Below are 57,671 nucleotides of genomic sequence, written 5' to 3'. Positions count from 1 at the left end.
AGTGTATATCCTGACTATGAAGTGACGCTTGCGCCTGACACAGGCGAAGTGAATCCGCACATGAAAGATACAGCCCCTTTTATCGGAGCTCCTGAAGTATGGGATCTGGGGTACAAAGGAAAAGGTGTGAAAGTTGGCGTTATTGATACCGGTATTGACTACAATCACCCGAATCTGCGCGATGCTTATAAAGGTGGATGGGATTTTGTAGATAACGATGATGATCCATATGAAGCGACCTATCAGGAATGGAAAGCATCAGGCCAGCCTGAGCTTAATGAAAGAGGAAGCTCTTATTATACTTCTCATGGTACACACGTTTCAGGTACGGTCGCCGCTCGTGAAGCAGGAGACTATGGGGTCATCGGGATTGCTCCTGAAGCGGATATTTATGCTTACCGTGTTTTAGGACCTTATGGCAGTGGACAGACGTCTTGGGTACTCGGCGGAATTGACCGCTCAGTAGCGGACGGAATGGATGTCATCAACCTGTCGCTTGGTGCTGAAGGTAATGATCCGAGCTATGTCACTTCGGTTGCATTGAACAACGCGATGCTGTCTGGTGTAACTGCGGTTGTATCCAGTGGTAACAGCGGGCCTAATCGTTATACCTTGGGTTCACCGGGGGCATCGGCTATGGCAATTACGGTAGGTAACTCTACAGGACCTAGTCAGGTCATTACGGCGAATACACATTTCTGGATCGGTGAAGAAGGTGAGGAAACTCCAGAATTGGGGAATGCACCTGAAACGCAGGAACCTGCCGTTACACCAGTAATCGCGCCAGAAGGTGGAGCGGAAGCGACTACATCGGAAAACGGAGTAGAAGATGCTGCATCAGCACAGCCTGAATCTGATCAAGCTGAAGCTCCAGTACCCAATGCTGACAATGAAACAGCGGACGAAGTGACATCCTTATCTGTTACAGAATCTGTATATCGTCTGGATGTGATGGGATGGAGTCTTGCGGCTGATCCTGAAGCGGTTTTGACAGGTCGATATGATGTTAAATTTGCAGCTTTGGGTAAACCAGCTGACTTTGAAGGTAAAGATTTTACAGGCAAAGTCGCGTTGATTCAACGCGGAGAACTTGCTTTTGTCGAGAAAATTGCCAATGCCAAAGCGGCAGGAGCCGTGGCAGTTATTGTGTATAACAATATTCCTGGTCCGATTGGCGTAAGTCTTGGTGATAACTTCGACCTGATTCCGACACTGAGCATGTCGAAGGAAGATGGTGAAGTCATTAAAGCTCAACTGGACGCGGGGCAACCTGTTGAAGTAAGCTTCAGTGATTTTGAGCGCAGTCAAACACCTGGGGATGAGATGAGTTCTTCCAGTTCCCGCGGGCCTGCCAAAGTAACGTTGGATATCAAACCGGATGTTGTTGCACCGGGCTCCAACATTCTATCCACCGTCCCTGCTTATGGTAAAGATGAGCCGGGTGCCGATTATGCTCAATCGTACGATCGCAAAAGTGGAACAAGTATGGCTGCACCGCATGTAGCGGGTCTAGCTGCGCTGTTGCTTGAAAAGCACCCGGACTGGACACCTTTTGATGTCAAAGTTGCTTTGATGAATAACGCTAAAGTCATGGACACAGCTAAATATGATGTGTTTGATCAAGGTGCCGGCCGCATTCAAGCGGTGAAATCCATTGATCCAGCCGCTTTTGTCAAAGTCATGGATGTGACTCAGTATACCGAGAGTGGATCGGTTGTCGAGAAAGAAAACATCACAGGAAGCATTAACTACGGTAACTTCTTAAGTACGGATGCAAAAACAGTAACCAAAACGATCAAGGTTCAGGCCTTGAACGGAAGCGGTGGCGAGTACACGGTGAATGTGAATCCGACTCGTACCGTGCCTGGGGTATCTGTTGCCGTTGATAAAACTTCATTCACTTTGAATGGAGAAGAAGAACTCGCTGTAACGGTTACGGTTCCTCGTGGTGTCACTACACTAACCGAGGCACAGGGCTACATTGAAATTACGAATGGAACCAACACGTTTACAGTGCCGTATGTGGCTCACTTTAATGTGACTTCAAGCGGTGTGAAATATATTGAAACGGTAAAAGGAACTGCGAAAAATCCGTTCTATTATCCGTTGAAGGCAGACGGTTCCCTGGATACGCTGAACGTTGCAATGGAATTCCATAATCCAATGACGTTTGCACTCATTGAAATTTATAACGGCCTTGATCCTGAAGGTGGTCATTATCAAGATGGATACATTGGCTCGATCTTTGGTAATTACTATAACTTCAACGCAAATGCCAGATACACGCTGGCTTGGGATGGTCAGTATTCGGATTACACAACGGAAGAAGTAACCGAACTTGCAGATGGCTTGTACACCGTAGATATCACGACCATCGGCACGGATGGCAAGACCTACAAAGAAGATACACCTCCATTTTTGGTTAAAAAGACAGCTCCAGCAGTAACTGCTCCGCAATCATTGGACTTCAAAGCGGAGGATGCTATTGTTATTGGCGGTACGGTGGATGATTTGTATTTCCGCGTTGCGCCTGCACTGGCTAAAGGGTGGAGCATTACATTTGATCCGACGACAGCGCTTAAAGCATCCTATGTGGTGAAAAAAGAAGATGGCTCAACGTTGAAAGAAGGTACGTTTAATGTTCAGGCGGATGGTAGCTTCCAATACCCATTGGAAGGTGTTGAAGGCGGAACGTACACCGTGGAAACAACGGTAAAAGATGAGCAAGGTCTTGTTGGTACGGCTAGCACTACCATTAAAGTGGAATCTGCACAGACTGAACCTGAAACTCCGGCTACGAAAGCGCCTGGAACACCTAGTTTGTCCCACAATAACGGCTTTGTGAATGGTCTGTTAGGGGGCGACTACACGGTGTCCATGAACATGTGGTGGGGTGAGAATGCGACAAGCTACAAACTGTATGAGGATGGCGTGTTGGTTGATTCGCAAAAATTGACTTACAATGCACCTTGGGCTCAGTTCGCTCAAACGAAAATTAAAGGTAAAACCAATGGTACCTACACGTATGTTGCCGAGCTGGCCAATGACAAAGGCGTGACGCGCAGTCAGACGCTGACTGTACGAGTAACCGATGCATTGCCTGGTAAGGCAGTACTCTCCCATGATAACTGGGATGTAGACGGCAATTACAAAGTGATGATGAACTTGTGGTGGGGAACAAACGCAACAGAGTATCGTCTTTACGAGAATGATGAGTTGATCGATACACAGTCACTCAAAGCGACAACACCTCTGCCTCAATTTGCTATAACCGCGGTGAAAGGCAAAGCATCTGGTACGTATACGTACCGTGCCGAGCTGGTTAACGCTGCCGGGGTGACAACCACCAATACCATTACGGTGAAGGTGAAGTAAGGGAAGTACGCATTTATGGTAATGAGGTGAAAGTATTGGTTTTGAGCTAAAGCTTTTACTTCAAGCAGATAGTTTGAGAAAAGTAGTGCCTCCCTCTGACCAGCGTAAAGCCGGTAATCGGGACATAGGATAAGAAACGGCCTCTCCCTGTTAAGCGTACAGGGGGAGGCCGTTTTTTGTTGTTGTTTCCAGGGAAGGATAGCTATCCGTTCTCCTGGTGAACTTTTTTTTATAAAACTAAGAAACGGTTCGGTCTTTGCTCGCCTGAAGGCCTGTCATAAGTAGTCCGATCGCAAGAAGAACCTGTACGAGCAGAGGGAGAGACCATCCATGGGTCCAGTCATGCATTAAACCAAACAGTAAAGGGCCTCCTGCAGCAAGCATGTATCCAAAGGATTGAGCCATTCCCGAAAGACTTGCTGCCTCTCGCGCATGACGTGTGCGAAGGACAAAAAACATCGTGACCAGACCAAAGGAGGCCCCGGCACCAATCCCGGCTAGCGCAACCCCGGTGGTGACGAGAACAGGTGTAGTGCTGAATAGTAACGCATATCCGACGATGAGACATAAACACGTTAAGGTGGTGAGTAGCCGTTGATCTCGTGTTTTTCCAGCCAGAATCGGCACGATGAAGGTAGCAGGTACACTAACCATTTGCATCAAAGACAACATCCAGCCAGCTGAGGCAGCACTAAAACCTTGATCCGCGAGGATCTCGGGAAGCCAAGTTATCGTTGTATAGAAGATTAACGACTGAATGCCCATGAACAACGTCACGAACCAGGCAAGAGAAGAAGTGCGTAGACGTGTGGGTGCCTTCTCGCTCTGGGAAGTGATATAGAGCATCTGTTTGCGCCCTCTCTGTGCCTGCGGAAGCCATAGAAAGACAGCCAGTAGGGATAGAATGGCCCATACCCCTAACGAAGCCCGCCAACCAAGCGAGGAGGCTTCTGCCACGGGTACACTAATACCTGAAGAGATTGAGGCGAACATATTCATCGAAACGGAATACAGTCCGGTGACAATGCCGACCCGTAACGGGAAATCACGTTTGATCAGACTTGGCAGAAGTACATTGCTAAAGGCGATACCGCATCCTAGAAGCGCTGTTCCCGCATAAAGAGACAAAACAGAAGGGAGTAGCCGCAAGGTGATTCCGCTGGTAACAATAATGACAGCAAGCAGGAGTGCAGTCTCCAGCCCAAAACGTTTGGCAAGACGCGGAGCAAAAGGTGAGACAGCTGCAAAAGCGATCAAAGGCAGTGACGTTAGTAATCCAGCCATCGTATGTCCGATACCGGTGTCTGAACGGATTAATTCCACGACAGGACCGGTGGCTGTGATGGGGGACCGCATCGTAGCGGCAATAACAATAATTCCAGCGAGTAACAACCCGAATTTTTGAGGGGGTTGTTGAGACTGTTGTTCTCCCCCGGCAGGGACGGAATGCTGTTGTTGTGTAGGTGAGGACATCATTAATCTCCTGATTCTGAATATATATTTAAAGCAAGTTATTGAACCAAACAAAGTACAACTTCAGCTTCTAAGGAAGATGATATGTATGGATTGGTACAATGTTCATTAAGCAAGCATAACATTGTGTGTCATATCGAGCAATGGAGAGTAAAACTTAACAAATAGTCGGTCTGCTCTTTCTGATATTTTTAAATTAATAATACAAGTTGGATTAAGTGGTGTGATAGATGACTTTTAGCATGATGTAAGTACTTGGCACGCCCTGTCCCTAGCATGACTTGAGTGATTGTGATGGAGCCGGAGTAGAATCGTAATTGGCTCAATATGGACACTTTATTCTAACGATCACGAGAAACCTTATTTGGAGGAACAAGAGCTTTCTCGAATTCTAACGATCCCTAGGAACGCTATTTAGACAATTTAGGGCGAAAAAACACAAAAAAAGCACGAAATCGATGAAATAAGCTCTCTGGTGATCGTTAGGAAATAAAAACGATGAAAATGGGAGAAATAAGCTTCATGGTGACCGTTAGAGGTTTTGGTACGATAGCGAGGTGCTGATGTATTGTTAAATGGTTTATTAGCTTTCAGGAACGGTTTGCTTCCTTTAGTCAGAGCCATGAGGTAAGAGTTGACGAAGTGAATACCTTAGAAACAAGGCAACGGAACCTAATGCTCCGACTAACCATCTGGGGTTCTCATCCCCAGAACGCAAAAAAAGCTTCCCGAAGGAAGCTTCTTTTCTGACGTCCCAGGAGGGATTCGAACCCCCGACCGACGGCTTAGAAGGCCGTTGCTCTATCCTGCTGAGCTACTGAGACATGGAAATTTTTCAAGCAAAAATGATTATATCATAAGTAAAAAAATATATCAAACGTTTTATTTTAAGCTTGTTTTCATATATGATATTTGGCGGCCGCAACGTTTTTTTCTTTCTAATTAAGGTTATGTTAGAATATCAGAAGAAATCAGAAAATAGATCCGTATTTCCTTGATATATATCTATTCACGGTCGATATGGGCCGGAGATTCAGGAAAAGAGGAGGTGCTCCTATCAAGGAATCCACAACCCCGGAAACCGAGCAAAACAACAAAATTGTGCTGTTTCCAAAAACGCTGGACTATTACCAGATACAGCTGACAGTTATGCTTGAAAATGAACGTTACGGTGAAGCAATGGACTTGCTCCGCTTTTTGTTGCAATGCCAAGGACAGGAAGAACGTCACTATGACGAGTGGAGAGCGTTGCTGGAGTGGTTGCAGGCTGCTTTCCCTCAATATGAAGAATCAGAAATGCAGACCATTCGAGAAGAAGAGGAAGAAGACATTAGCGAAGAAGAGATGGCAAGGCAACACGCCAAATCGAAACTTGCTCAGGACGATGGTTACGCAGATAAGTTGCTCGGTACAGTTATGGAAGGCCCGCTATCTGAACAGACGATGCTGGCTCTCGAACAACTGGCATTTTTGGACGTTCCGAAAGTGGATGAAGAACTGATTAGGTGGCTGCAAACGAAGGTGCTTCATCCACTATTACAGTTCAGAGTCATGCAAACCCTGCGTCGTCGAGGGGTACAAGACATCATTCATTTCACTAGAGGTGACGAAGAAGTAGAGGTTGATATCGCTAACGTTCCACTCAAACCGGAAGAATTCCCACTTCAGATTGTGCAGATTCTGGAACGAGTAGCAGACCAGACGGAGGTTCATGAACCTACGCTCTTTTATTTTGCCCAGGAACTGTGGATACAATATGTTATGGCGGTTTATGGAACCCGGGATTACCAGTCCATGCTCGAGCAAAATGATGATATGGCGGACATTTGGGCGGCCGCGCTACATATGACGGTTGCAGACAGCCTGGGTGGCTCGCACGATGAGGAAAATACGCGCTCGATGTACGCTGTGACAGGTGCAATGAGGTTTCGACTAGAGCAGGCATATCGCTCTATGAAACAGTTTGTTTCCGCCGGTTTGGACGGTCATTAAGAGACGGAAACGTTTACCTTAAACCGTATCAAGGGATTCCCCTTGAAAAAGAATGTAAACTTGTTTATACTAAAATGGTTATTTTGTACGTGATCGCCTACGTGAACATGTGAATTTTGGAGGGGAAAGTATACAATGAAAGCAACTTGGGAAAAGATAGAGAAGAACCTTGGGGTTCTTGAGGTTGAAATCGGTGCAGAGCGTGTAACAGAAGCACTCGATAAAGCTTTTAATAAAGTAGTAAAACAAGCAAACGTGCCTGGATTCCGTAAAGGTAAAGTGCCACGTCCAATCTTCGAAGCTCGTTTCGGAGTGGAAAGCCTTTATCAAGAAGCAATCGACATCTTGCTTCCAGAAGCTTACACAGAAGCGATTGATCAAACGGATATCTTCCCGGTAGATCGTCCTGATGTGGACATCGAGCAATTCGGTAAAGGACAATCCTTCAAATTTAAAGCGAAAGTAACTGTGAAACCAGAAGTTACCCTGGGTGACTACAAAGGTATCGAAGTTGCTGTAGCTAAAGGTGAAGTAACGGATGCAGAAGTTGCAGAAGAGCTGGAGCGTTTGCAACAGCGTCATGCTGAACTGGTTGTAGTTGACGAAGGTGCTGCAGCGAACGGCGATGTTGCTGTAATCGACTTCGACGGTTCTGTTGATGGTGTACCTTTCGAAGGTGGACAAGCTGAGCGTTATTCCTTGGAACTGGGTTCCAACACATTCATTCCAGGATTTGAAGAGCAAGTAGTGGGTCTGTCCACTGGTGACTTCAAAGACGTTGAAGTGACTTTCCCAGAGAGCTACCATGCAACAGAGCTGGCTGGCAAACAAGCCGTATTCAAAGTGAAAGTTCATGAAATCAAACGTAAACAACTTCCAGAACTGGATGATGAGTTTGCTAAAGATGTTAGTGAATTTGATACTCTGGAAGAGTACAAAGCTGACCTCAAAACACAACTGGATTCCCGTAAAGCAGATGAGTTCAAAGCTGCACAGGAAAACGCAGTTGTAGAAAAAGTAGCTGAAAACGCTGAAGTGGACATCCCTGCTGCAATGGTTGACAGCGAAGTACAGAACATGATGCGCGATTTCGACAACCGTCTTCGCAGCCAAGGCATGAACCTTGAAATGTTCATGAGCTTCTCCGGTCAGACTCAAGCTGACTTGAGAGCACAAATGCAAGACGATGCTTCGAAACGTGTTCGCAACAACCTGGTGCTTGAAGCAGTAGGAAAAGCGGAAAATATCGAAGTTTCTGATGAAGAAGTGAACCAAGAACTCGAGAAAATGGCTGAATCTTACAAGCGTCCTGCTGAAGAGATCCGTGGCATCCTCGAAGGTAACGGTTCCCTGGACAGCCTTCGTGATGAAGTTAAATTGCGCAAAACAATCGAAGTTCTCGTTGAGAACAGCAAAGTTGTTGAGCCAGTTGAAGCTCCAGCCGAAGAAGCTGCTGCAGAAGCTGACGAAAAATAAGACAAGCTGTGTGATTTTGACAGCTATATAAACGATAAGGCACGTGAGTCATTGCGTGCCTTATTTTTAAATTGTGACATCCATTTTATAGAAAAATGAGTGTTGATATGGATTCTCATTCATTTTATTGCAAGGTGCCCATTTTCTTTTGATTTCAAACCTTTGTTCTTGGACGGAAATAAAAAAACACCAAGACGGCATAGGATGGATGTAATTTGCACATACATAGAAAACATGGTTAAATATGATCAGGCTAAATCGTAAATATCCCTAAGATAACGTGTTTTCTGAAAAATGACATTGTCACAGGAACATGTTAAAATGATTTTGGGTTTGCTTTACAGTCAGCCTATGTCTAATTACATGTAGAAAAGAGGTTGGTCTCATGAGTCTGGTGCCAATGGTTGTTGAACAAACCAATCGAGGCGAGCGTTCTTACGATATATATTCACGTTTGCTGAAGGATCGCATTATTTTTCTGACCAGTGCGATTGATGACGATGTAGCCAATCTTGTCATAGCTCAGCTTTTGTTTTTGGCAGCCGACGATCCTGAGAAGGATATCAGCTTGTATATTAATTCACCTGGTGGTTCTGTTACGGCAGGGATGGGTATATACGATACGATGCAATTTATCAAGCCGGATGTATCGACCATTTGCGTAGGCATGGCAGCAAGCATGGGCTCTTTATTGCTGACCGCGGGCGCTCCAGGCAAAAGATATGCGCTTACGAACAGTGAAGTCATGATTCACCAGCCGCTTGGCGGCGTTCAAGGACAGGCTGCGGACATTAAAATTCACGCAGAATGGATCATTAAAACTCGTCAGAAACTGAATCAAATATATGTTGATCGTACAGGTCAGCCCCTTGATAAAATTGAGCGGGATACAGACCGTGACTTTTTCATGAGTGCGGAAGAAGCAAAAACGTACGGCATTATTGACCAGGTGCTCAGCAGACCGATCAATTCCTAAAGGGGTGGTTTCATGTTTAAATTTAACGATGAGAAAGGGCAGCTGAAATGCTCTTTTTGCGGTAAATCTCAGGAGCAAGTTCGCAAGCTGGTCGCTGGACCAGGCGTATACATCTGTGATGAATGTATTGAACTTTGCACCGAAATCGTAGAGGAAGAACTCGGTCACGATGAAGAAGTAGACCTGAAAGATATTCCGAAACCAAAAGAAATCCGTGATATTCTTGATCAATATGTTATCGGTCAGGAACAAGCAAAAAAATCTTTGTCTGTAGCTGTATACAACCACTACAAACGGATTAATACTCAAAGCAAGATTGAAGATGTAGAGCTGTCGAAGAGTAACATTTTGCTGTTAGGACCTACGGGTTCCGGTAAAACGTTGCTTGCACAAACGATGGCGAAAATTCTGAACGTTCCTTTTGCTATTGCGGATGCAACTTCATTGACAGAAGCGGGATACGTGGGTGAGGATGTCGAGAACATTCTGCTTAAGCTGATCCAAGCGGCTGACTATGATGTAGAAAAAGCAGAACGCGGCATTATCTATATTGATGAGATTGATAAAGTAGCACGTAAATCGGAGAACCCGTCCATTACTCGTGACGTGTCCGGTGAAGGTGTTCAGCAAGCTTTGCTGAAAATTCTTGAAGGTACAGTTGCTTCGGTTCCGCCACAAGGTGGTCGCAAGCATCCACATCAAGAGTTCATTCAGATTGATACAACCAACATCTTGTTCATCTGCGGTGGTGCCTTTGATGGTCTGGAGCAAATGATCAAACGCCGGATCGGTAAAAAAGTCATTGGCTTTAACGCCGCTACGGAGCAAAAAGATCTGAAACCGGGTGAATACCTCGGTATGGTATTGCCAGAAGACTTGCTGAAATTCGGTTTGATTCCGGAATTCGTAGGCCGTCTGCCAGTCATCTCTACGTTGGAGCCACTGGATGAAGATACGTTGGTGCGGATTCTGTCCGAACCGAAAAATGCGCTGACGAAGCAGTACCAAAAACTGCTTGAGCTGGACAATGTCAATCTGGTGTTTGAACCGGGTGCATTGCTGGCTATTGCCAAAGAAGCAATCAAGCGTAACACAGGTGCGCGTGGCCTGCGTGCAATCATTGAAGGCATCATGCTGGAAATCATGTATGAAGTACCTTCACGTGAAGACGTGACCAGCTGTGTCATTACGGAAGAAGTTGTTGAGAAAAAAGTTGTGCCTGAACTTGGCCAATCAAAGGACGATAAGCAGGAAGAGAGTGCTTAATTGACATTCTTTCAGCTGAGCTTTGAAATATAGACTTGTCAGTTCTCCACTTGGGCAGAAGGCGTATATATGGTCTTTTGTCAGAGTGGAGCTTTGACGTTGTGGGGAGAGAAATCACTCATGTATTTAAGACAGGACACCCGTCCCGTAAAAGTAGGGAACTTGACCATTGGTGGTAGTAACGAAGTTATTATTCAAAGTATGTGTACGACCAAAACAGCAGACGTTGAAGCGACAGTTGCAGAGATTTTGCGATTGGAAGAAGCCGGATGCCAAGTGGTACGTGTAACGGTGAATAATGAGGAAGCTGCGGCAGCGATTAAGGAAATCAAGAAGCGGATTCACATCCCGCTCGTGGCTGACATCCATTTTAACTACAAGCTGGCTTTGCTGGCTATCGAGAATGGCATTGATAAAGTTCGGATCAATCCAGGCAATATCGGTAAACGTGCTAAAGTCGAAGAGGTCGTCAAGGCGTGTAAGGAAAAGGGGATTCCGATTCGAATCGGGGTAAATGCGGGTTCGTTAGAGAATCATCTGCTTGAAAAGTACGGCTATCCTACTGCGGATGCTATGGTCGAAAGTGCGCTGTTCCACATTGGTATTTTGGAAGAACTGGATTTCCACGATATCATCGTTTCACTTAAAGCGTCGGATGTACCGATGGCTATTGAAGCTTATACAAAGGCAGCTCAGATTATTCCTTATCCGTTGCACCTCGGCATTACTGAGGCAGGAACTCTGTTTTCAGGCACGATCAAAAGTTCCGCGGGTATGGGCGCACTGCTCTCTATGGGAATTGGTTCAACGATGCGTATTTCGCTTAGTGCCGATCCAGTAGAAGAGATTAAAGTTGCGCGCGATCTGCTCAAAACTTTTGGACTCATCTCCAATGCGGCTACACTGATCTCTTGCCCAACTTGCGGGCGTTTGGATATTGATCTCTTCTCCATCGCCAACGAAGTGGAAGAGTATATCTCCAAGCTTAAGGTGCCGATCAAAGTATCTGTACTGGGCTGTGCGGTAAACGGTCCAGGAGAAGCAAAAGAAGCGGATATTGGCATTGCCGGTGCCCGTGGAGAAGGTCTTTTATTCCGTCATGGACAAATGATCCGTAAAGTGCCGGAAGAGATCATGGTAGAGGAATTGAAAAAAGAAATCGACAAAATTGTTGAAGCTTATGAAGAAACAGGGGTTATCCCTGGGCGTTCGCACTAATTTTTTTTGTACAAGTGTTCCCAAAAAGAAATGACTCCTATCATCCAAGCGATAGTGATACGTTTAAATAGTTGTAATGTGAAAGCCTGCCATACGTGGCGGGCTTTTTGCTTGCTCATGAACAAATTATCAAGCACTAATTCGTCTTGTTCCGTTTACGTCTCGTCGAAAAGGCTATACTACCAAGTATTAGCATGATTACAGATGAGAAGAAGGACAGAACAGGAGGATGTTGAGATATGGGTGAGTTTGGCATGGTATTCATGTTGATACAGTTATTTTTTGGCGTGGTGATCGGATTATACTTCTGGAACTTGCTACGAGGCCAGAAAACGAATCGAACTGCTGTTGAGCGTGAATCGCGAAAAGAACTGGAGAAGCTGCGCAAGCTACGTTCGATATCACTGACGAAGCCACTGGCGGAGAAGACGCGTCCAGCCACCATTAACGATATTGTTGGGCAAAAAGACGGACTACGTGCACTCAAGGCCGCTTTATGTAGTGCCAATCCGCAACATGTGATTATATATGGCCCGCCGGGAGTAGGGAAAACGGCAGCCGCAAGGGTAGTGCTGGAAGAAGCGAAAAAAAACCCGACTTCTCCCTTCAAAGCCGATGCTAAATTTACGGAGCTGGATGCCACAACGGCTCGTTTTGATGAGCGAGGTATTGCGGACCCACTCATTGGTTCCGTTCATGATCCGATCTATCAGGGAGCAGGAGCTATGGGCGTGGCGGGAATTCCTCAACCGAAGCCGGGTGCGGTGACCAAGGCACATGGTGGTATGCTTTTTATTGATGAAATTGGAGAATTACATTCCATTCAGATGAATAAACTGCTCAAAGTGCTGGAAGACCGTAAGGTCTTTTTGGAAAGTGCGTACTATAACTCCGAAGACACGCATACTCCTGCTTATATCCATGATATTTTTCAGAATGGGTTGCCTGCTGATTTTCGTCTGGTTGGAGCGACGACACGTTCCCCGCATGAGCTCCCTCCTGCCTTACGATCACGGTGTATGGAGGTCTATTTCCGTCCATTATTACCAGAGGAGATTGGAAGGATTGCGGAAGATGCTGTACAGAAAATCGGGTTCAGTCCTTGTCCGGATGCCGTAGATGTGGTCAAGCGATATGCGACCAATGGGCGTGAAGCGGTCAATATCATTCAGCTAGCCGCTGGACTTGCACTCACTGAAAAGCGTGAGACACTTCAGGCTTCTGATGTCGAGTGGGTTGCCGGGAGCAGTCAGATCCAGCCAAGGCCGGATCGTAAGGTGCCTTCACAGCCGCAGGTCGGGTTTGTCAATGGGCTCGCTGTTTACGGACCGAATATGGGTACCATTTTGGAGATTGAGGTGTCAGCGGTTCCTGCACCGAAAGACCAGGGCCGCATCAACATCACAGGCGTCGTGGATGAGGAAGAGATTGGAGGCGGTTCCCGTACACTACGGCGGAAAAGTATGGCTAAAGGCTCGGTTGAAAATGTGTTAACCGTCTTGAAAGCGATGGGTATCCGCACGAGTGATTATGATTTACATGTGAATTTTCCGGGAGGCACGCCGATTGATGGTCCATCGGCCGGAATTGCCATGGCTACAGCAATCGCTTCAGCCATTCAAGGACGCCCTGTAGACCACGAGATTGCTATGACAGGCGAGATTAGTATCCATGGCCGCGTTAAACCGATTGGCGGTGTACTGGCGAAGGTGGAGGCGGCTTTCCAGGCTGGGGCGAAGACGGTCATTATACCGGCGGAGAATTGGCAGTCCATTTTTGACAATCTGGATGGCTTGCGGGTGATCCCAGTAGATACGGTTCAGGATGTATTCCGTGAAGTCTTTGGTTGGGAACCGGGAGCGCAACAAGTGGAACAGCAGGTAGTTGCAGAAGAGACGGCATTACCTAAACCGGAGATCTTTCCTCCGGCATCCGCCTCCTTTTTAAGGGCAGAGTCACCTCGTCCAGGGCGAGTTACAGATTCGGGAAGCTGCTAAGCGCTTCCCTTCATTGGTTTTTTATGTGAACATTTGATAGAATAATGAATGACTACAACCTGAGAGCCATTGGAGGTGCGAAAGCGATGGGACCGAGCAAATCGAAAGGTCGTCGTTTTCCTTTACTGCCTTTAAGAGGACTTCTCGTCTACCCGAGTATGGTGCTGCATCTCGATGTGGGCCGGGAGAAATCGGTCAAGGCTTTAGAAAAAGCGATGGTAGAAGAACATTTGATTCTCCTATGTTCCCAAGCCGAGGTAAATATTGAGGAACCTACACGAGAGGATATTTTCCGCATTGGAACCGTAGCTAAGGTAAGACAGATGTTAAAGCTACCCAACGGAACGATCCGAGTACTTGTGGAAGGCTTGGAACGGGCTGAAATTATTGAATATACGGACAACGAAGAATACTACGAGGTGCTGGCGCTAGAACTGCCTGAGGAAGAGAACGCTCATCCCGAGACAGATGCCCTCATGCGTACCGTTCTGAACCAGTTCGAGAATTATATCAATCTGTCCAAAAAAGTAACCCCCGAGACACTCGCTGCCGTATCAGACATTGAAGAACCGGGGCGTCTTGCGGACGTTATTACAAGCCACTTGTCTCTGAAAATCAAGGACAAACAGGAAATTCTGGAGACCATCGACGTTCGGGAACGTCTGGAGAAACTGCTGGACATCCTGAATAATGAGCGTGAAGTGCTGGAGCTTGAACGCAAGATCAGCCAACGTGTGAAGAAACAGATGGAGAAAACCCAGAAAGAATACTATTTGCGTGAGCAGATGAAGGCGATTCAGAAGGAACTCGGTGAAAAAGAGGGCCGTGCGGGCGAAGTGGAAGAACTTCGTAATCAGATGGAAAGTCTGGGCCTGCCGGACAAGGTGAAGGAGAAGGTCGAGAAGGAAATTGATCGACTAGAGAAAATGCCTGCAAGTTCTGCCGAGGGTGGTGTCATCCGCAACTATGTGGATTGGCTACTTGCGTTACCTTGGAGCCAGGTGACGGATGATGATCTGGATATCCAGAAGGCCGAAGATGTGCTAAACGCCGACCATTACGGTCTGGAGAAACCCAAGGAACGTGTATTGGAGTATCTGGCCGTGCAGAAACTTGTCAAAAAACTCAAAGGTCCGATCCTTTGCCTAGTTGGCCCTCCAGGGGTAGGTAAAACTTCTCTGGCCCGTTCAATCGCAAGATCACTCGGTCGGGAATTTGTGCGTATCTCCCTCGGTGGCGTGCGGGATGAAGCAGAGATTCGTGGACACCGCCGTACCTACGTAGGTGCGATGCCTGGACGTATTATTCAGGGGATGAAAACAGCAGGATCACTTAACCCTGTATTTTTGCTGGATGAGATCGACAAAATGGCTTCCGACTTCCGTGGAGACCCTTCGTCTGCATTGCTGGAGGTGTTGGATCCGGAGCAGAACAATACGTTTAGTGATCACTTTGTGGAGTTGCCTTTTGACTTATCTAACGTTATGTTCATAACTACTGCGAACACGGTGCACAACATTCCGCGTCCATTATTGGATCGTATGGAAATGCTGAATATTCCGGGTTACACCGAGCTGGAGAAGTTGCAAATATCCAAAAACTATTTGCTTCCCAAACAGAAGAAGGATCATGGTCTCGAAGAAGACCAACTGGAAGTGCCAGAGGATAGCTTGCTAAAAGTCATTCGTGAGTATACTCGTGAATCGGGTGTGAGAAATCTGGAACAGCAAATGGCATCACTTTGCCGGAAGGCGGCTAAAAATATCGTATCCGGTGTAGAGGGTCAGATTGTGATCTTGCCGGATGATGTTAAGGACTATCTCGGTCCGGGCAAATTCCGCTATGGCATGGCTGAGCTGGAAGATCAGATTGGTACGGTGACCGGGCTTGCATGGACTGAGGTGGGCGGAGACACGCTTGTGATCGAAGTAACCGTGGTGCCGGGAACAGGCAAGCTGACGCTTACGGGTAAGCTCGGAGACGTTATGAAAGAATCTGCTCAGGCAGCTTTCAGTTATACACGTTCGAAAGCAGCACAGCTCGGCATTGCGTCTGATTTCCATGAGAAGAACGACATTCACATCCACGTACCGGAAGGTGCCATCCCTAAAGACGGCCCATCAGCCGGTATTACGATGGCAACAGCCTTGATCTCAGCTCTGACGAATAAACATGTGTCGAAAGACATTGCTATGACAGGTGAAATTACATTACGCGGACGGGTGTTGCCGATTGGCGGCTTGAAAGAAAAGTCACTTGCAGCCCACCGTGCGGGTTACAAAAAAATATTGTTACCTAAGGATAACGAAAGAGATCTGCGCGACATTCCGGATAGCATCAAGGAAGATGTGGAATTTGTGCCCGTAGCTCATATGGATCAGGTGTTGCAGCATGCTCTAGTGGAACAGGCAGGCATTCATCTGTAACCGACACTTATCCGCAAAGATTAAATGGAGAGTAGACCGTTCGGCGGGGGCTTCGGCGTCCGCTTGAACGGTTTTTTTCGTGATAATCTGATGTTTTTCGAGTACAAAAGTTGTTTTTTTGGGTACAGGAGAGGTTTTTTTTGATATGATAGAAGGAATGATGGCATAATACGGGATGAAAATGTGGAAATGTTATGCTTGCAAGACAGGAGTTCAAGAGAGGAAAGATGCAATTTGAAAGTCAATCAATCTGAATTTATAATTAGTGCCGTTCGGCCTGAACAATATCCAGATGACGGTCTGCCGGAGATTGCCCTGGCGGGGCGCTCCAATGTGGGCAAGTCATCACTGATCAACCGTTTGATCAATCGTAAAAATCTGGCGCGTACAAGTTCAACTCCGGGTAAAACCCAGCAACTGAACTATTATAAGATCAATCAGGATCTGTATTTCGTCGATTTTCCGGGTTACGGGTACGCCAAAGTATCCAAAGAGCAACGTTTTGCCTGGGGTAAAATGATGGAAAAGTACTTGCTACAACGGGATGAATTGAAGCTTGTCATGCAGATGGTGGACATGAGACATGAGCCATCCAAGGATGACAAAATGATGAATGAATGGCTACGCCATCATGGTCTGCCGCTGGTCGTTGTGGCTACGAAAATGGACAAGATCCCCAAGACGCGCAGAGCCAAGCACATTAAAGTCATCAAGGAAGCACTGGGTCTTCGATCAGGCGACTTGTTTGTCCCTTTTTCATCCGAGGAAGGTCTGGGCAAGGAAGAACTGTGGGATATTATTACCCGCCACGCCCGCGTAGACAAGTACGCACCAGTTGAAGAAGAGGCGGATCACGAGGCTGGAGAAACTGTTCAAACAGCTGGGGATGACAATTACTAACCTATAATATTTGAAAAACACATCATGTATCCCGCACCTAGATAGTCATGGAATGATTCCATGACTATTTGTTATAAGCAGTCTTGAACAGGTTTGCAGAAATCTCCGTTTTCTCAAATATTCACTATTCGTTCCATATAACGAATAAGGGTGTACATTCGTGAGACACTACAATATATCACAATGCATATGATAATCATCATGTTGATTTCATAAACATTTCATAAAAATGGGCGGGTGATGGACTTGATGTGTGATATAATTAACTATGTCAATCTGAACTGGATAGAGATATACAGTAAGCACTTTGATTGGAAATTTATTAGGCAGGTGAACTTGCAATGCACATCGTTGTTGTTGGTTTGAATTATCGCACGGCGCCTGTAGAGGTCAGAGAACGATTCACATTTGCAGAAAAGGACTTGTCTGAAGCGCTGCAGCAGCTCAAGCTGACCAAGAGTGTATTGGAAGGTGTAATCGTAGCCACTTGTAATCGTACGGAATTGTACGTTGTGGTCGACCGTCTTCACATGTGCGGTTATTTTATTCGAACATTCATGGAGCAATGGTTTAACGTTCCGCGGGAAGAATTTACGCAACACTTATATATATATGAGGATGATCAAGCCATGCGCCATCTGTTCCGGGTCATTTGCGGACTGGATTCGATGGTCATTGGAGAGACTCAGATTCTCGGCCAAGTGAAACAGGCTTTTTTCAAAGCACAGGAAGAGAAAGCTACCGGAACTTGGTTTAACCAATTGTTTAAACAGGCGGTTACCTTGGGCAAGCGGGCACATTCGGAAACTTCCATCGGGGAGAGTGCCGTTTCTGTCAGCTATGCTGCAGTTGAACTGGGCAAGCGGATTTTTGGTATGTTTACAGACAAAAAGGTACTTATTTTGGGTGCCGGCAAAATGAGTGAACTTACCGTAAAACATCTGTATGCCAACGGTGCATCTGAAGTTATCGTGGCCAACCGGACGCTCGCCAGAGCCGAGGAACTTGCCAGCAAATTCCGGGGAACGCCGTGTACGATGGAGCAGGCACTCACGAGACTGGGTGAAGTAGACATCGTCATCAGCTCTACAGGAGCAGAACGTTATATTCTCGATGCAGGTATTGTCCGGGAGAGCATGAAGCGCCGGCAAGCACGTCCGCTGTTCCTGATTGATATTGCCGTACCACGTGATATCGATCCGGCAATTGGCGAAATCTCTAACGTATTTCTCTACGATATTGATGATCTGGAAGGCATTGTGGAGAGCAATCTGGAGATGCGTAAGGTCGAAGCTGCGAAGATTGAGAGAATGATTGAACTGGAGATGGAAGATTATTACCAGTGGCTCAGAACACTCGGCGTTCGCCCAGTTATTCGGGCGTTGCAAGAGAAAGGCGTATCCATTCATGAAGAAACAATGGATAGTCTGTTCAACAAGCTTCCGGAGCTGGATGAGCATCAGCGTAAAGTCATTCGTCGTTTGACCAAAAGCATTGTCAATCAAATGACAACCGATCCGATTAATCGGATTAAGGAAATGGCAGGTACGAAGCAAGGTGATGAAGCACTGCGCATGTTTACGCAGATTTTCGCGCTGGAGGATGCAGTGGAAGTGGCTGCAGAAAAAGTGAATCAGAGCGATGCAACAGCTCTGGGCAAACCAGCGATTCACCTGAACGAAAACCGGCAAGACCCCGTGCCGGCTTATGTCCCGGCAGGCGTATAAGGCAGGTGGGCAACTTGACCCTTGCTGAACAAGTCTATGAAGCTTTAATTTATATGTATGCCCTGAGCCTACTGTTCTATTTCTCGGACTGCATTCGACGCAATGCGGGGGCGAAGCGGACAGGCACAGGGTTTCTTGTTGTTGTTTGGGGACTGCAAGTGACCCATGTTATCATGCGAATGTGGGCTGAAGGTCACTTCCCGATCTATACTACATTTGATTTTTTGTTTATTTTTTCGTTCAGCATTGTGCTGATGTCATTGATTATGACCCGGGTTCAACGCTCAGAGTTTGTTATCCTGCTACTCAATATTGTTGGATTCTCGGTAACGGTTTTGAACCGGCTGTGGTTTACAGCGGGCGAAATCTCGTTGCACAACTGGCAGACGGTTCACGGTTTGTTAATTATGCACATTACACTGGCTAATCTGGGCTTTGCAGCTTTAACGGTTGCTTCGGTCTTTGCGCTGTTGTACCTGTTCTTGCACCATAAGTTGAAAAACAAAAAATGGAATGATACGGTACGGCGTTTACCCAGCTTGGAGGTCATTGGAAAATATATGGATGGTGCCACATTGATTGGTACTCCGCTTCTGGGAGTATCCGTTGTACTGGCTGTATTGTCCATCGTTGCGGAACGACGGTGGCATCTGTTGCTTGATCTGAAGGTGATTGCGACGGGTCTCGCGATTGCCATCTATGTTGGTTATTTCGTAGTCAAGAGAAGAAAGCAATTTTCGATGATGATCATGTCCAGATGGACATTGATTGGATATGCACTTGTCATCATGAGCTTTTTATCCAATGCGTATTCGGCGTTTCATCGCTGGACGGGAGAGTGAAGGATATGGAACACTACACGCCGATTTATGTAAATACTTCAGACAAATCTGTTCTCGTGATCGGTGGAGGACGTGTTGCTGAGCGTAAAGTAAGAGGATTGTTGCAGACTGAGGCCCGAATTACGGTCGTCAGCCCTCTGCTTACGCCCACTCTCGAACAATTGCATCAGGAATCCCGAATCGAATGGATAGCCCGGTCCTACCGCAATGGAGATTTGCGGGGGGCCTTTCTCGTATATGCAGCAACGGACGATCCGAATGTTAATCATTCAGTAGTTCAAGAAGCTGAAGCTGGGGCAATACTGGTGAACGATGCGATGTCTTCCGGTAATAGCAGTTTTATTACGCCGAGTGTGGTTAGACGAGGGCGGTTAAGCATTGCCATCTCGACTGCCGGTGCAGGACCTGCCGCGGCGGCCGAGATTCGTGCTTTGCTTGAACAACAGTTTGGAGATGAATACGAGACGTATCTTGATTTTTTACATCAGATGAGAATGGAGATTAAATCTCGCGGGCTGCCTCCAACTGTAAGAAGTACGCTACTGCGCCGTCTAACGGAAATGGACATTTTGGATACGATACGAACGGGTCAGTTTGAGTGGTGGAGCGAAGAAAAAATCGGGAACTGGATATCCCGTAATCAGGAGGAAATGTAGATATGCGGACAATTAAAGTGGGCAGCAGACAAAGCGCTCTGGCACTAACCCAGACCGGCTATGTGATTCAGGACTTACGCAATATTTGTGAGCGGGAAGATTTAGCTTTTGACTTTGAGGTACATAAGATCGTGACAAAGGGAGATCTCATTCTGGATGTGACTTTGTCCAAAGTGGGTGGTAAAGGTTTGTTTGTTAAAGAGATTGAACAGGCAATGCTTGATCACACCATCGATATGGCCGTGCACAGTATGAAGGACATGCCTTCCGAGCTCCCTGAAGGGCTTGTTAACGGTGCCGTTCCCCGTCGAGCTGATCCTCGGGATGCGTTAGTCTCTCGCGGCGGGCTTACGCTGGATCAATTGCCAGAGGGTGCCCGGGTTGGAACAAGCAGTCTGCGGAGATCAAGTCAGTTGAAGGCGTACCGACCTGATCTTCAGCTGGAATCGATTCGTGGCAATATCGACTCACGTCTGCGGAAGCTCGAAACCGAAGGCCTGGACGCCATTATTTTGGCAGCAGCAGGCTTGTATCGGATGGGCTGGGAGGATCGAATTACCGAATATTTGTCTGAGGAAGCCTGCCTTCCTGCTGTAGGCCAAGGCGCTCTTGGCATTGAGTGCCGTGAGGATGACGAGGAGCTACTCCATTTGCTCACCCTCTATAACGATCCAGCAACAGCTGCGCCGGTCATGGCAGAGCGTCGTTTCTTGAGTGTCTTAAACGGAGGGTGTCAGGTGCCGATCGGCGCACATGCGGTGTGGATGCCAGGAGATGATTCCCTGAACGGTGAAAACAAGTTACAATTAACGGGAATGGTTGGGATGCCGGATGGCAGGATGATTTTGAAAGAAACATTGAGCGGCAAAGATCCGGTTCGCCTGGGAGAAGAAGTGGCTTGGAAGTTAATTGATCGCGGGGCTGAACAGATACTGGCAGAAGTTAGGGGATGAAGGCATGGCGGGGAAAGTCTTTTTGGTAGGTGCGGGTCCTGGGGATGCAAGGCTGATTACGGTAAAAGGTTGGGAAAGCATAGGCAAGGCTGACGCCGTGGTTTATGATCGACTCGCGAGTCCGCGATTGTTGAAACTGATGAAACCCGGTGCCGTCAAAATTTATGTGGGGAAACGACCGGATCGACATACGATGAAACAGGAAGAGATTAACCAGCTACTTGTGGATTTGGCGCTTGAAGGCAAAGTGGTTGTGCGTTTGAAAGGCGGAGATCCGACCATATTCGGACGGGTTGGGGAAGAGGCAGAGTTGCTGCACAAAAACGGCATTCCGTTTGAGATCGTTCCTGGAGTAACCGCAGCAATCAGCGTACCTGCATATGCGGGTATTCCGGTGACGCACCGGGATTATGCTTCCTCCATCTCGATCATTACCGGACATGAAAGCCCGGACAAGCTGGATCGTAGCATTCAATGGGATAAAGTAACCAACGCTACGGGCACACTGGTGTTTATGATGGGGGTTGCCAAGATCGGCTATATTAGCGAACAGCTCATTCGTCATGGCCGTCCGGCCAGCACACCTGTGGCGCTTGTACGTTGGGGAACTCGGGCAGAACAGGATACCATCACGGGTACGCTGGAAGATATCGAAGCCAAAGTCATTGCGGCGAATTTTCAGCCACCAGCTGTCATCGTTGTTGGAGATGTGGTCAACCAGCGGGAGCAATTGAAATGGGCAGAGGTGCTGCCGCTGTTTGGCAAACGAATTCTGGTTACCCGTGCTCGCAGTCAGGCGAGTGAACTGGTGAATCGCATTGAAGAACTCGGTGGTGAACCCTATGAGTTCCCAGTCATTGAGACGGTTATGCCGTCTAGTGAATCCTCCAAACAAAGTGTCAAAGATGCGCTGCATGCGTTAAATACGTTTGATTGGGTCTTTTTCACAAGTGTCAATGGCGTGGAGTTTTTCTTCCGTCATCTGGAAAACGAAGGTAAGGACATTCGCTCGCTTCATCAGGCGAGAATTGCAGCAGTAGGACCATCTACGGCAGAAGCACTGCGCAAGCACGGTATTGCACCCGAAGTTGTCAAAGGGCCTTTTCAGGCAGAAGGCATGCTCGAAGCATTTGAAAGTGAGTTGAAGGCAGGCCAGAACGTGCTGATTCCACACGGTGATCTCGCACGGTCGTGGTTGCCGGAGCAATTGTCAGCACGCGGACTGCACGTTACCGAGGCGATCATCTATGACACCATTCTTGCAGGTGAGGATGATGACGAATTACTTAAGCTTCTTGAAGAGGGCGGTATTCATGCAGTGACCTTTACAAGCTCATCCACCGTGAAAAACTTCATGAAGATGCTGAAACGAATGGGTGTGGAAGATCCGTTGCCGTTGCTGAAGGGAGTAGAGGTTGCTTGTATTGGTCCGGTTACCGCGAAGACTGCGGAGGCTGCTGGACTGGAGGTTACTCTTATGGCGAAAGAAGCGACAATGACTAGCTTGATCGATGTTTTGTGTGAGTGGAAACGTGCTGGCAGTGTCGGTATTGTCAACAATTAAGTTGGACTAGCTTCGGCTGAACATATGAAGCGTGCTGAATTCGAGAAGAACCAGCGCGCTTCCCTTTTTACAAAATGAAATTTTAGGAGGTAAAAGATAGATGGGTTTTCCAATCGTACGTCATCGCCGTTTACGTCAATCGGCAGGTATTCGCAACATGGTAAGAGAGACACACTTGACTGTGGATGATTTTATTCAACCGATCTATGTCACATACGGTGAAAATGTAAAGTCCGAGATTAAATCGATGCCGGGTGTATTCCGTTTCTCGCTGGACCGTCTGCAGGAAGAAGTCACGGAAATCGCAGAGCTTGGTATTCCGGCTGTACTGCTGTTCGGGATTCCGGAAACAAAAGACAGTGTAGGTTCATCCGGTTTTGCAGAGGATGGCATTGTGCAGGAAGCGACGAGATTGATCAAATCCTGGTATCCTGAATTACTGGTGATTGCAGACACTTGTCTATGTGAATTCACCGATCATGGTCACTGCGGCATGGTGCACACTACGGAGATTGATGGACATATCTGCGGTGATGTTCTGAATGACGAGTCCTTGGAACTGCTGGTGAAAACAGCCGTATCGCAAGCGAAGGCAGGCGCAGATATTATTGCACCGTCAAATATGATGGATGGATTTGTACAGGCTATTCGTGCAGGGCTGGATGAGAATGGATTTAATCATATTCCGATTATGTCTTATTCCGTCAAATACGCTTCAGCATTTTATGGCCCATTCCGTGAAGCAGCAGATTCCACACCGCAATTCGGAGACCGGAAATCCTATCAGATGGACCCGGCGAATGCTAGAGAAGCGTTGCGCGAAGCGGAAACGGATGTGCTGGAGGGAGCGGACATGCTGATGGTGAAACCATCACTTTCCTATCTCGATATTATGCGTACCATTAAGGATCAGTTTGATCTTCCGCTCGTTGCTTATAATGTAAGCGGGGAGTATGCAATGGTGAAGGCGGCCGCAATTCAAGGATGGATTGATGAGAAAAAGGTGGCCATGGAAATCTTGCTCAGCATGAAACGTGCCGGGGCAGATATGATTATTACGTATTACGCCAAAGATGCATCAAGATGGCTGGCAGAAAAGTAAACCAATGACTACCAACGAGTAACCATATATGTTCTTTATCTATGCCAATAAAACCTATAGACCTTGCTTTTTTAGAGAGTGGTGCGGCAGACTATATAAGTTGAACAGATCATTTACACTGAAACGGAGAGGACAGAAAAAACCTGTAAAAGCGAAGCTGAAAGCTTTCTGAAAGAAAGCTACTTCGGAAGCATTGACTCAGTCTTTATCACCGGATTTTCCCCTTATGAAAAATAAAATCAAAAAATCTGGGGATAACCGCTACTCTCCAGGTTATTCTGTCATCGGAGTGTCTGTGTAAACATCTTTAGTTCAACTTATCTAGTCATTAAATGCATCAGTCTCTCTGCAAGCGAGGTCGTTACATTAAGGAGGATGTTCATTGACTGCACAACAAGGCAATCGTCGCAATGATGAGCGCTCACGCAGCGCATTTGAGGAAGCCAAGCAGTACATACCTGGAGGAGTGAATAGTCCGGTTCGGGCATTCAAATCTGTCGGACTCACACCGATCTATGCCGAACGCGGTGAGGGCTCCAAAATTTACGATATTGATGGCAATGTGTTCATTGATTACGTAGGTTCATGGGGCCCGCTGATTATGGGACATGCTCATCCTGAAGTTGTGGAAGCACTTCGGGAGACAGCTCTTAAGGGCACAAGTTTCGGTGCACCAACCCTGCTTGAGACAGAGATGGCAAAGCTGGTGTGCGAGCGTGTGCCTTCCATCGATATCGTGCGCATGGTGAATTCCGGTACGGAAGCAACGATGAGTGCCATTCGATTGGCGCGCGGGTCAACGGGACGTAGTAAAATTTTGAAATTTGAAGGTTCCTACCATGGCCATGCCGACAGTTTGCTGATCAAAGCTGGATCAGGGGTAGCCACCCTTGGACTGCCGGACAGTCCTGGAGTGCCCGAAGGTGTGGCCGTGAATACAATTACGGTTCCTTACAATGATTTGCAGTCCGTGCGTCTTGCCTTTGAACGATACGGAGAAGAAATTGCGGGTGTAATCGTGGAGCCAGTTGCTGGCAATATGGGTGTCGTACCTCCAGCTGCCGGTTTTCTGGAAGGATTGCGTAGTGTGACTACGGAGTATGGAAGCCTGCTCATCTTTGATGAGGTGATGACGGGTTTCCGTGTAGGACTTCACTGTGCACAAGGTCGTTTTGGCGTTACACCGGATTTAACGTGTCTGGGTAAAGTTATCGGCGGCGGGCTTCCAGTTGGAGCTTATGGCGGTCGCCGGGATCTGATGGAACAGATTGCGCCGACAGGCCCAATCTATCAGGCTGGTACACTAAGTGGTAATCCGCTGGCTATGGCTGCAGGTTATACGACGCTGAAACTTTTGACACCGGAAGTTTATGATCGTTTGGAGATGTTGTCTGCACGTTTGCAAGCTGGATTCGAGAAAAATGCAGCAGAAGCAGGTGTGGCGGTAACGATTAACCGTGTCGGTTCAATGGTATGCCCATTCTTCAGTGCTGTACCGGTAACGAATTATGATATTGCCAAAGAAAGCAATCTGGATCAGTTCCGCCGTTATTTTGCAGCGATGATTGATCAAGGTGTCAGCGTGGCGCCGTCCCAGTATGAAGGGATGTTCGTGTCCGGTGTGCATACGGAGCAGGATATCGAGGATACCATTGAGGCCAACCGTAAGGCTTTGCAGTCGCTATGAGTATAAAAAGCTGGAAACGTCGCGGTCAATGGCTTGAACTGATGCCAGGCAAGGTGGTGACTGGAAAAGAGGACAGACAAGCTGCTGCTGAACAGTGGCTCCTGTCTGAACTCAAGTTCCCGGAGAAGCTGCTGCATCAGCTCAAGGCAACCCAGGGAGTACAGCTAGCAGGGGACCGGCTTCGGCTGGCCCTTTTTGCTGTGCAACCGCTGGGTGTGGAGCCACGCTGGGCTGATCTGGATGTATTGTATGAGGATGATTTCTGTCTCGTCGTGCACAAACCGGCTGGCATGAAGCTTCATCCGGATGGAGGTCGTGAAGAAAAGGTCGTTACGCTGGATCATGCGGTAGCTTCGTATTATGAGATCAATGGGATCGAGACCAGTGTGCGTCATGTTCATCGTCTGGATGAAGATACGACCGGTCCTGTTTTATATGCCAAAAATGCTTTTGCGCTCGCGAAACTGGATGAAGCGATGCGTCTCAAAGCAATCGATCGTCAGTATGTTGCTATCACAGGCGGACAAGTACCCAGTGATCTCCGCAAGATTGATGCGCCGATTGGTAAGGACAGGCACCACAAGCAACGCAGACGTGTCTCCGAAGGAGGCCAGGATGCAATTACTCATGTGGACATCGTGCATGTATGGGAGAGGGCAACGCTGGTACGTCTGAAGCTGGAAACAGGGCGTACACATCAGATTCGCGTGCATCTCAGCTATGCCGGGTACCCTCTTGTCGGTGACAAACTGTATGGGGGGCGTTCAGACATCATAGGCAGGCAGGCATTGCATGGCGAAGTGCTGAGCTTTAACCATCCTTTAACCGGAGCCTTAATTGAAGTACAAGACCCCTGGCCAGCGGACTTTGAACAATTGGCAGCGAGGGAGAGTCATAGCGTAGAAGGACAGACCTGATCTAATGGGTCTGTTTTTTTGTTTTTGGCTTTCTAAGGTGTTTAAAAAGTGTTGTGACTATATAAGATAGCTATTTTTACACTTTAACGGAGAGGACAGAAAAAACCTGGAAAAGCGAAGCGCTCGCCTTTATCGCCGGATTTTTCCCTTTGGAAAAGGGAATTCAAAAAATCTGGAGATAACAGCGATTGGAAGGTTCTTCTGTCATCGGAGTGGACTGTGTAAACTCTTAGTTCAACATATACAGAACGGGCTTTTTTAACAAAGGTGGCATGCCCACCCTAGTTCAGGCATATAGATGGGTAACGAAGGATTGGACCATGGATCAGTCCCATGAGAAGGATCATGGTGAACATATGCCGAAAGGAGGACGCCACCTTTGTTGAATCAACCATACGGTTTGCGGTTCGATATTTATGAGCGCGTTCATTTGTCTGAGGGAGTGCCTGCCATTGAGGAATTGGAGGAAATTGAACTCTATCCGCGTATTCAGGTGATTGGACAGGACGACCATGCCACCTTGAGGGGGCATCTGCTACTTACAGGAACATACCGGGGGGAGAGCGAGGATTCGGAGGAATTAAAGCATTTTATTCCAGTCGAAATTACCGTGCCATTGAACCGGGTTAGATCCATTGATGATATTTCAATCGAGATTGAAAATTTTGATGTAGACCTGTTATCCAGTCGAAGTCTGAACATTACAGGTGTACTGTCCCTGCGAGGGATTGAAGGTTTCCCGGTCGAGGAGCCACAAGTGTGGTCGGCAGATGAATTCACGGTTGTTCATTCACCCGAGGCTCAGCCTGACAACAGAGAGAACGAATTGAGTCAGACAGAGCAGTCCGAGCTGTTGGAGCTGTCGGAACAAGCCGGTTTGCGTAACGAAGAGCAAGAGCTGGCGAATGCAGCTGAGCTTATTGCATATGGTTCTCCGGAATCTGCTGATTTGTCGCCAAGAAGTGAACAGCAATCAGAGTATGAAGAACTATCGCAAGCCTACTGGAACCAGTCATCTGCCGATCCACTACCATCTGATGTTGCTTCAACGGATGAATCGGATGAAAATAGATTGCCTGATTCAGATGAGGGGATTGTACCATCACAGGCATCACATGAAATGCATGAGGTCCCTTCTCCAATCTCGTCATTCATGGCTGAAACGGCTGACAGACTAGCTTCTTATCCTGAAGCGGAGCCATTGCTTCCGATAGAAGATGAAGCCCCAGCATGGTCTGAACCTTCGGTAAATAGTGTATCCGAAAATTCAGGATTATGGAGTTCAGAGGCTTCTGAGCAGGCGCGTTCTGAAGCAGCATGGAAACCTCTTGAAGAAACTACGCCTGAGGTATGGCACTTTGAAGAAGCGAGGTCAGGTGGTTCGCAAGAAGAGCAGTTCATTTCGAATGCTGTGGCACAGCCGCAGACCGAGAACTGGCAAGATGTATTTGCTGGATCTGAACCGGCTCAGCCCGAAGAAGATCGGCCTTCACTGGAAGTGGCAGAGGAAGCCTCGCTGTTACAGAATGAGGAATTCCTCCCTGAGGCAATAGCTGAGGCGGAAGACAAGCCAGAGCTTAAGGTTGCTTTTGGTAGCAAGAAAGAATCGTCACGAAGAGAAGAAGAAGGCGTGGGCATTTCTTCTCTGTTATCATCCGGCCGGGCCGTCCGTGAAGTTGAGGGTGAACGCAGTGAGGAGGTTTCAGATGGAGTTGTTTCGGAAGAGGATCGTCAGGCAGAAGATGTAGAATGGAAAAATCTGTTCCTGGGTACGATTGTGGATCAGACGCCATTCCGCAAAGTCAAGCTGTGCATCGTACAGCGCGAAGAAACACTCGATGCCATTGCAGACAGATATCAGCTTAGCACCAGGGAGCTTCAGTTATATAATCGATTAACTGAACAGGTTGTTGAAGAAGGACAGATTCTATACATTCCTTAGTCACTAGGTTCAAATATACCGTATCCTATAAAACAGCCCGTAATTCCTCATAGGAATTGCGGGTTGTACCTGTTTTTGAACATTTTGGTTGTCTAATAACCTCGTTCCGCTGTTGTCAGGTTGACTATCACGCACGAGCAAGGTATGATGTGTTTAGGATTTTTTGAATAATGACGTGGATCGGGAGTAGTAGACAGTATGACCTTTCAGAGAGTGGGATCGATGCGCTGTGAGATTCCGCAGGAACCAACTGATCGAAGTCGCCCGGGAGTTGCCTGTTTGAGTACTGGAGGTGGATGTAATACATTCATTAACCTCGGAGGTAGGATAGGCCGGTCGCAGCCGTTATCTGCTTGAAGTGTCACGCCGTCCTATTGAGAGCATGAACCATGATCTCTGTTATCAGCGTGAAACAAAGGTGGTACCGCGAAAGCTAACCTTTCGTCCTTTGATGGATGAAAGGTTTTTTTGTTTTTTTAGCGATGAAGATGACGTAACGGAGGAATGAAACATGTCTGAACAAAAAAAAGCAACAACTGAAATGCCGACGACTTACGATCCGAAGGCGGCAGAAGATAAATGGTACTCCACCTGGACGGAGCGCGGGTATTTCCAAGCGGGTAAACGCAAGGATGCCGAGCCATATACCATTGTAATTCCACCACCGAACGTAACAGGTATGCTTCACATCGGTCATGCACTTGACTTTACCCTGCAGGATATCCTCATTCGTACAAAACGGATGCAGGGTTATGACGCACTTTGGTTGCCAGGTTCCGACCACGCAGGTATTGCGACTCAGACGAAAGTGGAACAGAAGCTGCGTGAAGATGGATTGACGCGTTATGATCTGGGACGTGAGAAGTTTCTGGAGAAAGTCTGGGATTGGAAAGACCAGTACGCTACAACCATTCGTCAGCAATGGGGCAAAATGGGTCTGTCTCTCGACTACTCCCGTGAACGTTTTACGCTGGATGAAGGTCTATCCAAAGCGGTGCGTAAAGTATTTGTGCAGTTATATGAGAAAGGTCTTATTTATCGCGGTAAACGTATCATTAACTGGGATCCGGTGAATCGTACTGCGCTCTCGGATATTGAGGTTGAATATAAGGAAATTCAGGGTCATCTCTATCATCTGCGTTATCCGCTCAAAGACGGGAGTGGTCACATTACTGTGGCAACGACACGTCCGGAAACGATGCTGGGTGATTCTGCTGTTGCCGTTCATCCTAAAGATGAACGTTATGCAGACATGATCGGTAAAACACTCGTATTGCCAATCATCGGTCGTGAGATTCCAGTCATTGCGGATGACTACGTAGACAAAGAGTTCGGTAGCGGTGCAGTGAAAATCACACCTGCGCATGATCCGAATGACTTTGAAGTAGGTTTACGTCATGACTTGCCTCAAATTACCGTTATGGATGAAAGTGGAACAATGAATGCGGAAGCTGGCAAATATCAGGGGCTGGATCGTAGCGAATGCCGCAAACAGATCGTGGCTGATCTGAAAGAACAAGGTGTCCTGATTAATATTGAAGATCATATGCACCAGGTTGGACACAGTGAGCGCACCGGAGCAGTAGTGGAGCCTTACTTGTCCACACAATGGTTCGTAGAGATGAAACCACTCGCGGAGAGAGCAATCAAAAAGCAGCAAAGCGGCGAAGGGGTTAACTTTGTTCCGGATCGTTTTGAGAAAACGTATCTGAACTGGATTGAAAACGTTCGTGACTGGTGTATTTCCCGTCAACTGTGGTGGGGACATCGTATTCCTGCTTGGTACGACGAAGAAACAGGTGAAGTGATTGTATCCGCAGAAGATCCAACAACATTGCCTGAATATGCAGGGCGCAAGTTGAAACAGGATGAGGACGTTCTGGATACGTGGTTTAGCTCGGCACTATGGCCGTTCTCTACATTGGGCTGGCCTGAAAATACAGACGATCTGAAGCGTTATTATCCAACAAATGTACTCGTTACAGGTTATGACATCATTTACTTCTGGGTGGCGCGTATGATCTTCACTGCCCTGGAATTTACGGATGAAATTCCGTTCAAGGATGTACTGATGCATGGTCTTGTACGTGACGCTGATGGACGTAAGATGTCCAAGTCTCTTGGGAACGGTGTAGACCCGCTGGATGTTATCGAGAAGTACGGTGCAGATGCGATGCGTTACATGATCTCGACCAGCAGTACTCCGGGACAGGATTTGCGTTTCCGCTGGGAGCGGGTCGAGCAGGCTCGTAACTTCGCCAACAAAATCTGGAATGCTTCCCGCTTTGCGTTGATGAATCTGGAAGGTTTCACTTATGAAGATCGTGACATCAGCGGTGAGCTTGGAACAGCGGATTATTGGATTTTGCACCGCCTCAACGAAACTTCCCGAGATATTACGCGTCTAATCGATGCGTATGAGTTTGGGGAAACAGGGCGTGTATTGTACAACTTTATCTGGGATGATCTGTGTGACTGGTACATCGAATTCGCCAAGCTGTCATTCTACGGAGAAGATCCGGTTGCGAAAAAGAAAACACAATCGGTGCTGGCCTACGTGCTGGATCAGACCATGCGCCTGATTCATCCGTTCATGCCGTACATCTCGGAAGAGATCTGGCAACATCTGCCTCATGAGGGAGAGACCATTACACTTGCTTCTTGGCCAGTATACGACCCTGCGCTGGAGAATCCGGGAGCTGTTGCGGAGATGAACTTGCTGATGGATACCATTCGCGCTGTTCGGAACATCCGTGCCGAAGTGAATGTGCCGATGAGCAAAAAGATCGAATTAATGGTCAAAGCGAACAGTGAAGAAGCATCTAGTATTATCGAACGCAACAGTCATTACATCAAACGCTTCTGTAATACATCCGAATTCGAGAGCGGATTGGATCTGAGTTCACCAGACAAAGCCATGACAGCGATCATCACGGGAGCGGAATTGTACTTGCCGCTCGCAGGTCTGATTGATATTGAGCAGGAAGTAGCTCGTCTGGAGAAAGAACTTCAGAACCTTGAAGGTGAAGTACTCCGTGTGGAGAAAAAACTGGCGAATGAGGGATTCGTAGCGAAGGCTCCTGCTAAAGTTATCGAGGAAGAACGCGCTAAACAAGCGGATTATTCGGATAAACGGGATAAAGTCATCGCACGAATCAAAGAGCTCAAAGGTTAATATCAAAAAGGGTCGGATGGAACGCTTTTGGCGCCATCCGGCTGCTTTTTTCAATCTTCAATCAAACAGGGAACTGAAGGTGAATCAGATGACGGAATTAAACGGGACAGATAAAGCTACTCCTTTACAGACGTATGACGAGGCCGTGGATTGGATCAATGGCCTTATTCCTTTTGGTATCAGGCCTGGGCTTGAACGTATTGAAAGCCTTATGTCACAGCTTGGCAATCCGCACCAACGGCTCAAATTCATTCATGTCGCGGGAACGAACGGTAAAGGTTCGACTTGCGCTTTTTTGACGTCAGTACTGCTTCAAGCGGGATATGACGTTGGAACGTTTACATCACCTTATATCACCAAGTTTACAAACCGTTTTCAATATAACGGTGAAGACATCCCAGAAGAGACATTGTTAAAGCTGTCGAATCGTTTGCTTCCTCTCGTAAAAGAAATGGCGTCAACACCGCTCGGATCACCGACGATGTTTGAAGTATCGACGGCACTGGCATTGCTATATTATGCGGAAGAGTGTTACCCCGATATTGTAGTATGGGAGACTGGGCTTGGGGGAAGGATGGACGTAACGAATATTGTTACTCCCGTTGTGTCCGTCATCACCAATATCGGTATGGATCATACGGATATCCTTGGAGATACCGTTGAGCAGATTGCACATGAAAAGGCGGGCATCATTAAGCCGGGTGTACCCGTTGTAACCTGTGCCGTACAACCTGAAGCCGTAAAGGTCATTCAGGAGAGAGCGAAGCGATTGCGATCAACGGTGTACTTGGCTGGGGACCAATTTTCATACCAAAGGCTTGAAAGTAGCAAGGATGGACAAACGCTTCAGTTCTCCGGTCCATTCCGTGATCTGAATATTCACATTCGTATGCAAGGTGTATATCAATGTGATAATGCTGTTGCTGCATTAATGTCTCTTGAATTACTAAGACAATATATGGCATTTATGCTGGATGAAGACGATATTAAACTTGGTTTTGAGAATGCCTTCTGGGCGGGAAGATTTGAGAAAGTCAGTGACAATCCACTGATTGTACTCGATGGAGCGCATAATCCTGAAGGGGCAGAATCGCTTGCCAAGAGCATTATCGACGGTTATCCCCAAAAAAAGTTAATTTTGATGATGGGTATGCTGGCGAATAAGCATCACGAAGCATATTTGCAGCATATACTGCCACTAGTGGATACGCTGATCCTGACCGAGCCAGATTTCCGCCGTAAAATGGCTGCAACCGAATTGTTGCAGATTGTCGAACGGGTACGCCCCGCCATTGCGAAGCAGGAACTGGATATCATCGTCGAGCCGAACTGGGCAAAGGCACTTGATCTATTGAAGTCACGGACGGAAGCGGAGGATCTGGGGGTGGTTTCCGGCACGCTTTATCTGATTGCGGACGTGCGGGCGGCCCTTTTGCATCAAACCGATTCTGAAAAAGGTTGGTGAAAGTTTTGTTAAACACATCGGAACATGTTCATTTTATAGGGATTGGCGGTTATGGCATGAGTGCCATCGCCCGGGTTATGCTGGAGATGGGATATACCGTTACCGGATCGGATGTCGCTTCACAGGAGTTGACAGAGAAGTTGGCAGCCAAAGGGGCGAAAATATATATTGGACATACCGCGGAGCATGTGAACGGAGCGGATCTTGTCGTTTATTCTACAGCAGCTCCTGCGGATAATGTGGAACGTGTAGCTGCGGAGCAGCTAAACATACCTATCCTTCATCGCGCTCAAATGCTGGCACGTTTGTTAAACGAGCGCAAAGGCGTGGCCGTTGCTGGTGCGCATGGCAAAACGACAACTTCTTCCATGATCGCACTGGTTATGGAGCAATGTGAAATAGATCCTACCTATATTATAGGTGGAGAAATCATGAATTTGGGAACCAATGCCAAAGCAGGTCAAGGCGAGTGGGTTGTCGCGGAAGCGGACGAGAGCGATGGCTCTTTTTTACAGTACCATCCTTGGCTTGGCATCGTAACGAACATTGAAGCTGACCATCTAGAGAATTATAACAGTGACTTCGAGGAACTAAAGAAAGCTTATGTACAGTTCCTCAGTCAGATTCGTCCAGAGGGCACAGCCATTGTATGCGCTGATGATGAAAATGTGCAGGCTATTTTGCCGCATCTCAAGTCTCGCATTACAACTTACGGCATCGAGCAGGTTGCTGATTACACAGCAACAGATATCGTTCTCGGGGATCGCCGTATCTCGTTCACCATGAATCATCGAGGTACAGCGATGGGAACAGTGGAGTTGTCAGTACCTGGTAAACACAACGTCTACAATGCGATGGCTACGGTTATTACCTGTCTTGAAGCAGGCATTCCGTTTGAGAAGATTACAGCAGCGATCGTGCAATTCCATGGGGCGAAACGCAGATTTCAGGTGTTGGGTGAGGCGCGTGATATGCTCATTATTGACGATTACGCTCACCACCCTACAGAAATTGAAGCTACAATCAGTGCGGCGAAAGCGACAGGTAAACGGATTATTGCTGTATTTCAGCCGCAGCGTTATACACGGACATTTTTCCTGCTGGATGCGTTCAGCCGGGCTTTTGCCGAGGCGGATGAGGTGCTGATTACCGATATCTATTCTCCTGCCGGTGAAAAGCAGATTGAAGGTGTACACTCCGCAAGACTCGTTGAACTGATCGTGCAGAACAGCAATGCATCAGCAAGATACCTGCCGACCAAAGAGGAAGTTGTGGCTGATCTAGAGCCGCGGCTACAACCAGGAGATCTTGTGCTTACGATGGGCGCAGGGGATATTTGGAAAGTGGGCGATATACTCGCCAAAGGTTTGAAATAATTTTGTGATTTCAAAATGATGCAAGTTGAACTTAGGGATCAACAAATTGGGGAACAATCGCTACTATTCTTGTGATTTCTCATCGGAGTATATGTTCCATGGACCTTTTGATCAACGGGTACCACACTTAAAACGTCTGTCTTCTTCATGAAGCCAGGCGTTTTTGGCTTGGGATTCATATGATTAGAAAGTCTGAAGATTTAATCATTCCGTGGAATGTTATCCTCCATCTCAACATATAGATGATATAAATGGGACAAAGGAGAGGGTACGGGTGAGCAACGCCAGAATGACGTTTCGCTTCGGAGATCAGGAGTCGGACAAGCTGGAAAAGCAGGGGATGACGGCATCCAGTACACTGGTCACAATGAACGAAAATTTGCCTAATACAGTACAGTCGTTGCCGAAGCCTGAACCAGACACAAACAACACCTCTGGTTCATCAATGGCAGTAGAGGACATGCCTATGGATTGGGGAGGGACGATTCTGGCAGATGCTTCCCGTTCTGAATCGGATCGTAGGAAACACACGAATTTAATGAACTACCGGAATTCGCATCTGGATGTAGATTCTGATCCTCGTTCAACCGATACAAACGATGTTTCAGATCTAAACACGCCGTATGACGAGTATGATTCGGAAAGAAGTCAAGATCTGGATCAGGGCCATAACTGGATGATCGAATCGGAGAACTATTCGTATAAACGAAATCGTCCTCCCAGAGGCTGGAAGATGATCGGCTCTGTTTCAGGGGCATTGGTAACCGGAGCACTGTTCGGTATGGTTATTTTGTCCTTTTTTAACAAGGAGAACGTGGTGAAACCGGATGAAATGCTACCTGTGAATCAGAGTGTTTCTACTGTGTCAGGTCAGGACGGAGTTGCTGGAACTGCAGGGCAACTTGAAGTATCATCTGCAGGTGGTACATACTATGCCCTGCAATACGGGGTATTCAGTTCCCCGGAACGAGCGGAGCAAGCGAAGCTTGAACTCACCCAAACGGGCTTGGCTGCGAGTTCGGACCCTGAAGATGGCAATCGTGTATATGCCGGCATCTCAGCGGATCGTGAGGAGGCCAAGCTCCTCAGTACCAGACTAAAGTCTCAGGGAGTGGAATTATATGTCAAAGAGATCGTCAATCCGGCGGTGGATCCGGCGATCTTTGGTAATAAGCAGGAGGACGTTGCTCTTTTCTTCAAAAACAGCTCCGCGCTTGTCGATCAGTTATCAACACTCTCGATCCAGCAATTGGGTCAGTCCGTACAAGCAGCCATTTCACCAGAGATGATGGAAGCACTACAGACGCTGCATCAAACGTGGTTGACCGGCATAAAAAGCCTTGCGCCTGGAATGGCGGTAGACGTTCAACCGGTTGTGACCAGCATGGAGAAATCGATGAACAGTGCGATAACAGCCATTGCAGAGTATAATAAAAATCCGGACGCTGTTCACATGTGGGCGGTACAGTCAGATTTGATGGAGTATGTGCTCCAACAGAAAAAGTGGCTTGAGTCTATAAACCAATAAAGCTCCTATTCCCATAACAACGCCTCAAAACTCCTATCCGGCAAGGAACTGGAAATAGTTCCCCCTGCCGGATTTGTGTTTGTATTGACGTACAAAACCCCGTATAATAATGTGGGTGTCAAAAAATGGCGAGGGAAGATTAACCGATGAAAAAAAACTTCGGCGTGTTATTATTGTTTCTGCTGCTTGGCTGGATGGCCGGAGCGTGGATCGCCAAGGCACTGCAGCCTGTTAAAGCTGTAGCCTTTCTAACCAAGGTCACAACGATTCGCTGGTCGCCCCAGGCTGATCTCGATATTTTCAGTTATGACCTTTCATTTCAATTTCAAATGAGCCTCCTGAGTCTGATTGGTATTATTGCGGCTGTGTGGCTGTATCGCAGACTGTAGGAGAATGACGAATGTTGACCAAAAAAATAAACTAGTGACATCTATTATTGTGATTCGGACAGGTGTTGCCGTAGTATAAGGAGCCGTTAATGTCGAATAACACAGAACAGCGCCCGATTATTCTGGCCTCCACATCGCCGCGGCGCAAGGAACTGATCGCGTCACTCCATTTAGCGTTTGAAGTTATACCGAGTTATGCCGATGAGAATACACCATCAGACTGGACCCCAGAACAGACCGTGCAAGAATTGGCTCTTCGCAAGGCGCTTGCTGTGTATCGTGGACTGGAAGGTAGCAGTAAGGATGCCATTATCGTCGGCAGTGATACCGTTGTTGTTCTTGACAATGAGATTCTGGGCAAGCCTGTGGATGAGTCTGATGCTGAGCAGATGTTGTCACGTCTGCAAGGACGGGAACATCGTGTGTTTACGGGTGTCGCTTGTATTGATTCAGCTACCGGACATTCAGTGGTGCATTATCGTCAGACGGATGTAACGATGAAGGAACTGTCTGAAGCTACGATCCGCGCGTACGTGAAGACGGGAGAACCTTCAGACAAAGCAGGGTCATATGCTATTCAAGGCATTGGCGCTTCACTGATCGACCGCATTGAAGGATGCTATTTTAATGTGGTAGGCTTGCCACTATCTCTGCTCAGTGACATGCTGGAGGGATTTGGCGTGTACGTGTTGCCACAAACATAATCAAAACGGATGCTGTGAAAAGAGGGAACGTATGGAGTCGCCTCAATACATGATGCGCGACATCCCCCAGGAAGATCGCCCGAGAGAACGCATGATGGAATATGGGGCGGGCGCCTTGAGTCATACCGAATTGCTTGCTATATTACTTCGAACAGGAACGAGACAGGAATCCGCCATGCATATGGCACAGCGGATACTGAATCAAGCAGGTGGCATCCGTTCGTTGATGGATCTGAGCCTTGAAGAGATGACAGCTATGAAGGGCATTGGACAAGCCAAAGCGGTTCAGCTTAAAGCAGGTATTGAACTGGGCCATCGGATTGCCAAGAGTCGGCTTGCTCCATCGACATCGATCCGTACACCGCGTGATGCTGCGGATATTCTAATGGAACAACTGCGTTATTTGCAGAAAGAACATTTTGTGTGTCTTTTTTTGAATAGCAAAAATCATATCATAGCTCAGGAAACACTCTCCATGGGCAGCCTGAATGCTTCAATTGTACATCCGCGTGAAGTATTTCGTGCCGCCATCAAATGTAGCAGTGCCTCAATTGTGTGCGCACATAACCATCCCAGCGGTGATCCAACGCCTAGTCCGGAAGATATTCAGATAACCAAAAGACTGATTGAAGCCGGCGCAATCGTGGGCATTGACGTTCTGGACCACCTTGTTATTGGTGATGGAACATACGTAAGTTTGAAGGAGAAGGGCTTGGTATAATATAATGGTTGGCGTTGATGTTTTCCTATGAATGATAACGGACGTGTCCGTCAAAGATAGGTTCACTTTACTTTGCAGATTCAGATTCAAAATACTACATGCGAATATTAGCTCCACGGTTTCGTGGGAATGAAAGTTATGCTCTTGTAATGAAACAGGAGCAGTAATATGAGGCAGAAAAGGAGAATACGTCATGTTTGGTGGTTTTACGAAAGATTTGGGTATTGATTTGGGGACAGCGAATACGCTGGTTTATGTACGTGGAAAAGGAATTGTGGTGCGCGAGCCTTCGGTTGTCGCATTGCGTACGGATACAAAAAGTATCGAGGCTGTGGGTGAGTCCGCTAAAAAAATGATTGGACGTACACCTGGCAATATCCGCGCTATTCGTCCAATGAAAGATGGCGTAATTGCTGACTTCGATACTACTGCAACGATGATCAAATACTTTATTCGTCAGGCACAGAAGCAACGCTCTATGTTTCAGCGTCATCCTAACGTGATGGTATGTGTACCATCCGGAATTACGGCCGTGGAACAACGTGCAGTTGAAGATGCGACCAAACAGGCAGGAGCACGTGAGGCTTACACGATCGAAGAACCATTTGCAGCCGCTATTGGTGCAGATCTGCCCGTATGGGAACCGACAGGCAGTATGGTCGTTGATATTGGTGGCGGTACAACTGAAGTGGCAGTCATTTCTCTAGGTGGTATCGTAACCAGCCGTTCGGTGCGTGTAGCAGGTGACGAGATGGATGAATCCGTGATTCAGTACATCAAACGCCAATACAATCTGATGATCGGTGAACGTACATCCGAACAGTTGAAGATGGATATCGGTTCAGCTATGCCGCTGGAACAAGTGGAAACGATGGAAATTCGCGGACGTGATCTGGTAACAGGTCTGCCGAAGACGATTACCATTACTTCTGATGAGATCAGCGAAGCTCTGGCAGACACCGTGAATGCTATTGTTGAAGCGGTAAAAGTAACACTTGAGAAGTGCCCTCCTGAGCTTGCAGCAGACATTATGGATCGGGGAATTGTCCTGACAGGCGGCGGAGCTCTGCTTCGCAATCTGGATAAGCTGCTGGCTGGAGAGACAGGAATGCCTGTCATTGTTGCGGAGAATCCGCTAGATTGCGTAGCGATCGGCACAGGTAAAGCACTGGAAAATATTCATATGTTCAAAAGCAGAAGCAGTTCAGCAGTTCGTTCCAAGCGTTAATGGATTGCTTGCCGTCTGATCCTTGATTGGGCGGCAACACTTCAATGTAGAGTACCCGGATATCCCGGGAGAGCTATAACCCGCTTAACAGGGGAGGATCGATTGATATTCTCGCAGGGACTTCAGGTCTGATATCTCCCCGCCGGGCTGGGCTCGGAAGAGAATAATGGATGTTAGAGGGTGTTGGAACTGTTTAAACTGCTTGGCAACAAAAGACTTTTTGTTTTGCTGGTGGGCCTTGTTACATTTATCGCGCTGATGGGCTTTACGCTTAGTCCGCGAGCCAATTTATCCTGGCCGGAGAAATTCCTCAAGGATTCAGTTGGATTTGTACAATACGTATTTTACAAGCCCGCTTCTTATGTAGCGGGCTTTTTCAAAGATGTAGCGAACATGCGTGCGGTATACGAGGAAAATGAAGAGCTTCGCATCGCGATGGGACACTATACGCGTGACCGATTGAAATACAATGACTTAGAGCAAAAAAACAAGCAACTCGAGCAAGCGCTCAATTTTACAAAAGAACAACAGAATCGATACAACTATGGTTCTCGAATTGCCCAAGTAATAAGTGCCAATTCCGATCCGAACAGTAGAACGATTAACATAGACATCGGGGAGAATGCAGGCATCAAACCAGGTATGGCTGTTACATCACAGGAAGGTTTGGTTGGGGTGATCAGCCATGTCAGTTCGTATACATCAACGGTGAACTTGCTAACTTCAATGGATGCTAATGACCCAACATCGAATGCGATTGCGGCTACGGCTGTAGGCAAAGAGAAAGTGTTTGGTATGATCGAGAGTTATGATCCGAAGAGCGGTATGTTAAAGATGACCAAGATTGCAGAGGATTCCAATATCGCAAAAGGTGATGAAATTATCTCATCTGGTATCATCAACAATTTTCCAAAGTACATGCGTATTGGAGAAGTGAAAAGCGTCGAGAAGAGCGAATACGGTTTAACACAGACGGCTACAATTAAACCCTATGCCAACTTCCTCGATTGGAAAGAACTGATTGTGATCATTCCGCCTGAGGTTAAACAATAATGGTTACGCGCAAACAGGTTCTGTTTCTGTTACTGTTCATTCTGTTCATTGCTGAAGATACGATTCTGCCGCAGATCATTCCTTCAGCCTGGCAAATGCGTATATCAGCCAACCTGGTTTATATCGTTATTTTATTTTTTGCTGTGTATTATCACAGGCATACAGCCCTTGTGCTCGGCATATTATTTGGACTCTTGCATGATGTTGTCTTCTACGGGGAGATGATTGGCCCTTACGGATTCTCCATGGGATTATCTGCTTATATGATGGGACTTATATTTCAAGCACCGCGTGCACCGATGCCCATCATGGTTTCAGTTGTCCTGCTTGGAAGTTTGCTGAATGATACGATGTTATTTTTCTTATACAAGCTCTTCCAGCTCAATCATGTGACCTTTGACTGGGCACTGATTGAATACATGATCCCTAATCTGTTTGTTCACTTTGTGTTTACCCTGATCATTTATGTGCCTCTGCGCAAACAGCTGGAGAAGATCGGCACACCTAAAAGTAAAGCAGATGAAGCTTCCTGATGACATTTATGGAGCGAGAAGCAGGAACTTGGGAACCGGGGCACGAAATGTAATGAGATGGGAGGGACAGGCTTATGACGGTAAAATCGAATCACGTAACGATTAAAGGCATCCGAGACGGCTTGGTTTTCCTGTTGGACGATCAATGTGAATTCGAGGAATTGCTCTATGAGCTCCGCTATAAGCTGGAACACAGCCATCAAAACATTTTGACCGGACCGATTGTTCATGTGGATATCAAGCTTGGAGCCCGAGAAATTACGGAAGATCAGAAAGAAGAGATTCTGGATATATTGAAGCAAAAAGGGAATCTACTGATCCGATCCTTTGACTCGCCTGCACTTGTACAGGAGGTCAAAGGTCCCCCGCCGATTGTGACGATGTGCGGCATGGTACGATCAGGTCAGGTGCTTCATCATGAGGGGAATCTCCTGTTTCTCGGAGATATCAATCCAGGGGGCACGGTGACGTGTACTGGGGATATATATGTTTTGGGTTCACTCAGAGGTATGGCTCATGCCGGAATCAGCGGGGACGAAGAGGCTATTATCGCAGCATCGGTATTTGCGCCAACACAGTTGCGTATTGCCGATGTAATCAGTCGTCCTCCAGATGAATGGGAGAGTCATGAAACCGGAATGGAATTTGCTTATTTGCAGGACAATCAGATGCAGATCGACAAGATGAGCAATATCGTTCGGTTGCGCCGAGATTTTAATGTGTTTAAAGGAGTGTAGCTCATGGGAGAGGCGATCGTGATCACTTCGGGTAAAGGCGGTGTGGGTAAGACGACCACCTCGGCAAACATCGGGACAGCCCTGGCGCTGCTTGGCAAAAAGGTTTGTTTGGTCGATACCGATATCGGCCTTCGTAATCTGGATGTAGTGATGGGACTCGAGAACCGCATTATTTACGATCTGTGCGATGTTGCGGACGGCCGTTGCCGTTTGAATCAGGCTTTGGTAAAAGACAAGCGTTTCGAAGAATTATACATGTTGCCTGCAGCGCAGACGAGAGACAAAAACTCTGTATCGCCAGAACAGGTGAAAGATATCATCCTGGAACTCAAAAAAGATTTTGAATACGTCATTATTGACTGCCCGGCAGGGATTGAGCAGGGATTCAAAAATGCGGTAGCAGGAGCAGATCAGGCCATCGTGGTCACTACACCGGAAAATGCAGCAGTGCGTGATGCGGACCGTGTCATCGGCTTGCTGGAGAGTTCACACATTCAGTCTCCTAAGCTGGTAGTGAACCGGATTCGCAACAATATGGTGAAGTCAGGTGACATGCTTGATATCGACGGTATTTTACAAGTACTTAACATCGACCTGATTGGCATCGTGCCAGATGATGAACTTGTCATCAAGGCTGCCAATTCTGGCGAACCTACAGTGATGAACCCAGATTCACTTGCAGCCATTGCTTATCGCAATATTGCAAGACGAATTTTGGGAGATACCGTGCCATTAATGCAGATGGAGCAGAAGAAGGGCGCATTTTCCCGTTTCAAGAAATTTTTCGGGATGGGTTAAAGGGTATGTAGAGCGTGAAATAAATTTAGTTAAATTGAACTTCAAGTAACAGCCGGGGCAGCGTGTCCGGCTGTTTTTTTGTGTATGCCTCGTTTACTCACTGTCTACTCACTACTCATAGGCTTTTCTTTGGTTTATTACGTGTGATTACGTGCGTCAGCTATTTGGTAAACTGCCGTAGTGACACTCCCACACACAACATTCGTAATTTAAAGCTAAAGCTTATTTTCGGTTCAGTTAGTATGGAGGCTTGTTCATATTCTTTGCTGTTGATTCATAGGATGTAGTAAACAAGCCTCAGCGGGAGGACATGGCATGAATACAAAACGGAGAATCAAACAGAGACGAGAAGAGCGGATACGGCGGCTTATGGATGGGGCAGTGCATGAAGTGTTGCAAGAACAAAAGCCGGTTTTTCGATGGGATCGTGGAAGAGAAAGAGATCAGGGCAGTGAAAGAGAGAGAAATGCAGACATAAGTATAGATGGAAGTAAAGATCAAGGTAGAAATAGCGAGCATGATGAAACGAACCGGCAGAAGCCGTTTGTTTTTGTAGAGGAACCAGCGGAAAGAGACCCGGAATGGTTGTGGAAGAAGGAAAATGGACATTTCGGCCCTACAGGGCGTTCTGGTTTTAATTTGTTTCGATCGTTCCTACGGCGTACGGTAGTCAGTGCAGTACTATTTGCAGGCGTGTGGGGACTGTTTCAATTAAATGCATCATGGACGATAGCACCTAAAACCGTTATTGCTGAAGTACTTCATAACGATATGGATTTTGCTGCGGCTACGGCATGGTATGAACGGAATTTCGGTGGGACACCTTCTTTCCTGCCGGTACTTGGACATACCACTGATGTAGTAAACGGCTCAGGAATCCGGCAGCTTCTCGGTAAACCAATTTCAGGTACGGTCGTTCAGCCATTTGCTTTAAGTATGAAGGGAATTGAGATTGTTCCAGATGCCGCTACTACAGGAGGGCTCGTGCAAGTCGTCAGCTCAGGTGCTGGGCGTGTGCTTGAGGTTCTGGGGGATGCAACCAGCGGGTATACCGTCGTTATCCAGCACGCTGGTAAGGTGACCGCCATATACGGCCGGATGAACGAGAGTGACGTTCAGGTGAATGATTGGGTCGAAGCGGGGAATGTGGTGGGACGCTTAAAGGGTGGAAACACGGATCAGCCAGCTACGCTTTATTTTGCGATAAAAGAAGGAGAAGAGTACGTAGACCCTGCGGAAGTCGTTGCCCTTGATTAGGGTGTGGGGAGTGCGAATCTCGCTTCATCCGTTTTTTGTCATCATCATGATGACCTCCCTGCTAACTGGACATTTTATCGAACTGATCACGCTGTTTGCCATCGTATTTATTCATGAATGCGGACATGCTGCCGCGGCGGCCCTTCTGGGCTGCCGTGTATTGTCTATACAGATGCTTCCCTTTGGGGGAGTGGCTGTTATTGAAGATGGAGGCAAACTGACGGCTTACCGCGAGATTGTCATTGCCTTGGCTGGACCGTTGCAGAACATTCTGATGGTTGGCATAGTACTGCTTCTAAGCCGATTTCAGTTGGGGGACCCACTGTTTCTGGATTATATCATCCAAGCCAACCTGCTCATTGCTTTGTTTAATCTGTTGCCAGTACTGCCTTTGGACGGAGGAAAGATCGTTCAGGCGATTGTCAGCCTGTGGGCTCCTTACTATACTACACTCATGTGGACTTATCGCATCAGTATCCTGTGTAGCGCAGGGGTTATTTTGGTTGCGATTAGCCGGTGGCTTTCTGGCGATTACGGGCTACCGTTGAACCTTTTATTAATAGGCCTTTTTTTATTTTACTCCAATTTTACCGATTATCGGAACGTGCCTTATCGTTTTATACGTTTTCTGATGAACCGGGAAGCTGTTTTTGTACGGTATGCAACTACAGGTGGCTTCGCCCAACCGATAATCTCGTTCCCAGCGAAACCTTTGGACACTATTTTGCGTCTATTAAAAAGGGAACAGTACCATATGGTATACGTGATGAATAAGCAGGGACGTATCCTGGCGGTTTTGCCTGAACAGAGAGTGATTGGCTCGTACTTTCAACAAAATACCGATAAATTGTGAAGCCTACTGATGAACCTGCTCTCAAACGGGGTAATACATTTATGATCGTTATTGCCTATAATATGAAATGGATGTGGATAAATTGAAGGGTCTTCTAGAGGTGAAGCCATGAAACAAATGATTGTACATAATGAACATAACCTCATGCAAATGGCGCTTCTGGAAGAAGGCAAAGCTGTGGAGTTCACGGCAGAGCGTACACGCGAGCGCGGGTTGCTAGGTTCCTTTTTCAAGGGACGGGTAGTGAATGTGTTACCGGGTATGCAGGCTGCCTTTGTGGATATTGGTCAGAGAAAGAATGCGTTTCTGTATGTGGATGATGTGCTCCACCCCCATCTGGAGAAGCAACCTAAAATAAAACCTTCCATCTCGGAGTTGCTGCGTCCGGGTCAGGAATTAATTGTACAGGTTCTGAAGGAACCGGTAGGAAGCAAAGGAGCCCGGGTGACGACTCATTATTCACTTCCGGGCCGCTGGCTTGTCTACATGCCTGTAGCGGGTTATGTGGCTGTTTCCAAAAAGATTGCCCGGGAGGGGGATCGTTCCCGCCTCAAAGGGATGGGAGAGCGGTTGCTTCGGGACGAAGAAGGGCTGATTATTCGTACCGTATCTGCGGAAGAAGCGAATGAGGCGATTCAGACTGATTTGGAGGCATTACGAGCTCAGTGGCTTCTGATTCGAGAAAAAGCAGACAGTTTGCCTTCTCCAAGCTTGTTGCACCAAGACCAAAGCATGATTCAGCGAGTGATTAGAGATGTGTATACTCCTGGTAGTGACGAGGTGATCACTGATAGTGAAGGACAGGCTCGCGTAATACGGACGTTGCTTGAAGAGATCTGTCCAGGGCATGAGCCTCGAGTTCAGGTGTATTCCGGAACGGAATCTATCTTTGATGCTTACGGTGTACAGGAACAGCTGAACAAAGATTTTGCCCGCAAAGTTTGGCTACCCGGAGGTGGGTATATCGTTATTGATCATACCGAAGCGCTGACCGTGATTGATGTGAATACAGGCAAGTATACCGGAGCAGGTGGAGACAGTCTGGAAGAGACGGTAACCGAAACCAACATGCAGGCTGCAGTGGAGATTGCCCGGTTAATGCGACTACGGGACATTGGCGGCATGATTATCGTTGACTTCATCGATATGGAAGAGGCATCGAATCGGCATGATGTAGCGTCTGTGCTGGAGCAGGAGCTACGTAAGGATCGGACCAAAGCTTTTGTAATGGGATGGACGAAACTCGGGTTGCTTGAACTGACTCGCAAAAAAGTAAGAGAAGAAAGTACCTTGCCCTACGTGGAAGCTTGTTCTTCCTGTCATGGCACGGGGAAAAGATATATTTCACCTTTGCATTGATTTTTAATATACTGCGTGATATAATCATCAAGTATGTGTTTAAGCCTATTGGTCTTGCACATGCTGTAACCGCACTGACCAGGTTTAAGAACAGTTCCGCAAGGTACTGTCACCTGAGAACGGGCGAGTCTGAGACATGAGGAGGTGCAAGGCAAATGTACGCAATTATTGAAACAGGCGGCAAACAGTACAAAGTCCAAGAGGGCGATGTTCTGTTCATCGAGAAATTGAATGCGAACGACGGCGAAAGCGTAACGTTCGACCGTGTCCTGGCTGTATCTAACGATCAAGGTTTGACAGCAGGTACACCATTGGTTTCCGGAGCTACTGTAACGGCTAAGGTTGAGAAACATGGCAAAGGTCAAAAGGTTGTTGTATACAAATACAAACCGAAAAAGAACTACCATGTGAAGCAAGGTCACCGTCAACCGTACACTAAAGTAACTATCGAAAAAATCAAAGCGTAAGAAGGTGCGATAAGTGATTATCGTTCAAATCTTTCGTGATGAGGACGGGAACATCGAACGCTTTTCTATCGAAGGGCATGCCAATTTTGCCAAGCGTGGAGAAGATATCGTATGTGCCGGGGTATCTGCTGTTACAGTAGGTACAGTGAACTCGATTGAAGCATTAACTGGTATCGAGATGGATGCCAAGATGAAGAATGGTTTTTTAAGCGGTTCTTTACCGGTGCTGGCAAAAGGGGAAACTTTTTCTCAGGTACAGTTGTTGCTCGAATCCATGGTAGTTATGCTCTCTAATATTGCAGAGTCATACGGGAAGTATATTCAAATACAGCAACACCAATAAGCAAAGAAGGAGGAAAACCAATCATGTTGAAATTAAATCTTCAGTTGTTCGCATCGAAAAAAGGTGTAGGTTCCACGAAGAACGGACGTGACAGTAATGCACAACGTCTGGGTGTTAAACGTGCAGATGGCCAAACTGTAACTGGTGGTAGCATTCTCGTTCGCCAACGCGGAACGAAAATTCACCCAGGAACAAACGTAGGTATCGGTAAAGATGACACTTTGTTCGCGAAAATCGACGGCGTTGTTAAATTCGAACGTTGGGGTCGCGATCGCAAAAAAGTAAGCATCTACCCTGTAAACGTTGCTCCAGTAGCAGCTGCAGTAGAAGCTTAATATCGGCATTCCGCCTAAGGAGCCTTCGGCATTTTTGCCGGAGGTTTTTTGCATTCTACGACTATTCGATAATGAACTGGCAGAAAAGACATGTTATACTTGGTTACGGTGGGTTGAAACCAACCTAGTTTGGTAGAACGGGGAGAAGCCATGAAATCCTGGAAAAGAGTGCCGTGGATTGCGGCATGTTCACTTGTGATTCCTTTGGTTTTCGTTATGTTGTATCCAGCGTCTTTTGCGAGCGTTGTGTGCGCATTTTGGTCCGTCGCAGTGATGTTAGTATCAGGATATGCGATGAAAAAGCAGGCGGAGGCGGAACGCAGAATCATCATTCAATCCATGGAAAAAACAGCAATAGCTTCATTAAATCATCATCGGCATGACTGGATGAACGATCTCCAAGTGTTATATGGATATCTTAGGCTGGGCAAACTTGATAAATCCCTGCAATGTGTGGAAAGAATAAAAGAGCGGGTAACGGAAGAAAGCCGTAAATCTAAATTAGGTATACCTTCTCTCGTCTTTTATTTGCAATCTTTTCGGGCCAGTGGAGCTGCACTGGAATTGCATGTGGAAGTAGAAGAAGAGCTGCAGCTCAGTGCTCTGGTCTCTCCCGAGGATGGCGAGTCGCTTACGGGGGCGATTGCGGATGCAATTCGGGCCTATCAGTATGGCGGTGGCCGGTCGTCTTGGGGAGAGGTACGCAAACTGACCTTGAACTTCGGACAGGATCACGGAGATGTCGTTGTCCGGTTGGACGGAGATCAAACCCCGGATCCAGAAACGCTGCGGCAATTAACAGCTGTACTCAAAGGTAAAAAAGTCAGAACGGAGCAGCTTCCGTCTGGGGATACGTTTGTACAATTCAGAATGCCTTGTGGAATATAGGAAGAAGGGGTAACCAATGTTTGTTGATAAAGCGAAGATTTATGTAAAAGCAGGAGATGGAGGAGACGGTATCGTCTCTTTCCGTCGTGAGAAATATGTACCGGAGGGTGGCCCTGCCGGCGGCGATGGCGGCAGGGGAGCTGATATTATTTTCCGGGTAGATGAAGGTCTGCGGACATTGATGGACTTTCGTTATCAGCGTCACTTCAAAGCCCCACGTGGTGAGAAGGGACGTAACAAAAGCCAGCATGGTGCGAATGCAGAGAACATGATTGTGCGTATCCCGCCGGGCACGACGATCGTGGATGAAGACAGTGGCGAAGTGTTAGCTGATCTAACGCGTCATGGTCAGCAAGTGGTTGTAGCCAAAGGTGGCCGCGGCGGGCGTGGTAACATCCGCTTTGCAACGCCAAGAAACCCGGCACCTGAACTTGCCGAGAACGGTGAGGAAGGCGAAGAGCGTTATATCGTGCTTGAGCTTAAAGTCATGGCGGATGTGGGACTAGTCGGGTTCCCGAGTGTGGGTAAATCTACGTTGCTGTCCGTTGTATCTGCTGCCAAGCCGAAGATTGGGGCATACCACTTCACAACCATTACCCCTAACTTGGGTGTCGTTGATGTGGGTGAGGGCCGCGGTTTTGTTATGGCCGATTTGCCGGGTCTGATTGAAGGGGCACATGAGGGTGTCGGACTGGGACATGAGTTCCTGCGACATGTTGAGCGGACGCGAGTTATTATTCATGTTGTGGATATGTCGGGTTCTGAAGGGCGTGATCCTTTCGAAGACTGGCAGAAAATTAATGATGAGCTGCGACTATACAATCCGGTGCTTGCCGAGAGACCGCAGGTTGTAGCTGCGAACAAAATGGATATGCCGGATTCCGAAGCTAATCTGGAGCAATTTTTGCAACAGGTTCGTGAAGTGAAGCCAGATATTGAAATCATGCCTATTTCGTCGCTGACTCGTCAAGGTATTCAGGAACTGTTGTACCGAGCGGCTGATCTGCTGGATCAGATTCCGGAAGAGCCTGAGGTAGAAGAAGTAGCCGATCTTTCCGAGCGTAAAGTATACAGTTTGGAGAAAAAAGAGGACGAAGGTTTCCGTATTGTGCGTGAGAACGATACATTCATTGTGGAGAGTGTCAAGATTGATCGCATGATGAAACGGATGCAGTTGAATTCACACGAGGCTATTCTGAAGTTGGCGCGTACACTTCGTCACATGGGTGTGGATGATGAACTTCGTAAACGCGGTGCCGTGGAAGGTACGATTGTGCGTATTGGAGATTTTGAGTTTGAATTTGTGGAAAGCAGCAGTTACTACTAAGCCGCTAGGCCAAAAAAATTGTGAACATCATCGGCTGACGATTGCTTAATAAAAATGAGAAACGCAGTGAAGCGGGAAGTTACCGTGAGGCTGCGTTTTTTTTGTTTGTTTTCTGACATGAGAGAGAGAAGTCTGTATAATGTGAGAAACGGTTTTTGAAAAATAGACATGTCACGTATTGCCCTTTTGTGATTCATCCTATATAATGTCCACTATATGAATACATGAGTCTTTGAGGAGAGGACGTTCTGTGAATGAACGCTATTACTTAGTACGGGAAGATATTTTGCCTGAAGCTGTGGTAAAAACGATGCAGGTGAAAGACTTGCTTGCTTCCGGTGATGTTAAAACAGTGCATGAGGCCGTCGAGCAGGTTGGATTAAGCCGAAGTGCCTTTTACAAGTACAAAGATGGAATCCATCTGATCAATCAGCTGGAGCGTGAGCGAATCGTAACGATCTCGATTGACCTGGAGCATCAGTCTGGTATTCTGTCTCGTGTGCTTGGACATTTTGCAGGTTATGGAGCCAACGTGCTTACGATTAATCAGAGTATTCCACTTCAGGGCAGAGCCAATGTTGTCATTTCCGTGGAAACGACGCATCTGCATGGAGAGATTGGAGAAATGCTGGATCGAATGCAAGATATGCCTGGGGTGAAGCGTACACGGATCGTAGGCCAAGGTTAATCGGGCTTAGAGAATATAGGATTAGACAATAGGGGGTAGGTCGTTAGTGAAACCGGTAAAAGTCGGATTGTTGGGCCTGGGCACGGTTGGAACGGGCGTTGTCCGAATTGTGGAAGGGAATCAGGAGGATCTGAGCAGCCAGGTGGGGTCGCCAATTATCATTGAGAAGATTGCAGTGAAGAACACGGAGAAGGATCGTGTTATTCCTATTGACCGGGCGAAGCTAACAGAGAACCCTTGGGATGTCATTCGTCACCCGGACATTGATGTTATCGTTGAAGTGATGGGCGGCATCGATCAGACGAAAGAATATATTCTTGAGGCATTGGAACGTGGGAAACATATCGTAACAGCGAACAAGGATCTTATGGCATTGCACGGTTCAGAGATTCTAGCTAAAGCGCAGGAAAAGCAATGTGATGTGTTTTATGAGGCCAGTGTGGCTGGAGGCATCCCGATCATCCGCACGCTGATTGAAGGTTTCTCTTCGGACCGGATTACGCGGATTATGGGGATTGTGAACGGCACAACGAACTATATTTTGACGAAAATGAGTCAGGAAGGCGCATCCTATGAAGAGGTGCTAGCGGAAGCACAAGCTTTAGGGTACGCGGAAACAGACCCGACCTCAGATGTGGAAGGACTGGATGCTGCTCGTAAAATGGCAATCTTGGGCACCCTCGGTTTCCGTACGAATGTGGAATTGAAGGATGTTACCGTTAAGGGGATCTCCTCCGTCACGCGTGAAGATATAACGTATGCTAAAAGACTGGGATATGAGTTGAAGTTACTTGGCATCGCAGATCGCATCGATGATGAGATTACGATTAGTGTGCAACCAACGATGGTGAGAAAGAACCACCCAATCGCATCGGTAAACGGTGTGTTCAATGCAGTGTATGTACACGGTGAGGCGGTAGGCGAGACGATGTTTTACGGAGCAGGGGCGGGTGAATTGCCAACAGCTACTTCCGTAGTTGCTGACATTGTTGCCGTAACGAAAAACCTCAAGCTTGGTGTAAACGGAGTAAAAGCAATTGTACCTTATAAACAGAAGAGACTGCAGAGTGATGAGCAGATTTTTTCGAAAAATTTTATATTACTGCACGTGGACGACAAAGCAGGGGTGCTGGCGCAGATTACGCAGATTTTTGCCGAATATGAAGTCAGTCTCGCTTCTGTTGTGCAACAGCCGAATGAGCACAATCCAGACGCTGAGATCATTATCGTTACACATAATGCAAGTAAGGCGAGCATGGACAAGGTGCTTAAGCATTTTGAATCACTCAACGTGATTCGCCGCATTAAGAGTGTTTATCGTGTAGAAGGTTAGTTGTTGAGTCATTTTAAAATATAATTAGTTTATATTTTTGTTTTGCAAGCAAATCATCATTTCATGAATCTAGATCATTAAACCCAAAGGAGTTTACCCACAATGAGATATCAAGGATTACTGCAAACTTACAAAGAACACCTTCCAGTCAATGAAAATACGCCACAGCTTACACTTCAGGAAGGAAATACGCCGCTGATTCATGCAGAGAATCTGTCGAAGGAACTCGGATTGAATCTGTATTTCAAATATGAAGGCTTGAATCCTACAGGTTCTTTCAAGGACCGCGGAATGGTTATGGCTGTTGCCAAAGCAATGGAAGAAGGCAGCCGTACGATTATGTGTGCATCTACTGGTAATACATCCGCAGCTGCTGCAGCCTATGCCGCACGTGGTGGGTTGAATTGTATCGTATTGATTCCAAATAACAATATTGCATTGGGTAAACTCGCTCAAGCGATGATCTATGGTGCCAAAGTCATCGCGATCAATGGTAACTTTGACCGTGCCCTTGAGATTGTACGTGAAATTACGGCTAAACACCCGATTACACTCGTAAACTCTGTGAATCCATACCGGATTGAAGGACAGAAGACAGCTGCTTTTGAATTGGTTGAGCAATTGGGAGATGCACCGGACGTTCTGGCTATTCCGGTTGGTAATGCGGGTAATATTTCAGCATACTGGAAAGGATTTAAAGAGTATAAAGAGGCAGGGAAATCGAACACATTGCCGCGTATGGTCGGGTTTGAGGCAGAAGGAGCTATGGCAATTGTTAAGGGAGAACCCATTCTTGAGCCAGAAACTGTAGCTACAGCGATTCGAATCGGTAACCCTGCGAGCTGGAAAACAGCAGTGGCTGCAGCTGAAGAGTCAAATGGTCAGATTAACTATGTTACGGATGACGAGATTTTGGCGGCGTACCGTACCATTGCGGCACGTGAAGGAGTATTTGCTGAGCCGGCTTCTGCTGCATCTGTGGCTGGTGTGTACAAATTGCATAGTGAGGGCTACTTCAAAGGCGGAGAAACGGTTGTATGCGTGTTAACAGGTAACGGCCTGAAAGATCCGAATGTAGCAATTAAAACGGCTGCTGTGGAGCCGCTGGTCGTTGAAGATACAGAAGAGGCAGTTATGGCAGCTATTGCCCAACTGGAACAACAGTCTGTATGAGCTTGCGTGATAAAGTAACCGTAAAAATCCCGGCAAGCACAGCCAATCTGGGTCCAGGGTTTGATACCCTGGGCATGGCCTTGTCTTTGTATGCCTGGCTTGAGATCAAACCGGCATCTGAGACCACATTTCATCTCTATGGAGAACATCTAACGGGCTTGCCTTCGGATAAATCAAATCTGATTTACCAAGTGGCGCAGATGGTATTTGATGAGGCTGGGGTCTCTGTACCTGAGCTTGAAGTTTCGATGTATTCGGATATCCCCCTCACTCGGGGACTTGGAAGCAGCGCTTCGGCAATTGTTGGTGCACTGGCTGGTGCCAATGCATTAATCGGCAGTCCATTATCTAATGATAAATTACTGGATATGGCAACAGCTCTGGAGAAACATCCAGACAACGTTGGTGCATCGTTATATGGGGGTATCATTACAGCAGCTTGGGATGGTCAACGCGTCGACTATCTTCGCATTGAGCCTCACCAGGATTTGCAGGCTTTGGTTATCGTGCCAGACTTCCAGTTGTCTACATCTAAAGCGAGGGATATCGTTCCCAAGCAGTTTGGCATGCCTGATGTCGTACACAATGTGAGTCGTTCTTCGTTGCTCGTTGCTGCATTAGCCAGTGGTAGACTGGATATGATTCAAAAGGCAATGTCCGATCGAATTCATCAGCCGTATCGTGCATCACTGGTACCTGGCATGACGGAGATTTTGGAACATGCTACTGAACATGGTGCGCTGGGTGCTGCGCTAAGCGGAGCTGGGCCAACCGTGCTTACACTAGTAAATCGACATGATACCCGCAAAGTTGAGCTGGAGCAATATTTAATGGGTATTATGGAGCAGGAGGGGATCACGGCCACTGCCTTGTGGCTGGATCCGGATCTGGACGGTGTCCTCATACTGCCGGATCAAGATGAACGTCCTTTTTTGGACAGGATCAAAGGGGAAGTTAACGCATGAAACGAATTGCAGTTTTACCAGAAGGATCAGTCTCACACGAAGCAATCGATTTTCTTTTCGATGGGGAAGCCCTCGATTTGCAGCACTCCAAACTCATTTCGGACATTTTTCGTGCGGTTGATAGCGGGAGTGTGCAGTACAGTGTGATTCCGATTGAAAATACAATTGAAGGCTCCGTTAGTCTGCATATGGACTGGCTTGTCAATGAAGTGGATATCCCGATGCAGGCGGAGTGGGTGTATCCCTCCATCCAGAATGTTATCGGACATGGGAATGAATTTGTCATGGGCGATGGCACATATGATTTTGGTAAAATTACCAAGATTCTATCCCATCCTGTGGCCATCCCGCAGTGTCAGAATTTTATTCGGCAACATTCACCTGATGCAGATCTTGAAGGCGTGAACAGCACAGCTGAAGCGGTGGAGATCGTGAAAAAAAATCCAGGTAAGGGCTGGGTAGCAATCGGCACAAAGCTTGCGGCTCAAAAGCATGGTCTCGATATCATGGCTGAACGTGTGACGGATCATGACAATAACTATACCCGTTTTGTACTAATTGGGCATGAACCTGTCAGCATTCCGCGTGAGCCGGATCATGTAAAGACAAGCTTGCTTGTTACATTGCCTGAGGATGCACCGGGTGCACTCCATCAGGTGTTGTCGGCTTTTGCTTGGAGAAAGCTGAACTTGACCCGTCTTGAATCTCGTCCAACAAAGAAACGTTTGGGCAGTTACTATTTTTACATTGATGTCATTGAAACGGTTGACTCCGTATTGCTCACGGCAGCCATGGCTGAAATTGAGGCATTGAATTGTCAGGTTCGAGTTCTTGGTAGTTATCCATGTTATACATACCCTTCACGGAAATAACCGGTAGCGGTTGGATAATGAATGCAAAGAGATCATTCGGCGTCTATGTCAAATAAGAGAGTTTTTCCGTTATTTTTGTTGTAAAATGGACAGGTTCATTATGTTCCGGGAATAAAGGAAATGCATATTTAATGGAGGTGCAGTTAGTCATGGCAGAACAATGGATCTATTTGGATGGTCAGTATGTAACCAAGGAAAATGCAAAAGTTTCGGTGTATGACCATGGATTCTTGTACGGAGATGGGATCTTCGAAGGTATTCGGATTTACAATGGAAATATTTTCAGATGTAAGGCTCACTTGGATCGCTTGTATGATTCGGCAAAATCCATCAGTTTGAACATTCCGCTGTCCTACGATGAGATGCTTGAAGTGATGGCTGAAACGGTACGCCGCAATGATATGCGTAACGGTTATATTCGTCTGATCGTCTCACGCGGACCAGGGAACCTGGGCCTTGACCCGACGCGTTGCCCTAAAGCTTCCGTGATCATTATTGTAGAACAGCTAGCAATCTATCCGGAAGAAGCGTACCTTACAGGATTGAAGGCCGTCTCCGTATCCCAGCGTCGTAACATCCCGGATGCGTTGAATCCGAAAATTAAATCCCTCAACTATCTGAACAACATCCTTGTCAAATTGCAATCGAACTTTTCGGGTGCAGGTGAGGCTATTATGCTAAACTCGCAAGGCTACGTAACCGAGGGCTCAAGCGATAACATTTTCATTATCAAAAATGGTGTGGTGTACACTCCGCCTTGTTACCTTGGAGCACTCGAAGGCATCACCCGTCAAGCGATTATTGATCTGTGCGGGGAGTTGGGTATTGAGTTAAAAGAAGTGCCTTTCACGCTTCATGATGTGTACATTGCAGACGAAGTATTTTTCACAGGCACGGCTGCGGAGGTTATTGCAGCTTGTGAAGTAGACGGAAGAACGATTGGCTCAGGTGTAGCAGGTCCAGTTACATTGCAATTGCTTGAAGCTTTCCGCCAAATTGTCGACAAAGACGGCTACAAGGTGTGGGAATAAATCACTGCGTCGAATTGAATAAATAACAGGAATTCTCCTTGTCCGATAAAATGTAACATGCCTCGTGTATGTGGGATTTTAGAAGGCGGGAGGATTTTTTTTGTTCAGATGATGTCATTAGCCCGGTTGCTGCATAGGATGTAGTAACGGTATGGGCGAATGTACTGCCCAAGTATGACGTCTAGGAGGTTAGTTCCCTGTGAAAATACACATGGTGAAAAAAGGCGACACCTTATATCTGCTGTCCCAAAAATACAATGTCGCGCTGGACAAATTAATTGCGGCCAACCCGCAGATTGCAGATCCCGACAAGTTGGATATTGGCATGAAGGTCAAAATTCCCACGCAGCCGGTAACACCAAAGCCAGAGGGCGTGCTGCACAGTCACAAGGTAGTACAAGGCGATTCGTTATGGAAACTGTCACAAGCTTGGGGAGTTCCGTTGAAAGACATGATCAATGCGAATCCGCAATTAAAGAATCCAAATGCTCTTCTGGTTGGAGAGACCGTCTATATTCCTTCCATGCATGCACAAGGTAATCAGGCAGCAAACACTCAAATGGGAAATATCGGCGCGCAAGAAAAGTTATCACCTGAAGGGAAAGAGTATACGGGTGTAAAAGAAGAAACGGCACCTGTTGTACCAGCTCCTCCGCCGCAGGCAGTTGAAATGCCAGTACCAGTACCTGTTCCGGCACCAGTGCCTGTTACACCGGCTAAGCCTAATATCAAGCCTGAATTGGAGGCTTTGCCTCAATTACCTGTAATGCCCGAAATGAAGCCTGAGAAGAAACCAGACAAAAAAGAAGAGATGAAGCCTGAAGTTCAAGTCCAACCTGTAAACGAAACAATAAAACCTCAAATGCCTAATCTTTCACCTGAAGTGATGCCTTTGCCTGTGATGCCTAACATCGAACCGGCTGTGAATGTCGAGCCGTCGGTTAAGGCGCCGTGTGGCTGTGGTCAAAAAATGCTCCATGCTCCGATGGAACATCCTTATATGCAGGTGCCTGTACCTGCACAAGAGGTATACGCTGTTCAGCAAAACAACATGTATACGGCAGGGATGGCCAACAACTCTCCTTTCCCTGGTGTTCAGGATGTTGGTGCTTATAATATGGGTAGCATGCCAAATAGCCCATGGATGGGAGCAGAACAGACTTTTAATCATAATAACGTAATGCCAAATATATCTCCTGAGATGACGAATAATGCATTTCCAATTTCGCCAGCAGCTCAAATAAACAGTCCTTTTCCAAGTATTGCAGCTGCAACGAACCAGATGAACAATCAACCGCCATTGATTTCTCCGTACTCCATGCTTCCGTACCCTCCATGCGGATGTGGATCGCATACACATGCTCCTCAATATACTTATCCTGCGTATGGTTATCAGGAACCAGCTTGGGGAATGTATGGTCACCCGAATGGTATGCCGCCTGAAATGTCCACATCTGTTATGCCAAATCATCCGATGGAATATGCTTATCAAAATCCGTATCCGGCTCAAAATATGGTTCCGCCATCTCCGCTTGGTGCTTTTGGAGAGATGTACCCTTCTCAAGCCCATGATGCCAACAGTGGGAAAAAGGGAGGGCGTGACAATGCGAACTTAAGTCAGGCCGCTTTAGAAGAGGTTGATCCGGAATCTGATGCGAAACCGAAATCAACTCCGTCTAAAAATGGAACGGCAAAACGAAGAACAAGTAAAACACTTGCGAAAAGTAAATCAAAGGTATCTGTATCTGGAAAATCTACTAGAGAAAACACGACGTCCACAAATTCACAAAAACCAGCCAAGAAACGTCGTAATCCCTGGATTCAACATTAAGAGCGATCAGAGCGAAACATGAAATAGAATGATGTTTGTTGCGAAAAGGTCAGTTCAACAAATTAGAACTGGCCTTTTCGCTTAAGCAGTTACAACGCGAAAAAGACGATGTGTTTGAAATGATGGAGGTGTCGAAAAAAACAAAATATTGCAGATAACGTTTGAAAGTCCGTTCAAAAATATGTTACAATATGTATGCGCTTTAATTTCAGGTTGAAACTAGCTTTGAATTGAAGTGCACATGCAAAGCTCTGTAGAAATAAAACTATAATTAAAAAACTCTTGCATTAATTTTGGCCATGTGTTACATTATTTAAGTCGCCGCTGAAACACAAGTTGGCTGACATGAACAAGTTTGATCTTTGAAAACTGAACAACGAGTGAGTAAACATTCTGCTTGCAGAATGACGTGAAGGTTTTTGGTACATGCCATCTGGCTGTATGAAAACTGGAACACAAATGAGATTTTTAATCTCGTCAGATTCAAAATGAGCTTATCGCTCTTTTCAATACCCCGATGAGTTACACAGCGTTTAACGACGCTGCGAAATTCATCTTTATTGGAGAGTTTGATCCTGGCTCAGGACGAACGCTGGCGGCATGCCTAATACATGCAAGTCGAGCGGAGTTGATGGAAAGCTTGCTTTCCTGATACTTAGCGGCGGACGGGTGAGTAACACGTAGGCAACCTGCCCTCAAGCTTGGGACAACTACCGGAAACGATAGCTAATACCGAATACTTGTTTTCTTCGC

46 protein-coding genes, 1 tRNA gene, 1 rRNA gene and 2 other annotated features (1 of these 50 running past the window's edge) are annotated in these 57,671 nt (G+C 47.0%); of the genes, 46 read left to right on the top strand and 2 right to left on the bottom strand.

The features are described from left to right. Positions 1 to 3,375, top strand: the 3' portion of a protein-coding gene (locus BLQ13_RS11060) for a S8 family serine peptidase (RefSeq protein WP_090919149.1). It extends 486 nt beyond the left edge of the window; 3,375 of the gene's 3,861 nt are visible here — the last part of the coding sequence; its start codon lies off the left edge, out of view; the stop codon is at positions 3,373 to 3,375. Positions 3,376 to 3,612: 237 nt separating this feature from the next. Here BLQ13_RS11060 and BLQ13_RS11055 read toward each other — a convergent pair whose 3' ends face one another. Both BLQ13_RS11055 and BLQ13_RS11050 read right to left on the bottom strand, forming a co-directional pair. After that, positions 3,613 to 4,848, bottom strand: a complete 1,236-nt coding sequence (locus BLQ13_RS11055) for a CynX/NimT family MFS transporter (protein ID WP_090919147.1) — start codon at positions 4,846 to 4,848, stop codon at positions 3,613 to 3,615. Positions 4,849 to 5,598: 750 nt separating this feature from the next. Then, a tRNA-Arg gene (locus tag BLQ13_RS11050) sits at positions 5,599 to 5,672 on the bottom strand. 196 nt (positions 5,673 to 5,868) lie between these two features. Here BLQ13_RS11050 and BLQ13_RS11045 point away from each other — a divergent pair. From BLQ13_RS11045 to BLQ13_RS10825, 45 genes are all read left to right on the top strand, one after another. Next, positions 5,869 to 6,840, top strand: a complete 972-nt coding sequence (locus tag BLQ13_RS11045; protein WP_373323280.1) for a hypothetical protein — start codon at positions 5,869 to 5,871, stop codon at positions 6,838 to 6,840. A gap of 135 nt (positions 6,841 to 6,975) precedes the next feature. Continuing rightward, the gene (tig, locus tag BLQ13_RS11040) at positions 6,976 to 8,316 is read left to right on the top strand and encodes a trigger factor (protein WP_090919145.1); all 1,341 of its coding nucleotides are present in this window, start codon (positions 6,976 to 6,978) and stop codon (positions 8,314 to 8,316) included. A gap of 385 nt (positions 8,317 to 8,701) precedes the next feature. After that, entirely contained in the window at positions 8,702 to 9,292 is a 591-nt protein-coding gene (clpP, locus tag BLQ13_RS11035) for an ATP-dependent Clp endopeptidase proteolytic subunit ClpP (protein WP_090919143.1), read from the top strand. 12 nt (positions 9,293 to 9,304) lie between these two features. Further along, positions 9,305 to 10,558: an ATP-dependent protease ATP-binding subunit ClpX gene (clpX, locus tag BLQ13_RS11030; RefSeq protein ID WP_090919142.1), complete on the top strand. Its 1,254-nt coding sequence runs from the start codon at positions 9,305 to 9,307 to the stop codon at positions 10,556 to 10,558. A gap of 120 nt (positions 10,559 to 10,678) precedes the next feature. After that, entirely contained in the window at positions 10,679 to 11,776 is a 1,098-nt protein-coding gene (ispG, locus tag BLQ13_RS11025) for a flavodoxin-dependent (E)-4-hydroxy-3-methylbut-2-enyl-diphosphate synthase (RefSeq protein WP_090919140.1), read from the top strand. A gap of 239 nt (positions 11,777 to 12,015) precedes the next feature. Beyond that, entirely contained in the window at positions 12,016 to 13,773 is a 1,758-nt protein-coding gene (lonB, locus tag BLQ13_RS11020; RefSeq protein ID WP_090919138.1) for an ATP-dependent protease LonB, read from the top strand. 86 nt (positions 13,774 to 13,859) lie between these two features. Beyond that, positions 13,860 to 16,199, top strand: a complete 2,340-nt coding sequence (lon, locus tag BLQ13_RS11015) for an endopeptidase La (protein WP_090919136.1) — start codon at positions 13,860 to 13,862, stop codon at positions 16,197 to 16,199. Positions 16,200 to 16,433: 234 nt separating this feature from the next. After that, positions 16,434 to 17,099 carry a ribosome biogenesis GTP-binding protein YihA/YsxC gene (gene yihA, locus BLQ13_RS11010; RefSeq protein WP_221786602.1) on the top strand — a complete coding sequence of 222 codons (666 nt, stop codon included), beginning with the start codon at positions 16,434 to 16,436 and terminating at the stop codon, positions 17,097 to 17,099. Positions 17,100 to 17,440: 341 nt separating this feature from the next. Then, positions 17,441 to 18,826, top strand: a complete 1,386-nt coding sequence (hemA, locus tag BLQ13_RS11005) for a glutamyl-tRNA reductase (RefSeq protein WP_090919132.1) — start codon at positions 17,441 to 17,443, stop codon at positions 18,824 to 18,826. A gap of 14 nt (positions 18,827 to 18,840) precedes the next feature. Next, complete coding sequence (gene ccsA, locus BLQ13_RS11000) at positions 18,841 to 19,668, top strand: cytochrome c biogenesis protein CcsA (RefSeq protein WP_373323281.1); 828 nt, start codon at positions 18,841 to 18,843, stop codon at positions 19,666 to 19,668. 5 nt (positions 19,669 to 19,673) lie between these two features. Continuing rightward, a complete protein-coding gene (locus BLQ13_RS10995; RefSeq protein ID WP_090919130.1) occupies positions 19,674 to 20,324 on the top strand; it encodes a precorrin-2 dehydrogenase/sirohydrochlorin ferrochelatase family protein in 651 nt (216 codons plus the stop codon). A gap of 2 nt (positions 20,325 to 20,326) precedes the next feature. Further along, complete coding sequence (gene hemC, locus BLQ13_RS10990; RefSeq protein WP_090919128.1) at positions 20,327 to 21,277, top strand: hydroxymethylbilane synthase; 951 nt, start codon at positions 20,327 to 20,329, stop codon at positions 21,275 to 21,277. A gap of 4 nt (positions 21,278 to 21,281) precedes the next feature. After that, entirely contained in the window at positions 21,282 to 22,841 is a 1,560-nt protein-coding gene (gene cobA / locus BLQ13_RS10985) for a uroporphyrinogen-III C-methyltransferase (RefSeq protein ID WP_090919126.1), read from the top strand. 100 nt (positions 22,842 to 22,941) lie between these two features. Then, on the top strand, positions 22,942 to 23,943 hold the full coding sequence (hemB, locus tag BLQ13_RS10980; RefSeq protein WP_090919123.1) for a porphobilinogen synthase: 1,002 nt from the start codon (positions 22,942 to 22,944) through the stop codon (positions 23,941 to 23,943). Positions 23,944 to 24,325: 382 nt separating this feature from the next. Beyond that, positions 24,326 to 25,630, top strand: coding sequence for a glutamate-1-semialdehyde 2,1-aminomutase (gene hemL / locus BLQ13_RS10975; RefSeq protein ID WP_090919121.1), 1,305 nt, complete (start codon positions 24,326 to 24,328; stop codon positions 25,628 to 25,630). After that, positions 25,627 to 26,547 carry an RluA family pseudouridine synthase gene (locus BLQ13_RS10970; protein WP_090919119.1) on the top strand — a complete coding sequence of 307 codons (921 nt, stop codon included), beginning with the start codon at positions 25,627 to 25,629 and terminating at the stop codon, positions 26,545 to 26,547. Before hemL ends, BLQ13_RS10970 begins: the two co-directional genes overlap by 4 nt. 379 nt (positions 26,548 to 26,926) lie before the next feature. Beyond that, on the top strand, positions 26,927 to 28,489 hold the full coding sequence (locus BLQ13_RS10965) for a LysM peptidoglycan-binding domain-containing protein (RefSeq protein WP_090919117.1): 1,563 nt from the start codon (positions 26,927 to 26,929) through the stop codon (positions 28,487 to 28,489). Between the two features lie 167 nt (positions 28,490 to 28,656). Continuing rightward, positions 28,657 to 28,941: a binding site (T-box leader), on the top strand. Positions 28,942 to 29,000: 59 nt separating this feature from the next. Then, positions 29,001 to 31,664 carry a valine--tRNA ligase gene (locus BLQ13_RS10960; RefSeq protein WP_090919115.1) on the top strand — a complete coding sequence of 888 codons (2,664 nt, stop codon included), beginning with the start codon at positions 29,001 to 29,003 and terminating at the stop codon, positions 31,662 to 31,664. An 88-nt stretch (positions 31,665 to 31,752) separates the two neighbouring features. After that, a complete protein-coding gene (locus BLQ13_RS10955) occupies positions 31,753 to 33,129 on the top strand; it encodes a bifunctional folylpolyglutamate synthase/dihydrofolate synthase (RefSeq protein ID WP_090919739.1) in 1,377 nt (458 codons plus the stop codon). 56 nt (positions 33,130 to 33,185) lie between these two features. Beyond that, positions 33,186 to 34,505, top strand: coding sequence for a UDP-N-acetylmuramate--L-alanine ligase (gene murC / locus BLQ13_RS10950; RefSeq protein WP_244159299.1), 1,320 nt, complete (start codon positions 33,186 to 33,188; stop codon positions 34,503 to 34,505). Positions 34,506 to 34,779: 274 nt separating this feature from the next. Further along, complete coding sequence (locus tag BLQ13_RS10945; protein WP_090919110.1) at positions 34,780 to 36,033, top strand: SPOR domain-containing protein; 1,254 nt, start codon at positions 34,780 to 34,782, stop codon at positions 36,031 to 36,033. Between the two features lie 146 nt (positions 36,034 to 36,179). Next, complete coding sequence (locus tag BLQ13_RS10940; RefSeq protein ID WP_090919108.1) at positions 36,180 to 36,422, top strand: DUF4321 domain-containing protein; 243 nt, start codon at positions 36,180 to 36,182, stop codon at positions 36,420 to 36,422. Positions 36,423 to 36,511: 89 nt separating this feature from the next. Further along, the gene (locus BLQ13_RS10935; RefSeq protein WP_090919107.1) at positions 36,512 to 37,126 is read left to right on the top strand and encodes a Maf family protein; all 615 of its coding nucleotides are present in this window, start codon (positions 36,512 to 36,514) and stop codon (positions 37,124 to 37,126) included. Between the two features lie 31 nt (positions 37,127 to 37,157). After that, the gene (gene radC, locus BLQ13_RS10930; protein ID WP_090919105.1) at positions 37,158 to 37,847 is read left to right on the top strand and encodes a RadC family protein; all 690 of its coding nucleotides are present in this window, start codon (positions 37,158 to 37,160) and stop codon (positions 37,845 to 37,847) included. 193 nt (positions 37,848 to 38,040) lie between these two features. Further along, on the top strand, positions 38,041 to 39,075 hold the full coding sequence (locus BLQ13_RS10925; protein ID WP_090919103.1) for a rod shape-determining protein: 1,035 nt from the start codon (positions 38,041 to 38,043) through the stop codon (positions 39,073 to 39,075). Between the two features lie 180 nt (positions 39,076 to 39,255). After that, on the top strand, positions 39,256 to 40,128 hold the full coding sequence (gene mreC / locus BLQ13_RS10920) for a rod shape-determining protein MreC (RefSeq protein WP_090919101.1): 873 nt from the start codon (positions 39,256 to 39,258) through the stop codon (positions 40,126 to 40,128). Next, entirely contained in the window at positions 40,128 to 40,661 is a 534-nt protein-coding gene (locus BLQ13_RS10915; protein WP_090919098.1) for a rod shape-determining protein MreD, read from the top strand. The genes mreC and BLQ13_RS10915 overlap by 1 nt, the downstream gene beginning before the upstream one ends. Positions 40,662 to 40,735: 74 nt before the next feature. Further along, positions 40,736 to 41,398, top strand: a complete 663-nt coding sequence (gene minC, locus BLQ13_RS10910; RefSeq protein ID WP_090919095.1) for a septum site-determining protein MinC — start codon at positions 40,736 to 40,738, stop codon at positions 41,396 to 41,398. 3 nt (positions 41,399 to 41,401) lie between these two features. Then, entirely contained in the window at positions 41,402 to 42,196 is a 795-nt protein-coding gene (gene minD / locus BLQ13_RS10905; RefSeq protein WP_090919093.1) for a septum site-determining protein MinD, read from the top strand. 315 nt (positions 42,197 to 42,511) lie between these two features. Further along, a complete protein-coding gene (locus tag BLQ13_RS10900; RefSeq protein ID WP_090919091.1) occupies positions 42,512 to 43,453 on the top strand; it encodes a M23 family metallopeptidase in 942 nt (313 codons plus the stop codon). Beyond that, positions 43,446 to 44,306, top strand: coding sequence for a M50 family metallopeptidase (locus BLQ13_RS10895; protein ID WP_090919089.1), 861 nt, complete (start codon positions 43,446 to 43,448; stop codon positions 44,304 to 44,306). Before BLQ13_RS10900 ends, BLQ13_RS10895 begins: the two co-directional genes overlap by 8 nt. A gap of 108 nt (positions 44,307 to 44,414) precedes the next feature. Further along, a complete protein-coding gene (locus BLQ13_RS10890) occupies positions 44,415 to 45,665 on the top strand; it encodes an Rne/Rng family ribonuclease (protein ID WP_090919087.1) in 1,251 nt (416 codons plus the stop codon). Positions 45,666 to 45,722: 57 nt separating this feature from the next. Next, positions 45,723 to 45,806 (top strand) — a sequence feature (ribosomal protein L21 leader region). 14 nt (positions 45,807 to 45,820) lie between these two features. Then, positions 45,821 to 46,132, top strand: coding sequence for a 50S ribosomal protein L21 (rplU, locus tag BLQ13_RS10885; RefSeq protein WP_090919085.1), 312 nt, complete (start codon positions 45,821 to 45,823; stop codon positions 46,130 to 46,132). Positions 46,133 to 46,145: 13 nt separating this feature from the next. Further along, positions 46,146 to 46,475 carry a ribosomal-processing cysteine protease Prp gene (locus BLQ13_RS10880; protein WP_090919083.1) on the top strand — a complete coding sequence of 110 codons (330 nt, stop codon included), beginning with the start codon at positions 46,146 to 46,148 and terminating at the stop codon, positions 46,473 to 46,475. Positions 46,476 to 46,498: 23 nt separating this feature from the next. Then, positions 46,499 to 46,810, top strand: coding sequence for a 50S ribosomal protein L27 (gene rpmA, locus BLQ13_RS10875; protein ID WP_017692622.1), 312 nt, complete (start codon positions 46,499 to 46,501; stop codon positions 46,808 to 46,810). Positions 46,811 to 46,960: 150 nt separating this feature from the next. Then, positions 46,961 to 47,698 (top strand): Spo0B domain-containing protein, encoded by a 738-nt coding sequence (locus tag BLQ13_RS10870; protein ID WP_090919081.1) that lies wholly within the window; start codon positions 46,961 to 46,963, stop codon positions 47,696 to 47,698. A gap of 16 nt (positions 47,699 to 47,714) precedes the next feature. Further along, positions 47,715 to 49,025 (top strand): GTPase ObgE, encoded by a 1,311-nt coding sequence (gene obgE, locus BLQ13_RS10865; RefSeq protein WP_090919079.1) that lies wholly within the window; start codon positions 47,715 to 47,717, stop codon positions 49,023 to 49,025. Between the two features lie 250 nt (positions 49,026 to 49,275). Then, entirely contained in the window at positions 49,276 to 49,713 is a 438-nt protein-coding gene (locus tag BLQ13_RS10860) for an ACT domain-containing protein (protein WP_090919077.1), read from the top strand. 46 nt (positions 49,714 to 49,759) lie between these two features. Further along, positions 49,760 to 51,046: a homoserine dehydrogenase gene (locus BLQ13_RS10855; protein ID WP_090919075.1), complete on the top strand. Its 1,287-nt coding sequence runs from the start codon at positions 49,760 to 49,762 to the stop codon at positions 51,044 to 51,046. A gap of 102 nt (positions 51,047 to 51,148) precedes the next feature. Beyond that, positions 51,149 to 52,219 carry a threonine synthase gene (gene thrC / locus BLQ13_RS10850; protein WP_090919073.1) on the top strand — a complete coding sequence of 357 codons (1,071 nt, stop codon included), beginning with the start codon at positions 51,149 to 51,151 and terminating at the stop codon, positions 52,217 to 52,219. Further along, positions 52,216 to 53,184: a homoserine kinase gene (gene thrB, locus BLQ13_RS10845; RefSeq protein WP_090919071.1), complete on the top strand. Its 969-nt coding sequence runs from the start codon at positions 52,216 to 52,218 to the stop codon at positions 53,182 to 53,184. Before thrC ends, thrB begins: the two co-directional genes overlap by 4 nt. Beyond that, on the top strand, positions 53,181 to 54,056 hold the full coding sequence (gene pheA, locus BLQ13_RS10840) for a prephenate dehydratase (RefSeq protein WP_090919069.1): 876 nt from the start codon (positions 53,181 to 53,183) through the stop codon (positions 54,054 to 54,056). Before thrB ends, pheA begins: the two co-directional genes overlap by 4 nt. A gap of 149 nt (positions 54,057 to 54,205) precedes the next feature. Beyond that, entirely contained in the window at positions 54,206 to 55,087 is an 882-nt protein-coding gene (gene ilvE, locus BLQ13_RS10835) for a branched-chain-amino-acid transaminase (protein WP_090919067.1), read from the top strand. A 199-nt stretch (positions 55,088 to 55,286) separates the two neighbouring features. Then, positions 55,287 to 56,918: a LysM peptidoglycan-binding domain-containing protein gene (locus BLQ13_RS10830; RefSeq protein WP_090919065.1), complete on the top strand. Its 1,632-nt coding sequence runs from the start codon at positions 55,287 to 55,289 to the stop codon at positions 56,916 to 56,918. 557 nt (positions 56,919 to 57,475) lie between these two features. Next, positions 57,476 to 57,671 (top strand): 16S ribosomal RNA (locus BLQ13_RS10825); the annotation flags it as partial.

It is taken from the genome of Paenibacillus polysaccharolyticus, assembly GCF_900102085.1.
GTDB lineage: Bacteria > Bacillota > Bacilli > Paenibacillales > Paenibacillaceae > Paenibacillus > Paenibacillus polysaccharolyticus.
The sequence above is the reverse complement of the archived record's forward strand: the minus strand, read 5'-3'. Positions and strand labels throughout refer to the sequence as shown.

Excerpts from the sequence above, each read along its gene's own strand:
- BLQ13_RS11055 (WP_090919147.1), bottom strand. The coding sequence starts at position 4,848 with ATGTCCTCACCTACACAACAACAGCATTCCGTCCCTGCCGGGGGAGAA.
- BLQ13_RS11045 (WP_373323280.1), top strand. The coding sequence starts at position 5,869 with ATGGGCCGGAGATTCAGGAAAAGAGGAGGTGCTCCTATCAAGGAATCC.
- tig (WP_090919145.1), top strand. The coding sequence starts at position 6,976 with ATGAAAGCAACTTGGGAAAAGATAGAGAAGAACCTTGGGGTTCTTGAG.
- clpP (WP_090919143.1), top strand. The coding sequence starts at position 8,702 with ATGAGTCTGGTGCCAATGGTTGTTGAACAAACCAATCGAGGCGAGCGT.
- clpX (WP_090919142.1), top strand. The coding sequence starts at position 9,305 with ATGTTTAAATTTAACGATGAGAAAGGGCAGCTGAAATGCTCTTTTTGC.
- ispG (WP_090919140.1), top strand. The coding sequence starts at position 10,679 with ATGTATTTAAGACAGGACACCCGTCCCGTAAAAGTAGGGAACTTGACC.
- lonB (WP_090919138.1), top strand. The coding sequence starts at position 12,016 with ATGGGTGAGTTTGGCATGGTATTCATGTTGATACAGTTATTTTTTGGC.
- lon (WP_090919136.1), top strand. The coding sequence starts at position 13,860 with ATGGGACCGAGCAAATCGAAAGGTCGTCGTTTTCCTTTACTGCCTTTA.
- hemA (WP_090919132.1), top strand. The coding sequence starts at position 17,441 with ATGCACATCGTTGTTGTTGGTTTGAATTATCGCACGGCGCCTGTAGAG.
- BLQ13_RS10995 (WP_090919130.1), top strand. The coding sequence starts at position 19,674 with ATGGAACACTACACGCCGATTTATGTAAATACTTCAGACAAATCTGTT.
- hemC (WP_090919128.1), top strand. The coding sequence starts at position 20,327 with ATGCGGACAATTAAAGTGGGCAGCAGACAAAGCGCTCTGGCACTAACC.
- cobA (WP_090919126.1), top strand. The coding sequence starts at position 21,282 with ATGGCGGGGAAAGTCTTTTTGGTAGGTGCGGGTCCTGGGGATGCAAGG.
- hemB (WP_090919123.1), top strand. The coding sequence starts at position 22,942 with ATGGGTTTTCCAATCGTACGTCATCGCCGTTTACGTCAATCGGCAGGT.
- BLQ13_RS10970 (WP_090919119.1), top strand. The coding sequence starts at position 25,627 with ATGAGTATAAAAAGCTGGAAACGTCGCGGTCAATGGCTTGAACTGATG.
- BLQ13_RS10960 (WP_090919115.1), top strand. The coding sequence starts at position 29,001 with ATGTCTGAACAAAAAAAAGCAACAACTGAAATGCCGACGACTTACGAT.
- BLQ13_RS10955 (WP_090919739.1), top strand. The coding sequence starts at position 31,753 with ATGACGGAATTAAACGGGACAGATAAAGCTACTCCTTTACAGACGTAT.
- murC (WP_244159299.1), top strand. The coding sequence starts at position 33,186 with ATGAGTGCCATCGCCCGGGTTATGCTGGAGATGGGATATACCGTTACC.
- BLQ13_RS10940 (WP_090919108.1), top strand. The coding sequence starts at position 36,180 with ATGAAAAAAAACTTCGGCGTGTTATTATTGTTTCTGCTGCTTGGCTGG.
- BLQ13_RS10935 (WP_090919107.1), top strand. The coding sequence starts at position 36,512 with ATGTCGAATAACACAGAACAGCGCCCGATTATTCTGGCCTCCACATCG.
- radC (WP_090919105.1), top strand. The coding sequence starts at position 37,158 with ATGGAGTCGCCTCAATACATGATGCGCGACATCCCCCAGGAAGATCGC.
- BLQ13_RS10925 (WP_090919103.1), top strand. The coding sequence starts at position 38,041 with ATGTTTGGTGGTTTTACGAAAGATTTGGGTATTGATTTGGGGACAGCG.
- BLQ13_RS10915 (WP_090919098.1), top strand. The coding sequence starts at position 40,128 with ATGGTTACGCGCAAACAGGTTCTGTTTCTGTTACTGTTCATTCTGTTC.
- minC (WP_090919095.1), top strand. The coding sequence starts at position 40,736 with ATGACGGTAAAATCGAATCACGTAACGATTAAAGGCATCCGAGACGGC.
- minD (WP_090919093.1), top strand. The coding sequence starts at position 41,402 with ATGGGAGAGGCGATCGTGATCACTTCGGGTAAAGGCGGTGTGGGTAAG.
- BLQ13_RS10900 (WP_090919091.1), top strand. The coding sequence starts at position 42,512 with ATGAATACAAAACGGAGAATCAAACAGAGACGAGAAGAGCGGATACGG.
- BLQ13_RS10890 (WP_090919087.1), top strand. The coding sequence starts at position 44,415 with ATGAAACAAATGATTGTACATAATGAACATAACCTCATGCAAATGGCG.
- rplU (WP_090919085.1), top strand. The coding sequence starts at position 45,821 with ATGTACGCAATTATTGAAACAGGCGGCAAACAGTACAAAGTCCAAGAG.
- rpmA (WP_017692622.1), top strand. The coding sequence starts at position 46,499 with ATGTTGAAATTAAATCTTCAGTTGTTCGCATCGAAAAAAGGTGTAGGT.
- BLQ13_RS10870 (WP_090919081.1), top strand. The coding sequence starts at position 46,961 with ATGAAATCCTGGAAAAGAGTGCCGTGGATTGCGGCATGTTCACTTGTG.
- obgE (WP_090919079.1), top strand. The coding sequence starts at position 47,715 with ATGTTTGTTGATAAAGCGAAGATTTATGTAAAAGCAGGAGATGGAGGA.
- thrC (WP_090919073.1), top strand. The coding sequence starts at position 51,149 with ATGAGATATCAAGGATTACTGCAAACTTACAAAGAACACCTTCCAGTC.
- thrB (WP_090919071.1), top strand. The coding sequence starts at position 52,216 with ATGAGCTTGCGTGATAAAGTAACCGTAAAAATCCCGGCAAGCACAGCC.
- pheA (WP_090919069.1), top strand. The coding sequence starts at position 53,181 with ATGAAACGAATTGCAGTTTTACCAGAAGGATCAGTCTCACACGAAGCA.
- ilvE (WP_090919067.1), top strand. The coding sequence starts at position 54,206 with ATGGCAGAACAATGGATCTATTTGGATGGTCAGTATGTAACCAAGGAA.